General features: G+C 61.9%; 62 protein-coding genes, 1 tRNA gene and 1 pseudogene (1 of these 64 only partly in view). 40 read left to right on the top strand and 24 right to left on the bottom strand.

Annotated elements, in window-relative coordinates:
* Nucleotides 1-3 precede the first annotated feature (3 nt).
* Both ACFPWW_RS28055 and ldtR read left to right on the top strand, forming a co-directional pair.
* Nucleotides 4-441, top strand: a complete 438-nt coding sequence (locus ACFPWW_RS28055; protein WP_112566039.1) for a DUF6163 family protein — start codon at nt 4-6, stop codon at nt 439-441.
* Nucleotides 442-570: 129 nt separating this feature from the next.
* A complete protein-coding gene (gene ldtR, locus ACFPWW_RS28050; protein WP_112566042.1) occupies nt 571-1,083 on the top strand; it encodes a transcriptional regulator LdtR in 513 nt (170 codons plus the stop codon).
* A 303-nt stretch (nt 1,084-1,386) separates the two neighbouring features.
* On the opposite strand, the gene ACFPWW_RS28045 is transcribed toward ldtR, so the two are convergent.
* Entirely contained in the window at nt 1,387-1,533 is a 147-nt protein-coding gene (locus ACFPWW_RS28045; protein ID WP_162757992.1) for a hypothetical protein, read from the bottom strand.
* 757 nt (nt 1,534-2,290) lie between these two features.
* Here ACFPWW_RS28045 and ACFPWW_RS28040 point away from each other — a divergent pair.
* The 5 genes from ACFPWW_RS28040 (at nt 2,291) to ACFPWW_RS28020 (ending at nt 7,491) form a co-directional block, all read left to right on the top strand.
* Nucleotides 2,291-3,592: a L,D-transpeptidase family protein gene (locus ACFPWW_RS28040; protein ID WP_112702909.1), complete on the top strand. Its 1,302-nt coding sequence runs from the start codon at nt 2,291-2,293 to the stop codon at nt 3,590-3,592.
* A gap of 181 nt (nt 3,593-3,773) precedes the next feature.
* On the top strand, nt 3,774-5,072 hold the full coding sequence (gene glyA / locus ACFPWW_RS28035) for a serine hydroxymethyltransferase (protein WP_112566060.1): 1,299 nt from the start codon (nt 3,774-3,776) through the stop codon (nt 5,070-5,072).
* Between the two features lie 9 nt (nt 5,073-5,081).
* A complete protein-coding gene (nrdR, locus tag ACFPWW_RS28030) occupies nt 5,082-5,558 on the top strand; it encodes a transcriptional regulator NrdR (protein ID WP_112566063.1) in 477 nt (158 codons plus the stop codon).
* A 2-nt stretch (nt 5,559-5,560) separates the two neighbouring features.
* Complete coding sequence (ribD, locus tag ACFPWW_RS28025) at nt 5,561-6,874, top strand: bifunctional diaminohydroxyphosphoribosylaminopyrimidine deaminase/5-amino-6-(5-phosphoribosylamino)uracil reductase RibD (RefSeq protein WP_377314437.1); 1,314 nt, start codon at nt 5,561-5,563, stop codon at nt 6,872-6,874.
* A complete protein-coding gene (locus tag ACFPWW_RS28020; RefSeq protein WP_112566068.1) occupies nt 6,874-7,491 on the top strand; it encodes a riboflavin synthase in 618 nt (205 codons plus the stop codon). The genes ribD and ACFPWW_RS28020 overlap by 1 nt, the downstream gene beginning before the upstream one ends.
* Before the next feature lie 13 nt (nt 7,492-7,504).
* Here the strand turns inward: ACFPWW_RS28020 and ACFPWW_RS28015 are convergent, their stop codons facing one another.
* The 3 genes from ACFPWW_RS28015 to ACFPWW_RS28005 all read right to left on the bottom strand — a co-directional run bounded on the left by ACFPWW_RS28015 (nt 7,505) and on the right by ACFPWW_RS28005 (nt 9,028).
* A complete protein-coding gene (locus ACFPWW_RS28015) occupies nt 7,505-8,020 on the bottom strand; it encodes a GNAT family N-acetyltransferase (RefSeq protein ID WP_112566071.1) in 516 nt (171 codons plus the stop codon).
* 33 nt (nt 8,021-8,053) lie between these two features.
* Nucleotides 8,054-8,548: a cupin domain-containing protein gene (locus ACFPWW_RS28010; protein WP_377314435.1), complete on the bottom strand. Its 495-nt coding sequence runs from the start codon at nt 8,546-8,548 to the stop codon at nt 8,054-8,056.
* Between the two features lie 123 nt (nt 8,549-8,671).
* Nucleotides 8,672-9,028, bottom strand: a complete 357-nt coding sequence (locus ACFPWW_RS28005; RefSeq protein ID WP_112566077.1) for a hypothetical protein — start codon at nt 9,026-9,028, stop codon at nt 8,672-8,674.
* 343 nt (nt 9,029-9,371) lie between these two features.
* Between ACFPWW_RS28005 and ACFPWW_RS28000 the strand changes: the two genes are divergently transcribed.
* From ACFPWW_RS28000 to ACFPWW_RS27990, 3 genes are all read left to right on the top strand, one after another.
* Nucleotides 9,372-9,827 carry a 6,7-dimethyl-8-ribityllumazine synthase gene (locus ACFPWW_RS28000; RefSeq protein ID WP_377314432.1) on the top strand — a complete coding sequence of 152 codons (456 nt, stop codon included), beginning with the start codon at nt 9,372-9,374 and terminating at the stop codon, nt 9,825-9,827.
* A 3-nt stretch (nt 9,828-9,830) separates the two neighbouring features.
* Nucleotides 9,831-10,313 carry a transcription antitermination factor NusB gene (gene nusB, locus ACFPWW_RS27995; protein WP_112566083.1) on the top strand — a complete coding sequence of 161 codons (483 nt, stop codon included), beginning with the start codon at nt 9,831-9,833 and terminating at the stop codon, nt 10,311-10,313.
* Between the two features lie 195 nt (nt 10,314-10,508).
* Complete coding sequence (locus ACFPWW_RS27990; RefSeq protein ID WP_112702913.1) at nt 10,509-12,647, top strand: sodium-translocating pyrophosphatase; 2,139 nt, start codon at nt 10,509-10,511, stop codon at nt 12,645-12,647.
* A gap of 72 nt (nt 12,648-12,719) precedes the next feature.
* On the opposite strand, the gene ACFPWW_RS27985 is transcribed toward ACFPWW_RS27990, so the two are convergent.
* A complete protein-coding gene (locus ACFPWW_RS27985) occupies nt 12,720-13,253 on the bottom strand; it encodes an outer membrane protein assembly factor BamE (protein WP_377314429.1) in 534 nt (177 codons plus the stop codon).
* A 188-nt stretch (nt 13,254-13,441) separates the two neighbouring features.
* Between ACFPWW_RS27985 and ACFPWW_RS27980 the strand changes: the two are divergent.
* From ACFPWW_RS27980 to ACFPWW_RS27955, 6 genes and pseudogenes are all read left to right on the top strand, one after another.
* Nucleotides 13,442-14,033 (top strand): annotated as a pseudogene (locus tag ACFPWW_RS27980) (ubiquinol-cytochrome C chaperone family protein).
* A gap of 11 nt (nt 14,034-14,044) precedes the next feature.
* A complete protein-coding gene (locus ACFPWW_RS27975; RefSeq protein WP_112566095.1) occupies nt 14,045-14,599 on the top strand; it encodes a YceD family protein in 555 nt (184 codons plus the stop codon).
* 104 nt (nt 14,600-14,703) lie between these two features.
* On the top strand, nt 14,704-15,750 hold the full coding sequence (plsX, locus tag ACFPWW_RS27970; RefSeq protein WP_112566098.1) for a phosphate acyltransferase PlsX: 1,047 nt from the start codon (nt 14,704-14,706) through the stop codon (nt 15,748-15,750).
* Nucleotides 15,751-15,769: 19 nt separating this feature from the next.
* Nucleotides 15,770-16,741: a beta-ketoacyl-ACP synthase III gene (locus tag ACFPWW_RS27965; RefSeq protein WP_112702914.1), complete on the top strand. Its 972-nt coding sequence runs from the start codon at nt 15,770-15,772 to the stop codon at nt 16,739-16,741.
* Between the two features lie 106 nt (nt 16,742-16,847).
* Entirely contained in the window at nt 16,848-17,186 is a 339-nt protein-coding gene (locus tag ACFPWW_RS27960) for an integration host factor subunit alpha (RefSeq protein WP_112566104.1), read from the top strand.
* Nucleotides 17,187-17,329: 143 nt separating this feature from the next.
* Nucleotides 17,330-17,872, top strand: a complete 543-nt coding sequence (locus ACFPWW_RS27955) for a MerR family transcriptional regulator (protein WP_112566107.1) — start codon at nt 17,330-17,332, stop codon at nt 17,870-17,872.
* Between the two features lie 67 nt (nt 17,873-17,939).
* Here ACFPWW_RS27955 and ACFPWW_RS27950 read toward each other — a convergent pair whose 3' ends face one another.
* The gene (locus tag ACFPWW_RS27950; protein ID WP_112566423.1) at nt 17,940-18,281 is read right to left on the bottom strand and encodes a response regulator; all 342 of its coding nucleotides are present in this window, start codon (nt 18,279-18,281) and stop codon (nt 17,940-17,942) included.
* Between the two features lie 190 nt (nt 18,282-18,471).
* Between ACFPWW_RS27950 and ACFPWW_RS27945 the strand changes: the two genes are divergently transcribed.
* The 7 genes from ACFPWW_RS27945 to ACFPWW_RS27915 all read left to right on the top strand — a co-directional run bounded on the left by ACFPWW_RS27945 (nt 18,472) and on the right by ACFPWW_RS27915 (nt 30,067).
* Nucleotides 18,472-20,106 carry a response regulator gene (locus ACFPWW_RS27945; protein WP_377314426.1) on the top strand — a complete coding sequence of 545 codons (1,635 nt, stop codon included), beginning with the start codon at nt 18,472-18,474 and terminating at the stop codon, nt 20,104-20,106.
* 180 nt (nt 20,107-20,286) lie between these two features.
* Nucleotides 20,287-21,270, top strand: coding sequence for a cellulose biosynthesis protein BcsN (gene bcsN, locus ACFPWW_RS27940; protein ID WP_377314424.1), 984 nt, complete (start codon nt 20,287-20,289; stop codon nt 21,268-21,270).
* A 55-nt stretch (nt 21,271-21,325) separates the two neighbouring features.
* On the top strand, nt 21,326-23,524 hold the full coding sequence (gene bcsA / locus ACFPWW_RS27935) for a UDP-forming cellulose synthase catalytic subunit (RefSeq protein ID WP_377314422.1): 2,199 nt from the start codon (nt 21,326-21,328) through the stop codon (nt 23,522-23,524).
* Complete coding sequence (locus ACFPWW_RS27930) at nt 23,521-25,938, top strand: cellulose biosynthesis cyclic di-GMP-binding regulatory protein BcsB (protein ID WP_377314420.1); 2,418 nt, start codon at nt 23,521-23,523, stop codon at nt 25,936-25,938. The genes bcsA and ACFPWW_RS27930 overlap by 4 nt, the downstream gene beginning before the upstream one ends.
* Nucleotides 25,935-26,981, top strand: coding sequence for a glycosyl hydrolase family 8 (locus tag ACFPWW_RS27925; protein WP_377314418.1), 1,047 nt, complete (start codon nt 25,935-25,937; stop codon nt 26,979-26,981). Before ACFPWW_RS27930 ends, ACFPWW_RS27925 begins: the two co-directional genes overlap by 4 nt.
* Nucleotides 26,978-29,287 carry a cellulose synthase gene (locus ACFPWW_RS27920; RefSeq protein WP_377314416.1) on the top strand — a complete coding sequence of 770 codons (2,310 nt, stop codon included), beginning with the start codon at nt 26,978-26,980 and terminating at the stop codon, nt 29,285-29,287. The genes ACFPWW_RS27925 and ACFPWW_RS27920 overlap by 4 nt, the downstream gene beginning before the upstream one ends.
* Before the next feature lie 165 nt (nt 29,288-29,452).
* Nucleotides 29,453-30,067 carry an HAD-IA family hydrolase gene (locus ACFPWW_RS27915; RefSeq protein ID WP_377314632.1) on the top strand — a complete coding sequence of 205 codons (615 nt, stop codon included), beginning with the start codon at nt 29,453-29,455 and terminating at the stop codon, nt 30,065-30,067.
* Nucleotides 30,068-30,232: 165 nt separating this feature from the next.
* Here the strand turns inward: ACFPWW_RS27915 and ACFPWW_RS27910 are convergent, their stop codons facing one another.
* On the bottom strand, nt 30,233-30,544 hold the full coding sequence (locus ACFPWW_RS27910; protein ID WP_112702922.1) for a hypothetical protein: 312 nt from the start codon (nt 30,542-30,544) through the stop codon (nt 30,233-30,235).
* 96 nt (nt 30,545-30,640) lie between these two features.
* Between ACFPWW_RS27910 and ACFPWW_RS27905 the strand changes: the two genes are divergently transcribed.
* On the top strand, nt 30,641-30,832 hold the full coding sequence (locus ACFPWW_RS27905; protein WP_162702882.1) for a hypothetical protein: 192 nt from the start codon (nt 30,641-30,643) through the stop codon (nt 30,830-30,832).
* Nucleotides 30,833-30,979: 147 nt separating this feature from the next.
* On the opposite strand, the gene ACFPWW_RS27900 is transcribed toward ACFPWW_RS27905, so the two are convergent.
* The 13 genes from ACFPWW_RS27900 to ACFPWW_RS27840 all read right to left on the bottom strand — a co-directional run bounded on the left by ACFPWW_RS27900 (nt 30,980) and on the right by ACFPWW_RS27840 (nt 39,659).
* On the bottom strand, nt 30,980-32,104 hold the full coding sequence (locus ACFPWW_RS27900) for a tyrosine-type recombinase/integrase (protein ID WP_377314414.1): 1,125 nt from the start codon (nt 32,102-32,104) through the stop codon (nt 30,980-30,982).
* Nucleotides 31,996-32,298: a helix-turn-helix domain-containing protein gene (locus tag ACFPWW_RS27895; RefSeq protein ID WP_377314412.1), complete on the bottom strand. Its 303-nt coding sequence runs from the start codon at nt 32,296-32,298 to the stop codon at nt 31,996-31,998. The genes ACFPWW_RS27900 and ACFPWW_RS27895 overlap by 109 nt, the downstream gene beginning before the upstream one ends.
* A gap of 238 nt (nt 32,299-32,536) precedes the next feature.
* Entirely contained in the window at nt 32,537-33,553 is a 1,017-nt protein-coding gene (locus tag ACFPWW_RS27890; RefSeq protein ID WP_377314410.1) for a phage Gp37/Gp68 family protein, read from the bottom strand.
* A 275-nt stretch (nt 33,554-33,828) separates the two neighbouring features.
* Nucleotides 33,829-34,080 carry a hypothetical protein gene (locus ACFPWW_RS27885; RefSeq protein ID WP_377314408.1) on the bottom strand — a complete coding sequence of 84 codons (252 nt, stop codon included), beginning with the start codon at nt 34,078-34,080 and terminating at the stop codon, nt 33,829-33,831.
* On the bottom strand, nt 34,067-35,185 hold the full coding sequence (locus ACFPWW_RS27880) for a hypothetical protein (protein ID WP_377314406.1): 1,119 nt from the start codon (nt 35,183-35,185) through the stop codon (nt 34,067-34,069). Before ACFPWW_RS27880 ends, ACFPWW_RS27885 begins: the two co-directional genes overlap by 14 nt.
* Nucleotides 35,186-35,187: 2 nt before the next feature.
* Entirely contained in the window at nt 35,188-36,105 is a 918-nt protein-coding gene (locus ACFPWW_RS27875; protein ID WP_377314404.1) for a DUF2303 family protein, read from the bottom strand.
* A 24-nt stretch (nt 36,106-36,129) separates the two neighbouring features.
* On the bottom strand, nt 36,130-36,477 hold the full coding sequence (locus ACFPWW_RS27870; protein WP_377314402.1) for a hypothetical protein: 348 nt from the start codon (nt 36,475-36,477) through the stop codon (nt 36,130-36,132).
* A 27-nt stretch (nt 36,478-36,504) separates the two neighbouring features.
* Nucleotides 36,505-37,017 carry a single-stranded DNA-binding protein gene (locus tag ACFPWW_RS27865; RefSeq protein ID WP_377314400.1) on the bottom strand — a complete coding sequence of 171 codons (513 nt, stop codon included), beginning with the start codon at nt 37,015-37,017 and terminating at the stop codon, nt 36,505-36,507.
* Nucleotides 37,018-37,025: 8 nt separating this feature from the next.
* Complete coding sequence (locus tag ACFPWW_RS27860) at nt 37,026-37,646, bottom strand: hypothetical protein (RefSeq protein WP_377314398.1); 621 nt, start codon at nt 37,644-37,646, stop codon at nt 37,026-37,028.
* Entirely contained in the window at nt 37,643-37,957 is a 315-nt protein-coding gene (locus ACFPWW_RS27855; protein ID WP_377314396.1) for a hypothetical protein, read from the bottom strand. The genes ACFPWW_RS27860 and ACFPWW_RS27855 overlap by 4 nt, the downstream gene beginning before the upstream one ends.
* Nucleotides 37,954-38,163: a hypothetical protein gene (locus tag ACFPWW_RS27850; RefSeq protein WP_377314394.1), complete on the bottom strand. Its 210-nt coding sequence runs from the start codon at nt 38,161-38,163 to the stop codon at nt 37,954-37,956. The genes ACFPWW_RS27855 and ACFPWW_RS27850 overlap by 4 nt, the downstream gene beginning before the upstream one ends.
* Nucleotides 38,164-38,251: 88 nt before the next feature.
* Complete coding sequence (locus tag ACFPWW_RS27845; RefSeq protein ID WP_377314392.1) at nt 38,252-38,464, bottom strand: hypothetical protein; 213 nt, start codon at nt 38,462-38,464, stop codon at nt 38,252-38,254.
* Between the two features lie 469 nt (nt 38,465-38,933).
* Entirely contained in the window at nt 38,934-39,659 is a 726-nt protein-coding gene (locus ACFPWW_RS27840) for a S24 family peptidase (RefSeq protein WP_377314390.1), read from the bottom strand.
* Between the two features lie 86 nt (nt 39,660-39,745).
* Between ACFPWW_RS27840 and ACFPWW_RS27835 the strand changes: the two genes are divergently transcribed.
* From ACFPWW_RS27835 to ACFPWW_RS27815, 5 genes are all read left to right on the top strand, one after another.
* On the top strand, nt 39,746-40,003 hold the full coding sequence (locus ACFPWW_RS27835) for a hypothetical protein (protein ID WP_377314388.1): 258 nt from the start codon (nt 39,746-39,748) through the stop codon (nt 40,001-40,003).
* Nucleotides 40,004-40,098: 95 nt separating this feature from the next.
* Nucleotides 40,099-40,174 (top strand) — tRNA-Met (locus tag ACFPWW_RS27830).
* A gap of 223 nt (nt 40,175-40,397) precedes the next feature.
* Nucleotides 40,398-40,904: a hypothetical protein gene (locus ACFPWW_RS27825; RefSeq protein WP_377314386.1), complete on the top strand. Its 507-nt coding sequence runs from the start codon at nt 40,398-40,400 to the stop codon at nt 40,902-40,904.
* A gap of 5 nt (nt 40,905-40,909) precedes the next feature.
* Complete coding sequence (locus ACFPWW_RS27820; RefSeq protein WP_377314384.1) at nt 40,910-41,119, top strand: hypothetical protein; 210 nt, start codon at nt 40,910-40,912, stop codon at nt 41,117-41,119.
* Nucleotides 41,119-41,301, top strand: a complete 183-nt coding sequence (locus tag ACFPWW_RS27815; protein ID WP_377314382.1) for a hypothetical protein — start codon at nt 41,119-41,121, stop codon at nt 41,299-41,301. The genes ACFPWW_RS27820 and ACFPWW_RS27815 overlap by 1 nt, the downstream gene beginning before the upstream one ends.
* 2 nt (nt 41,302-41,303) lie before the next feature.
* Here ACFPWW_RS27815 and ACFPWW_RS27810 read toward each other — a convergent pair whose 3' ends face one another.
* A complete protein-coding gene (locus tag ACFPWW_RS27810) occupies nt 41,304-42,353 on the bottom strand; it encodes a hypothetical protein (protein ID WP_377314380.1) in 1,050 nt (349 codons plus the stop codon).
* 164 nt (nt 42,354-42,517) lie between these two features.
* Here ACFPWW_RS27810 and ACFPWW_RS27805 point away from each other — a divergent pair, with 164 nt between their 5' ends.
* From ACFPWW_RS27805 to ACFPWW_RS27785, 5 genes are read left to right on the top strand one after another with little or no spacing between them, the layout of a single operon-like run.
* Complete coding sequence (locus tag ACFPWW_RS27805; RefSeq protein ID WP_377314378.1) at nt 42,518-42,964, top strand: hypothetical protein; 447 nt, start codon at nt 42,518-42,520, stop codon at nt 42,962-42,964.
* Nucleotides 42,964-43,488 carry a hypothetical protein gene (locus ACFPWW_RS27800; protein ID WP_377314376.1) on the top strand — a complete coding sequence of 175 codons (525 nt, stop codon included), beginning with the start codon at nt 42,964-42,966 and terminating at the stop codon, nt 43,486-43,488. The genes ACFPWW_RS27805 and ACFPWW_RS27800 overlap by 1 nt, the downstream gene beginning before the upstream one ends.
* Nucleotides 43,489-43,689, top strand: coding sequence for a hypothetical protein (locus ACFPWW_RS27795; RefSeq protein WP_377314374.1), 201 nt, complete (start codon nt 43,489-43,491; stop codon nt 43,687-43,689).
* Nucleotides 43,686-43,988 (top strand): hypothetical protein, encoded by a 303-nt coding sequence (locus tag ACFPWW_RS27790; protein WP_377314372.1) that lies wholly within the window; start codon nt 43,686-43,688, stop codon nt 43,986-43,988. Before ACFPWW_RS27795 ends, ACFPWW_RS27790 begins: the two co-directional genes overlap by 4 nt.
* The gene (locus ACFPWW_RS27785) at nt 43,978-44,187 is read left to right on the top strand and encodes a hypothetical protein (protein WP_377314370.1); all 210 of its coding nucleotides are present in this window, start codon (nt 43,978-43,980) and stop codon (nt 44,185-44,187) included. The genes ACFPWW_RS27790 and ACFPWW_RS27785 overlap by 11 nt, the downstream gene beginning before the upstream one ends.
* On the opposite strand, the gene ACFPWW_RS27780 is transcribed toward ACFPWW_RS27785, so the two are convergent.
* The 3 genes from ACFPWW_RS27780 to ACFPWW_RS27770 form a co-directional block, all read right to left on the bottom strand.
* Nucleotides 44,180-44,866 carry a hypothetical protein gene (locus tag ACFPWW_RS27780; RefSeq protein ID WP_377314368.1) on the bottom strand — a complete coding sequence of 229 codons (687 nt, stop codon included), beginning with the start codon at nt 44,864-44,866 and terminating at the stop codon, nt 44,180-44,182. The two genes, ACFPWW_RS27785 and ACFPWW_RS27780, sit on opposite strands and share 8 nt — an antisense overlap.
* Nucleotides 44,867-44,890: 24 nt before the next feature.
* Nucleotides 44,891-45,316 carry a type II toxin-antitoxin system HicB family antitoxin gene (locus ACFPWW_RS27775; protein WP_377314366.1) on the bottom strand — a complete coding sequence of 142 codons (426 nt, stop codon included), beginning with the start codon at nt 45,314-45,316 and terminating at the stop codon, nt 44,891-44,893.
* 74 nt (nt 45,317-45,390) lie between these two features.
* Nucleotides 45,391-45,588: a hypothetical protein gene (locus ACFPWW_RS27770; RefSeq protein WP_113509158.1), complete on the bottom strand. Its 198-nt coding sequence runs from the start codon at nt 45,586-45,588 to the stop codon at nt 45,391-45,393.
* A 173-nt stretch (nt 45,589-45,761) separates the two neighbouring features.
* On the opposite strand from ACFPWW_RS27770, the gene ACFPWW_RS27765 reads away from it, so the two are divergent.
* From ACFPWW_RS27765 to ACFPWW_RS27740, 6 genes are all read left to right on the top strand, one after another.
* Nucleotides 45,762-46,898, top strand: a complete 1,137-nt coding sequence (locus ACFPWW_RS27765; RefSeq protein WP_377314630.1) for a DUF7146 domain-containing protein — start codon at nt 45,762-45,764, stop codon at nt 46,896-46,898.
* Nucleotides 46,899-46,902: 4 nt separating this feature from the next.
* Entirely contained in the window at nt 46,903-48,732 is a 1,830-nt protein-coding gene (locus ACFPWW_RS27760; RefSeq protein ID WP_377314363.1) for a DNA primase family protein, read from the top strand.
* Between the two features lie 309 nt (nt 48,733-49,041).
* Entirely contained in the window at nt 49,042-49,836 is a 795-nt protein-coding gene (locus ACFPWW_RS27755; protein ID WP_377314361.1) for a hypothetical protein, read from the top strand.
* Nucleotides 49,837-49,979: 143 nt separating this feature from the next.
* The gene (locus ACFPWW_RS27750) at nt 49,980-50,549 is read left to right on the top strand and encodes a hypothetical protein (protein WP_377314359.1); all 570 of its coding nucleotides are present in this window, start codon (nt 49,980-49,982) and stop codon (nt 50,547-50,549) included.
* A 180-nt stretch (nt 50,550-50,729) separates the two neighbouring features.
* Entirely contained in the window at nt 50,730-51,344 is a 615-nt protein-coding gene (locus ACFPWW_RS27745; protein ID WP_377314357.1) for a hypothetical protein, read from the top strand.
* Nucleotides 51,341-52,701, top strand: the 5' portion of a protein-coding gene (locus ACFPWW_RS27740) for a terminase gpA endonuclease subunit (protein WP_377314355.1). The gene runs 760 nt beyond the window's last position; only the first 1,361 of its 2,121 coding nucleotides appear in the window; its start codon is at nt 51,341-51,343; its stop codon lies beyond the right edge, outside the window. The genes ACFPWW_RS27745 and ACFPWW_RS27740 overlap by 4 nt, the downstream gene beginning before the upstream one ends.

The raw sequence follows: 52,701 nt of genomic DNA, 5'->3' as shown, positions 1-52,701 counted from the left end.
GCCATGGAAACCGATTCTCCGACGATACCGAAACGGACGCTGACGGATATCCTCTTCATCTTCTTCCTGCGGCTGGTTGCCGTCTCCTGCTTCTGGTTCGGCCTGCAATACTGGGCGATGCTGGTGGGCTACTCGCTGGTCGGCGCCGGCCGGTTCGATCTGCTCAGCCTGCCGTGGAAGGTGGCAAGCACCTGCCTTGCCGTTCTCTTCCCGGTCGCCTCGCTCGGCCTCTGGCTCACCGTTTCATGGGGGCCGGTCATCTGGGTGCTGGCCGCCGGCGGCCAGATCCTCATGTACGGCCTGCTTCCGCAGATCTTCGGCGCCAACCGGCTGATCATCCTGCTGCATGTGATCGTCGCCGTAATCTACTGGATTTTCAGGCTTTCCCTGTGGCTGGAGCGGCGCCGGCAGCGACGCCAGGTAAGCGTTGATTTACCCTGATACACCAATGGGTTTCCGGTAAGCCTCTGTTAAGCCTGCGGTTTAAGTCGAATTTTATATGTATTCGATAGGGTCTCACTCAAGGCGGGAAGAAAACGACACCGCCAAACAAAACAGTGAGGCAGTCAAATGAACACGAAACTCAAGCCGCAGGCGGCATCGACTTTCCATGCACAGGATCAGGGCATCCGTGATCTTTACATGGAATCCCTTCATCTTGTTGAACGTCTTCATCGCCGTCTTCTCGACGTCATCAAGGACGAGTTCGACCGCCAGGGCCGCAGCGACGTCAACGCCATCCAGGCGCTCCTGCTTTTCAACATCGGCAATTCCGAACTGACCGCCGGCGAGCTGCGCTCCCGCGGCTACTATCTCGGCTCGAACGTTTCCTACAACGTCAAGAAGCTGGTCGACCTCGGCTTCATCAACCACCAGCGCTCGCGCATCGACCGCCGCTCGGTCCGCATCAGCCTGACCGAAACCGGCCAGGACATCGCCGAAACCGTCGGCAAGCTCTACGAACGCCACATCGCCTCGATCGACAAGGTCGGCGGCATCGGCACCGACGAGTTTACCCAGATGAACAAGCTGCTTCAGCGTCTGGATCGTTTCTGGAACGATCAGATCCTGTATCGCCTGTAAGGCATTAGAGGATTGTTCCCGCTTCTATATTAGAATGCTCCAGCTGACGCGCGGATGCGTAAAAGGGCACAAGATGGCACTAGGTGGCGCTCGTTTGCGCGCCACTTGCGCGCCAGTAAATTCCGACCTCCAATCGGCACCTAGAGCGCAAAGCGGCTTTCCCTCCGCGATGCGCTTTTCTGCGTCGATTGGGATGGATGGCAATGCCGTGCTTAAGGCCACGTTGAAGTGTCCGAACATGGAACAGATCGGCCCGAGCTGGTGAAGCCGCCGGAAGGCATCCGGAGCGCTAGCGCCATACGGCTACAGCTCATGAGATTCGGTCGTAGTAGTGTTAGTCGACATCAGGTAGTGGGTGCCGTAGCGCCAAAGATCACGGCCAGCTTCATCGGACATCGCAACGAGAAAAGTCGTCAGAATCAGTGCAAGCAGTGCTATGAGTTTTTTCATGACATACTCCATGTTTTACATGATCAGTATGCACATGACCGGTTTAGCCAGAGTTAACCCGTTAACCGAATTATTCTGTCGTTTAATAGAAAATTATGATTTGAAGCTTGGATTTCGTCGTTTCTAATTAGAATTTATAGCGTTATGGCGCAGAAAACGCAAAGCGAAATCGACCTCCGTTAACTTCTTCACACAGTGGCAAGTGCGAACGGAAGATTGTGAACTGAAACCATTGTCACAGGGGTTCGAAATCTACTATCAGTTCGGCGAGTTGATTTTGTCTCGCGCATATGGTGCGTTCAGCTTATGGATGAAACCTCGAAGGCCTGAAGTTGAGTCTGCTGGCCTTCAGCGTGCCCAGGCGCTTCAATAACGCTCCAAGGCGCCTCTGCGTGGCATCTTTGCAACGCACGCCCACCAACCGCAAAGCCCGGTATTCAAGCCGTTTTTTAGTCGTTATTAACCCTCACGGTTTACCCGTCATATGGTTCGTTGCAGGCGGTTTCCGGCAACCGGCAGTCTGTCGTCCGGCCCGGCAACACGAATTGGCCATATTGATGTGACAGCGGAATATTCGATAGCCGGCGTCCTCGAAGGACCATTGGCATCATCCGGATCGCCCCTCGCGATTCTGTGATGGGACTGGCGGAATTTCCTGCTGCGCCGGAAGAACGAACGGATAGGGATCTGCGTTAAGGCGCAGGATATCGCAAAGGGCCGTGGCCTCCTCCACCGCGGCATTGAGTGGTTGGGACGAATGTCTAAGAAGAACGGAATTGAAGCTCTCTCTCGCCGCGCCTTTCTGGCCTCGGCGGCAACGGTTGGTGCCGGCGCGCTTGCCGCGCCCGCATTCGCGCAATCGGCGCTCGACGGGCTGCTGAACGCCCCGAGGCGCGGCAACTGGGACGACCAGTTCGACGCAAAGGCCGCCTCGCGCACGGCCACCGCCGTTCTTTCCAATACCCCGATCCTCAGCCCGCAATCGATACCGAGCACGCAGCAGGCGATCATGCAGTATCAGCAGATCGTCTCCATGGGCGGCTGGCCGCAGGTCAATCCGGGCGACGTTCGCCTGCAGCTCGGCGTCACCGATCCCTCGGTCCAGGCCCTTCGCCAGCGCCTGGCGATCAGCGGCGACCTGCCGCGCGAAGCCGGCCTTTCGAGCGCCTTCGATTCCTATGTCGACGGTGCCGTCAAGCGCTTCCAGGCCCGTCACGGCCTGCCGGCCGATGGCGTGATCGGCGAATTCACGCTGAAGGCGATGAACATCCCGGCCGATGTCCGCCTGCAGCAGCTGAATACCAACCTCATCCGCATCCAGACCTTCCCGGAAGACATGGGCCGCCGCCATGTGATGGTCAACATTCCGGCAGCCTACGTGGAAGCGGTCGAAGACGGCAGCGTCGCGACGCGCCACACGGCCGTCGTCGGCCGCCTGAGCCGCCCGACGCATATCGTCAATTCCAAGATCTACGAGGTCATCCTCAATCCGTACTGGACGGCGCCGCGCTCGATCGTCGAAAAGGACATCATGCCGCTGATGCGCAAGGATCCGACCTATCTCGAAAAGAACGCGATCCGCCTCATCGACGGCAAGGGCAACGAAGTCGCCCCGGAAACGGTCGATTGGAACGGCGAGGCGCCGAACCTGATGTTCCGCCAGGATCCCGGCAAGATCAACGCCATGGCCTCCACGAAGATCAATTTCTACAACAAGAACGGCGAGTATATGCACGACACGCCGCAGCAGGGCCTGTTCAACAAGCTCATGCGTTTCGAATCCTCGGGCTGCGTGCGCGTCCAGAACGTCCGCGACCTCACGACCTGGCTGCTGCGCGAAACGCCCGGCTGGAGCCGCCAGCAGATGGAGCAGGTGATCGCCAGCGGCATCAATACGCCGATCAAGCTCGCGACCGAAGTTCCCGTCTATTTCGTCTATATCTCGGCCTGGGGCATGCCCGACGGCGTCGTCCAGTTCCGCGACGACATCTACCAGATGGACGGCAATGCGGAACTCGCGCTCGACACCACCTCGGGCATCGAGCAGCCGGTCCAGTAATTACGCCTGCATATCCCTGAAAGCCGCGCCCGTTGCGCGGCTTTTTTCGTTCCGGCAAGGCCGCGCGCTGCGCGCAAACCGGTCGCCCGCGCGCTTAGCCCAGCAAATGTCGTTCTTCGTATTGCCCTCGCATCGGCGGAAGGCTAATACCTTGGCCGCATTCCAGTGAAGGAGCCAGCCCATGACCAATGCTTCCACCGAATCCTTCTTCAATCGCTCGCTCGCGGACGTCGATCCGGAAATCTTCGGCGCGATCGGAAAGGAACTCGGTCGTCAACGGCATGAGATCGAACTGATCGCATCCGAGAACATCGTTTCCCGCGCCGTTCTGGAAGCCCAGGGCTCCATCATGACCAACAAATACGCCGAGGGTTATCCGGGCAAGCGCTACTATGGTGGCTGCCAGTTCGTCGATATCGCCGAGGAACTCGCCATCGAACGCGCCAAGAAGCTGTTCGGCGTCAACTTCGCCAACGTCCAGCCGAATTCCGGCTCGCAGATGAACCAGGCCGTCTTCCTGGCGCTGCTGCAGCCGGGCGACACCTTCATGGGCCTCGACCTGAATTCGGGCGGCCACCTGACACACGGTTCGCCGGTCAACATGTCCGGCAAGTGGTTCAACGTCGTCTCCTACGGCGTGCGCGAGGGCGACAACCTGCTCGACATGGACGAAGTCGAGCGCAAGGCCCAGGAACACAAGCCGAAGCTCATCATTGCCGGCGGCACCGCCTATTCCCGTATCTGGGACTGGAAGCGCTTCCGCGAGATCGCCGACTCGGTCGGCGCCTACCTGATGGTCGACATGGCCCACATTGCCGGCCTCGTCGCCGGCGGCGTGCATCCCTCGCCGTTCCCGCATTGCCACGTCGCGACCACCACGACCCACAAGTCTCTGCGCGGCCCGCGCGGCGGCGTCATCCTGACGAATGACGAGGATCTGGCGAAGAAGTTCAACTCGGCCGTCTTCCCCGGTCTCCAGGGTGGCCCGCTGATGCACATCATCGCCGCCAAGGCCGTTGCCTTCGGCGAAGCGCTGCAGCCCTCGTTCAAGGACTATGCCGCCCAGGTCGTCAAGAACGCCAGGGCGCTTGCCGAAACGCTCGTCGCCGGCGGCCTCGATGTCGTCTCCGGCGGTACGGACAACCACCTGATGCTGGTCGACCTGCGCAAGAAGAACGCCACCGGCAAGCGCGCCGAAGCCGCGCTCGGCCGCGCCTACATCACCTGCAACAAGAACGGCATCCCCTTCGATCCCGAAAAGCCCTTCGTCACCTCGGGCGTGCGCCTCGGCGCCCCGGCCGGCACGACGCGCGGCTTCAAGGAGGCCGAATTCCGCGAGATCGGCAATCTCATCGTCGAGGTTCTCGACGGCCTGAAGGTCGCCAATTCCGATGAGGGCAACGCCGCCGTCGAGGCTGCCGTGCGCGGCAAGGTGGTGAACCTGACCGACCGCTTCCCCATGTATGACTACATGGGCTAAGGAGTAGGCATGCGCTGCCCCTATTGCGGTTCGGAAGATACCCAGGTCAAGGATTCCCGCCCGGCGGAGGATAATACCTCCATCCGCCGGCGCCGCATCTGTCCGGATTGCGGCGGCCGCTTCACGACCTTCGAGCGCGTGCAGCTGCGCGAGCTGATGGTCATCAAGAAGACCGGCCGCAGGGTTCCCTTCGATCGCGACAAGCTGGTGCGTTCCTTCGACGTGGCGCTGCGCAAGCGCCCCGTCGATCGCGACCGCATCGAGCGTGCCGTCTCCGGCATCGTGCGCCGGCTGGAAAGCTCGGGCGAGACGGAAATCTCCTCCGAGCAGATCGGCCTGCAGGTTCTGGAAGCCATGAAGAGCCTCGATGATGTCGGCTTCGTGCGTTATGCTTCGGTCTACCGCGATTTCTCGCATGCCGAGGATTTCGAAAAACTGATCGCCGAGCTCAACGCCAAGATTGCCCGCGATCCACTGGACGTCTGACCATGGGCGAGAGGATCGCCGAGCATGAGGACGAACGCTTCATGGAAGCCGCGATCCGCCTGTCGCGCTGGCACACCGGCCGGACGTCCACCAATCCTTCCGTCGGCTGCGTCGTCGTCCGTGACGGCGTCATCGTCGGCCGCGCGGTAACGGCACTCGGCGGTCGCCCGCATGCCGAGCCGCAGGCGCTCGCCGAAGCGGGCGAACTCGCCCGCGGCGCGACCGCCTATGTCACGCTCGAACCCTGCTCGCATCACGGCAAGACGCCGCCCTGCGCCGACGCCCTGATCGCCTCCGGCGTCGGCCGCGTCGTCATCAGCGTCACCGATCCCGATGTCAGGGTCTCCGGCCGCGGCATCGCCATGCTGCAGGAGGCCGGCATCGAGGTGACGACGGGCGTGCTGGAGGAGGAGGGCCGGCAATCGCTGTCAGGCTACCTCACCCGCCAGACGAAGAACCGCCCCTATGTGACTCTCAAACTTGCGGTTTCCGCCGATGGCATGATCGGCCGCGAGGGAGTAGGGCAGGTGGCGATCACCGGCCCGGAGGCGCGCGCCCAGGTGCAGGCGCTGCGCGCCGAAACCGATGCCATCCTCGTCGGCATCGGCACGGCGATTGCCGACGATCCGCTGCTGACGGTGCGGACACCGGGGCTTGAGGCGCAATCGCCCGTTCGCATCGTGCTCGATCCTGCTCTGGCATTGCCGTTGACGAGCAAGCTTGTCGAGACGGCGAAGGACGTGCCGGTGATTGTGGTGGCGAGTGAAGAGGTTTCACCGCTGGGATCGGAGGAAGGATTACCCCCCTCCGCCCTGCCGGCCATCTCCCCCAGAAGGGGGGAGATCGGCAAGGAGCCTGCTCCCAGTTCCTCTGACAGCAATGTTCCTGCCTCGGCGAATTTAGGGCAGGGAGCTATCCCCCAGCCAATCTCCCCCCTTGTGGGGGAGATGTCCGGCAGGACAGAGGGGGGTAACACACCCGCCGACCCCACCGAGATGGCCTCCCGCCGCACCGCGCTTGAAGCCGCCGGCGTCGAAATCCTCTACTGCAATCCCTATCACCCCGAAGTCCTGCTGCCGGCGCTTGCCACCCGCGGCATTTCCTCGCTTCTCGTCGAAGGCGGCGCAAAGACCGCGAAGCTTTTCCTCGAAGCCGGTCTCGTCGATCACGTCCAGCTCTACCAGGCGCCCGTCGTCATCGGCGAGGGCGGTATTGAATCGCCGCTGCAGGCAACCGACATACCATCCGGCTTCGCCCACAGGGGCACTTACATATTCGGCGCGGATCGCCTGGACGAATACGAAAGAGAGACTTGATGTTCACCGGAATTGTCACTGATATCGGCACGATCGAATCCGTTTCGGCCCTCAAGGAGGGCATCAAGCTTCGTGTTGCCACGAACTACGACCCGGCGACCATCGATATGGGCGCCTCGATCTCCCATTCCGGCATCTGCCTCACCGTCACCGGCCTGCCGCAGGAAGGCAGCAACGGCCGCTGGTTCGAGGTGGAGGCATGGGAAGAGGCGCTGCGGCTGACCACGATTTCCACCTGGCAGGCGGGCAGCCATATCAATCTCGAGCGGTCGCTGAAGATCGGCGACGAACTCGGCGGCCATATCGTCTCCGGCCATGTCGACGGCAAGGCCGAAATCCTGTCGGTCACGCAAGAGGGGGACGCCACCCGTTTTCGCCTGCGCGCGCCCGCCCATCTGGCGAAATTCGTCGCGCCCAAGGGCTCGATCGCGCTTGACGGCACGTCGCTGACGGTCAACGCCGTCGATGGCACGGATTTCGACGTTCTCCTGATCCGCCATACGCTCGAGGTCACGACCTGGGGCGAACGCAAGGCCGGCGACTTCGTCAATTTCGAAGTCGACACGATGGCGCGTTATGCCGCCCGCCTCGCCGAATTCCCGACAGCATCGGCCTGAAAATCGCAGCGCTCTAACGCGAAAACTGGATGATCGGGCCGTTATAGTCCGTGCGCGCCGTTTCCCTGAAGCCGAGCTTTTCGGCGACCCTCAGTGAGGGCGTATTGTCCGGGCTGATGATGCAGGTCATCGGCCGCCCCGGAAATGCCGTCTCACCCCAGCCGATGATCGCCTTCAGCGCCTCGGTGGCATAGCCTTTCCCGTGGGCCGACGGCATCAGCGCCCAGCCCACCTCCATCGTGCCTTCGATCGAGGGCTGCATGTCGCGCCTGGCTTCCAGGAAACCCGCTTCGCCGATGAAGCGGCCGCTTTCCTTTTCCTCGATCGCGAAGAAGCCGAATCCCATGTGATGCCACATGCCGGCCAGGCGCAGCAGGCGCGACCAGCTCTGTTCGCGGCTGGAGGGCACGCCGCCGATGAAGCGTACCACGTCCTCGTCGCGCCAGAGTTCGAAATGCGCGTCGAAGTCTTCAAGCCGGTGTGCCCGCAGAATGAGCCGTCCGGTTTCCAGTCGCGGAATATCGATCATGAAAATATCACTCTGAATGGATTGCTGATGATGTCAGAAGCCCGGCTCGCCGTCCCAATAGTCGAGCGCGTTTTCGCCGCGGCCGATATGGTCGAAGGAGCTGCCGTCGCGGTTGGTCCTGGCGAGAAACTTGCCGGAATCGGGATATTCGCAGATTTCGGTCTTCGCCTTGGTCGACAGCCCGAGATAGATCAGCGGCGTCGATCCGGTATTGATGATCTGATGCGCCGTTTCCGGGCCGCCCGCCGGCGCGCCCAGCACGTCGCCCTTCCTGATCGCATGGCGCCGCTCGCCGAAACGATATTCGCCGGTTCCCTCGATAATGTAGAAGAGCTCGTCTTCGACGTGGTGATTGTGGAAAGGGCAGGCGGATTTGCCGGGCGGCACTTCGTTGTAGCTGATGCCGAGATTGGTAAGCCCGAGCTGTTTTCCGAAAGACGTGTCGCGGCTTTCGAAGAGCCTTCCCCTCGTCCAGTGTTCGAGGGAGAGATCGGCCGTGTTGATGACCGGTTTTGCGTTCGTCGCCATGGGCTTGTCCTCCGCTTCGGCGAGAAGACAATCCTGTGGCGGAAAATGCAACAGCGATCTGGGGAAAAGCGGTACGGGCGGTGAGGAGATCAGCCGCCCATACGCGCCCTTCTGTTGGCGGCCTCAGCGAACGTAGAACGTGATGCTGCCATCGGCCGCCTGTTCGGCGTTCACGACATTGCGGATGTTGACGCCGTCATTGTTGAGCTTGTGCGCCAGCGACTTGTTGGCGTCGATCGAGGCCTGGATGGCGTGGACAGCGCTTTGCGGGCGCTGCAGCACGGAACGCGGGCCGGTGTCCTCGTCATCGAGATTGTGCCAGTTGTAGACCGGCTGTACGTCGAAATTGCCCTGGAAGGTGCGAAGCGTCTGCTCGATGCCTTCTGCGCTATTCATGCCGAGGCTTTCAGCCCGGCTGACGCCGGCAAATGCAAGGGAGGTGAAAGCGGCGGCGATGGTGATTTTGGCAACGCGGTTCATGAGAGTGTCCTTTCGTCTGCTGCGACGGTCGGCTGTCAACAGGGATCGTCTGCGTTACGACTGGGATCTGGCGCTGCAGCATGGGCCTTTCAATGGCGTAAGACACTGAAAATCAATTAAAAATTGTTCATGAATTCTGCCTTGGATTTGCCGTTTTTCCGTCACCCGGCTAAGCATGTTTTCTGCGTCGCCGCGCCAGGGACTGCCGCGTCCGGCTATCCCATTGCAGATATTTTGACTTTCGCCCCGGAGCGCTGCCCGAATTTGCTTGCCATTCGCTCGAAGGCATGTTTTGACCGCGGCCTGCCCGAGTGGAAAACGCCCCTCCAACCGAAGGTGTACCATGCCGAAAGAGACCGCTCCCCATATTTTGATCGTCGAAGCTCGCTTCTATGACGACATGGCCGATGCTCTTCTGGAAGGCGCGACCTTCGCGCTCGAAGAGGCGGGGGCCACCTATGACGTCATCACCGTGCCCGGCGCGCTGGAAATTCCGGCGGCGATTGCCATGGCGCTCGATGGCGCGGATAATGACGGCACGCAGTATGACGGTTTCGTCGCACTCGGCATGGTCATCCGCGGCGAGACCTATCATTTCGATATCGTGTCGAACGAGTCTTCGCGCGCGCTTATGGATCTCGCCGTCAGCGAGTCCCTTGCCATCGGCAACGGCATCCTGACGGTCGAGAACGATGAACAGGCCTGGGCGCGTGCGCGCCGTTCGGACAAGGACAAGGGCGGTTTCGCCGCCCGCGCAGCTCTCACCATGATCGAGCTGAAGAAGAAGCTGGGTGCATAAAGAATGACTGACGAAAATACCGAACGACCGGTCAAGGCAGCCAACCAGCGGGGCGCAGCACGCCTCGCGGCTGTGCAGGCGCTCTATCAGATGGATATCGGCGGCACCGGCGTTCTGGAAATCGTGGCGGAATACGAGGCGCATCGTCTCGGCCAGGAGATCGACGGCGAAACCTACCTGAAGGCCGATGCCGGCTGGTTCCGTTCGATTGTCTCGGGCGTCGTGCGCGACCAGCTCCGTCTCGATCCGCTGATCGCCTCTGCCCTGCAGGACGACTGGGCGCTGTCGCGTCTCGACAGCACCGTCCGCGCCATCCTGCGCGCCGGCGTTTTCGAGCTCGTCGACCGCAAGGATGTGCCGGTCGCCGTCATCGTCACCGAGTATGTCGAGATCGCCCGCGCCTTCTTCGACGACGACGAACCGAAGCTCGTCAACGCCGTTCTGGACCGCATCGCCAAGCAGGTGCGCGGCGACCAGAAGAAATAGGCACTTAGCCGCCAAACGATCCCTCCCGTTCTTTCTGCGGAACTGCAAGGCTTTTGAGGTTTTGCAGGCTTGACGCGACGTTATCGACCACGCAATCTCCGCTCGCCGGCTGGGCGTTTCTGTGGAGAGGAGTCGAACCAGCGGCATTCGTCGCCGGAGAAGGAGTGAGCTCCGGCTTATGGGAGGAAAGAGCGAATGACCATTCTTTTATTGGTAATCGCGTGCGGCCTGCTCTCGGTGGTCTATGCCATCTGGGCAACCCGGTCGGTGCTTGCCGCCGATCAGGGCAACAGCCGCATGCAGGAGATCGCGGGTTATATCCGCGAGGGCGCCCAGGCCTATCTGACGCGCCAGTATAGAACCATTGCCATCGTAGGCATTGTTGTTTTCATTGCGGCATGGGTGCTCCTTTCCGCCACGGCCGCGATCGGGTTCCTGATCGGCGCCGTTCTTTCGGGTGCTGCCGGTTTCATCGGCATGCATGTCTCCGTCCGCGCCAATGTGCGCACCGCCCAGGCGGCTTCCGCCAGCCTCAAGGCCGGTCTGGACATCGCCTTCAAGTCGGGCGCGATCACCGGCCTGCTGGTTGCCGGCCTCGCACTGCTTGGCGTCTCCATCTATTATTATGTCCTGACGATCGTGCTCGGCCACGAAGCCGGCTCGCGTGAGGTCATCGACGCGCTTGTGGCGCTCGGCTTCGGCGCATCGCTGATCTCGATCTTCGCCCGTCTCGGCGGCGGCATCTTCACCAAGGGCGCGGATGTCGGCGGCGATCTCGTGGGCAAGGTCGAGGCCGGCATTCCGGAAGACGATCCGCGCAATCCGGCCACCATTGCCGATAACGTCGGCGACAATGTCGGCGATTGCGCCGGTATGGCGGCCGACCTTTTCGAAACCTATGCGGTCTCGGTCGTCGCGACCATGGTCCTGGCGGCAATCTTCTTTGCCGGCGCACCCATCCTGCAGTCGGCGATGATCTATCCACTGGCGATCTGCGGCGCCTGCATCATCACCTCGATCATCGGCACCTTCTTCGTCAAGCTCGGCCCGAACGGCTCGATCATGGGCGCCCTCTACAAGGGCCTCATCGTCACCGGCCTTCTGTCGATCGTCGGTCTCGGTGCCGCGACCTCGCTCACCGTCGGCTGGGGTTCGCTCGGCCAGGTGGCCGGTTTCGACGTGACCGGCACGAACCTCTTCGCCTGCGGCCTCGTCGGCCTGCTGGTCACGGCACTGATCGTCGTCATCACCGAATATTATACCGGCACCGGCAAGCGCCCGGTCGTCTCGATCGCCCAGGCGTCGGTTACGGGCCATGGCACCAACGTCATCCAGGGCCTTGCAGTATCGCTGGAATCGACGGCGCTGCCGGCCATCGTCATCGTCGGCGGCATTCTTGCCACCTACCAGCTCGGCGGCCTGTTCGGCACCGGCATCGCCGTCACCGCCATGCTCGGCCTTGCCGGCATGATCGTGGCGCTCGACGCCTTCGGCCCGGTTACGGACAATGCCGGCGGCATCGCCGAAATGTCCCACCTGCCGCCGGAAGTGCGCAAATCGACGGACGCGCTCGATGCCGTCGGCAATACGACGAAGGCCGTCACCAAGGGCTACGCGATCGGCTCGGCCGGTCTCGGCGCGCTGGTGCTCTTCGCCGCCTATGCGAACGACCTGCAATATTTCGCCGCGCATCCGGATCAGTATCCGTATTTCCAGAATATCGGCACGATCTCCTTCGATCTGTCGAACCCCTATGTCGTCGCCGGCCTGCTCTTCGGCGGCCTCATTCCCTACCTGTTCGGCGGCATCGCCATGACGGCCGTCGGTCGTGCCGCCGGCGCGATCGTCGAGGAAGTGCGCAAGCAGTTTCGCGAAAAGCCCGGCATCATGGAAGGCCGTGAAAAGCCCGACTACGGCAAGGCCGTCGACCTTCTGACCAAGGCTGCGATCCGCGAGATGGTCATTCCCTCGCTGCTGCCGGTGCTGGCGCCCGTCGTCGTCTATTTCGGCGTGCTCGTCATCTCCGGCTCCAAGGCGTCGGCCTTTGCCGCCCTTGGCGCATCGCTGCTCGGCGTCATCATCAACGGCCTCTTCGTCGCCGTCTCGATGACTTCGGGCGGCGGCGCATGGGACAATGCCAAGAAGAGCTTCGAAGACGGCTTCGTCGACAAGGACGGCGTTCGCCACATGAAGGGCTCGGATGCGCACAAGGCATCGGTGACGGGCGATACGGTCGGCGACCCCTACAAGGATACGGCCGGTCCCGCCGTCAACCCGGCGATCAAGATCACCAATATCGTGGCTCTGCTGCTTCTGGCGATTCTCGCCCACTGAAATAGCAAATCAGCGAAATAAAAGACCCGCCGGATCGCTCCGGCGGGTTTTGGGTATCGGAAACAGGCTGCTTTAGCGCAGGCTGGACGGGTTCTGCGGCGTGCCGCCGGCACCGCCGCCGAACAGGCTGCGGGCCGCATTCGCCGCGCTGCCGCCGGACAGCATCTGCTGCAGGAAGGTGAGCTCGCGCCCGCCGGTCGGCGTCACGCGCGAAATCGTATCGAACACCTTGCCGTCCTGCAGGGTGTAGTTGGCACGGCGGGTAACCACACCGTCCTTGTCGAAATAGATGGCGAGAATGCTCTGGTCGACGACGCGCAGCTTCTGGAAGGCCACCGAGCGCTGGCGGCGCTGCGAGATGTAATAGAAGACTTCGCCGTCGAAGGTTGCCGTCGTGGAAGGGGTGCCGAGCGACAGCAGCACCTGCTCGCGGCTGGAACCTTCGGGCACGAGCGCCAGCGACTGCTGGTCGACAATATAGCCGCCGTTCAAGACGGTGCTCGTCTGGCAGCCTGAAAGGGCGGTGGTGGAGGCGATTATGATGGCAATGGCGGCATTACTGAAGAATTTCATGTCTGACTTGAAATACCGTTTCTTCAACGACATCTACTCCCTTGAGTATCGATAGCAGCCATTCCGGGCACTGCGTGCTTCCTCCTGCAAAACCATTGTGGCCATTCCGGGGTCGAATTCTCCCGATCCGCCTCGTTGTGCACCGGAGCGCACCTGTCCCGAAACCGGCCACGAACAGCATTGCAATTCGCGCCTGCTTCGGTAAACCAGCTTTCGAAATCATGCAACAAGGCCCGGCCCCGCTCGGCGTCAAGAATGAGGCATTTCCGGAAAAAACAAATGATCTTCGGGCTCTTCGCAAAGAGAAACAGCAACCAGGCTATCGTGGACCGGCAATATGCCGCGCTGACGGCCGCCGCACGCATGCCGGAGCTCTACGAGCGCCTGAACGTCCCCGATACCGTCATGGGTCATTTCGAGATGCTGTCGATCGCCATGATCCTGTTCTTCCGCCGCACCCGCGCCTCCGGGACGAGCGGCCAGGAAATCGCCCAGGAAATCGTCGATGCCTTCTTCCAGGATATCGACTATTCGATCCGCGAACTCGGCATCGGCGACAACAGCGTGCCGAAGCGCATGAAGAAGCTCGCGGGCATGTTCTACGGCCGGCTGGAGGCCTATTCGAAGGCGATGGACGCAGGTGACGCGGCCGCTCTTTCCGTGGCCCTCCAGCGCAATATCTATCCCGAAGCCGCCGAGCCCGCCGACATGAGCGGGCTGGCGCACTGGATGATGGCGGCGGAAGCCCATCTGTCGGCCATCCCCGAAGAGGCGATCGCCACCGGTTCGGCGACGATTCCCGCGGTCGCCTGAGGAGCAGAATCATGAAGAAAGATCCGAGCGCGGTTCCCTTTTCCTATCCGGTCAAGGTCGGCCACATCTCCGCCAATCCCGTCGAAGTGCGCGTGAGCGCCGACAAGGACGAGCTGAAGGCGCTGGCCGAAAGCTGGAACGTCGTGTCGGTGGACAGCCTCCACGCCGACCTGCAGATCAACAGGTGGAAGCGTGACGGCATCCGCGTCAAGGGCCGGGTGCAGGCGAGAATCGTCCAGGCCTGCGTCGTGACGCTTGAGCCGGTCGAATCCGATATCGACGAGACCTTCGAGCAGATCTTCGTGCCTGAAAATTCCAAGCTCGCCCGCCATCCCGCCAACGATGCCGGCGAAATGGTGCTGGATCCCGATGGCCCCGACCTGCCGGAAACCTTTACCGGCGATACGATCGATGCCGGCGAGATCGTCGCGGAATTCGCAGCGCTTGCCATCGATCCCTATCCGCGCAAGGAAGGTGCCGAGTTCGAGGGCCATATCGAAGACACGGGCGAGAATGACCGCAAGCCCTCCGCATTCGCCGCGCTCAAGGACTGGAAAAAGGACTGAAGCCTCCCCGGCATTTGACACAATTCAGTTGTAAGCGACGCCAAAACCGGTATTTTGGCCGAAATTTCGCCCCCCCTCAGGCGAAAAAAAAGGATCAGGGACGCGTGATCAAAATATCTCTCGACCTCATGGGTGGCGACTTTGGTCCCCAGGTTGTCATCCCCGGCGCAGCCAAGGCGTTGGACAGGCATCCGGATATTTCCTTCGTCTTCTACGGTATCAAGGAACAGTGCGAGCCGGTTCTGGCAAAGTTTCCCAAGGTCAGGGAACGGTCTGTCTTTCATGATTGCGAACTCGCCGTCAGCATGGAAGAGAAGCCGAGCCAGGCGCTTCGCCGCGGACGTTACATCTCCACCATGTGGCGCACGATCGAGGCGGTGAAGTCGGGGGAGGCCGATGTCGCCGTTTCCGCCGGCAATACAGGCGCACTCATGGCCATGGCCAAATTCTGTCTGCGCACGATGGCCAATATCGAACGCCCGGCGATTGCCGCCATCTGGCCGACGATGAAGGGCGAAAGCATCGTGCTCGATGTCGGCGCCACGATCGGCGCCGATTCGCAGCAATTGATGGATTTCGCCTTGATGGGCGGCGCCATGGCGCGCGCGCTGTTCGAGCTCGAGCGTCCGACCGTCGGCCTGCTGAATGTCGGCGTCGAGGAAATCAAGGGCCAGGAAGAGGTCAAGGAGGCCGGTCGCCTGCTGCGCGAGGCCAACCTCGATTCGCTCGAATATTACGGCTTCGTCGAGGGCGACGATCTCGGCAAGGGCACGGTCGATGTGGTGGTGACGGAAGGCTTTTCCGGCAATATCGCCCTGAAGGCCGCCGAAGGCACTGCCCGGCAGATCGGCGCCTACCTGCGTGCCGCCATGTCGCGCACGCTGCTTGCCCGTATCGGCTATCTCTTTGCCAAGAGCGCCTTCGACATGCTGCGCGAGAAGCTCGATCCGAGCAAGGTCAATGGCGGCGTGTTCCTCGGCCTCAACGGCATCGTCATCAAGAGCCATGGCGGGGCGAATGCGGAAGGCATCGCCGCGGCCATCGAAGTGGGTTATGACATGGCCAAGAATGGCCTGACCCAGAAAATAGAAAACGATCTCAAGAAATATCATGCCAAGCGGCTGCCCCCGATGGGGCCGGAAGCCGCGTGAGCGACGGGGTTCAAGCAATATGATCCGATCAGTGGTTCGTGGTTTCGGGGCAGCACTGCCGAAACGCGTGATGACCAATCGCGAAATGGAAGGCATCGTCGATACGTCGGACGAGTGGATCGTCCAGCGTACCGGTATCCGCCAGCGCTACATTGCCGGCGACGACGAGACGACCTCGTCCCTCGGCGAGGCGGCGGCTCGCGCGGCGCTCGCCAATGGCGGCCTGACGCCCGACGATATCGATCTCATCATCTGCGCCACCTCGACGCCCGACAACACCTTCCCGGCGACGTCGGTCAACATCCAGAACCGGCTCGGCATGGCGCACGGCTTCGCCTTCGACGTCCAGGCCGTCTGCACCGGTTTCGTCTATGCGGTGACGACCGCCGATGCCTATATTCGCGGTGGCCTTGCCAGGCGCGTGCTCGTCATCGGCGCCGAGACCTTCTCGCGCATCCTCGACTGGAACGACCGCACCACCTGCGTGCTTTTCGGCGACGGTGCCGGCGCGATCGTGCTCGAAGCAGCCGAAGGCGAGGGGACGACGGCAGACCGCGGCGTGCTGACCGCCCATCTTCGCTCCGATGGCTCGCACAAGGACAAGCTCTATGTCGATGGCGGCCCGTCCTCGACGGGTACGGTCGGCAAGCTGCGCATGGAAGGCCGCGAGGTCTTCAAATATGCCGTGGGCATGATTACCGACGTCATCCAGGCCGCTTTCGATTCGACCGGAACGACCTCCGACGATCTCGACTGGCTGGTTCCCCACCAGGCCAATCGCCGCATCATCGACGGTTCGGCCAAGAAGCTCAACATTGCCCCGGAAAAGGTCGTCATCACCGTCGATCTGCACGGCAATACCTCGGCTGCCTCCATTCCGCTCGCTCTGGCGACGGCCGCCGGCGACGGACGCATCAAGAAGGGCGACCTCGTGATGCTGGAGGCCATGGGCGGCGGCTTCACCTGGGGTGCGGTTCTGCTGCGCTGGTAGGCGCAAATCCTGAAAAACTGGCGGCGAACAAGAGCTTGACCGTGAGGCACAAGACAAATAATCTTTGTCCACTTTCACAAAATATTTTCTATTGGGCGGGGAAACCATGACCGGAAAGACAGTGACGCGAGCAGACCTGGCGGAATCCGTTTTTCGGAAGGTCGGTCTCTCCCGGACGGAATCTGCTGAGCTGGTCGAAACGGTCATCGACGAAATCTGCAACGCCATCGTGCGCGGCGAAACCGTCAAGCTTTCCTCCTTTGCGACCTTCCAGGTGCGCGACAAGAACGAGCGCATCGGCCGCAATCCGAAGACCGGCGAGGAAGTTCCGATTTCGCCCCGCCGTGTCATGACCTTCAAGGCCTCGAATGTGCTGAAGACGCGCATTCTCAAGTCCCATATTGCCCGCAAGGGCAAGACCAAGCCGCAAAACCCGGCAGCCTGACGGTCTTTTCCCGCTGAACGAAAAGTTTTGCCGCACAGCGCTTCGGCTGTGCGCAACGCCAAGACGTGACTTGAATTCGCGGCTCCAAACCGTTGAAATATGATGAGTCGCCGTTTGGATGATCCGCGAGGTCGCGTAGCAGTATGACGTTGGACAAGAGCCCGGATGCCTTTCGCACCATCAGCGAAGTTGCTGATGACCTTGACCTGCCGCAGCACGTGCTGCGCTTCTGGGAAACGCGTTTTCCGCAGATAAAGCCGATGAAGCGCGGCGGCGGCCGGCGCTACTACCGGCCGGAGGATGTCGATCTTCTGAAAGGCATCCGCCATCTGCTTTACGATCACGGCTATACGATCAAGGGTGTGCAGAAGCTCCTGAAGACCAACGGCAACAAGTTTGTCGTCGCGGTCGGGCACGGCGATCTTGCAAGCGTCGAGGCGCTCTCGGCCAGCGTCAGCGATACCGTCGCCGGCGAACCGCGCGTCGCCATGGCGGAAGAGGATCAGATCGTCGGCCGCGCCAAGCCGCCGATCACCCGCCGCTTCTTCAATTTCGTCAGCGGCGAGGACGACCAGCCGGAAATCTCGGTCGGCAAATCGAGTGTCGGCAAGGAGGACCGTGCGCTGCTCCAGGAAGCGCTCTACGATCTACTGGAATGCAAGCGACTGCTCGATCAGGTGCGATAGACCCTAAACCATTGTTTTCTCCGCAATTCCGGACGCAAAACCGGTTCCCGTTTTTGCCGGAACTGCTCTACGCCTGCATGCCCTTCAGTGCCTTTTCGAGATCGGAGAGCTGAAACGGTTTTCTGAGAATGGGCTGGTTCGAACTACTGCCCTCGGGCGCGCTGCCGTATCCGGTGGCAAAGACATAGGGCTTGCCGAGCGCCTCGAGCAGTTTCGCGACCGGCAGCGAGCTTTTTCCCGCCAGTGACACGTCGAGGATCGCCGCATCGAATTCCTTGTTACGGGCCACGTCGAGCGCCTGTTCCAGATCGGGAACGCTGGCGCTGACGCGGTAGCCGAGATCTTCGAGCATCTCCTCGAGCAGCATGGCGATCAGCGCATCGTCTTCGACGATGAATATGTCTTTCATGGCCTCGTCCACCCTTTACCCTCGCGCCGGCCCTTGCCTGGCCCGGTGCCGGATATCACGGCTTATCTGTCCCGAGCCACCTGCTCGTCAAGGCTGGGGCGCCGTCTTGTGCGAGGTGGCATATTGCCGGGCCGGATTCGATATGCAAAAGCTGGAGGGCCGCTTTCGTAACGGAAGGGAAGGCTGGGAAATGGATCTGTTGAGCGCCACGGACTGGCTGCGACACCGGCCGGGTTTGACCTATCCGCTCGCGCTCGCCGTCGTCGCCTTCACCTTCCTGCTGCGCGTTGCCGCCGGCGACTATCTCTCCGGCTTTCCCTTTCTGAGCTTCCTGCCCGCCGTGCTGGTCGCAAGCTTCATCGGCGGTGCCGGGCCGGGTGCCGTCGCCGCCCTTCTGTCGGGTTTCGTCGTCCAGCAATTCTTCGTCGAGCCGCGCAATGCCTTCTGGCCCGCCACGTTCGGCCAATGGATCGGCCTGTCGATCTTCATCGTCAACGCCTTCATCATCGTCGGGCTGATGCAGGCGGTCATCGTCTCGCACGGCCGGCAGGTGCGGCTGCGTGGAGAACTCAACGATTTCAACGGGAAGCTGGAAGACACGGTTGCCCAGCGCACCGGCGAACTCAAGCGCGAGATGGCCGAACACGCAAGCGCCCAGGCGCAGGTGCGCCAGTTGCAGAAGATGGAAACCATCGGCCAGCTGACGGGCGGCGTCGCGCATGATTTCAACAACATGCTGGCGATCATCATCGGCAGCCTCGACCTTGCCCAGCGGCGGCTGAACGGCAAGGAAGACCCGCGCCTGCTCAATTCGATCCAGAGCGCCAGGGACGGCGCGCAGCGGGCGGCGGTGCTGACGGCGCGGCTGCTCGCCTTTTCGCGCCAGCAGCCGCTGGCGCCCGAAATCGTCGATGCGAACAAGCTCGTCGGCGGCATGTCGGAGATGCTGCGCCGGACGCTCGGCGAACAGATCAGCATCGAAGTGGTTCTGGCCGGTGGCCTCTGGCCGACCTTTGCCGATCTCAGCCAGCTTGAAAACGCCATTCTCAATCTCTCGGTCAACGCCCGTGACGCCATGCCCGATGGCGGCCACCTGACCATCGAGACGGCCAATACCGAACTGGACGATCGCTACGCGCGCCTGCACCAGGATGTGGAGGCCGGCCAATATGTGATGGTCAGCATCACCGATACCGGCATCGGCATGTCCCCCGAGGTTCTCGAACGCGCCTTCGATCCGTTCTACACGACGAAGGGATCCGGCAAGGGCACGGGCCTCGGCCTCAGCCAGGTCTATGGTTACGTCAAGCAGAGCAGGGGACACATCAAGATCTATTCCGAGATCGACCGCGGCACCACGGTGAAGATCTATCTGCCGCGCCATGTCGGCTCGGGCGTGGCGCGTCCGGCGCCCTCGACGAAGCCGATCCCGCAGGGGAGTGTCGAGGATACGATCCTCGTCGTGGAGGACGACCGGAACGTGCGGGAAATGACCGCCGAAAGCCTGCGCGAACTCGGCTACAGCGTGCTGCAGGCGGCAGACGGCCCCGAGGCGCTGAACCTGCTGGAGAACGAGCGCGTCGATCTCATCTTCACCGATATCGTGATGCCGCAGATGAACGGCCGCCAGCTTGCCGATGCCGTCACGGAGAAGTGGCCGGACATCCGGATACTGTACACGACCGGCTATGCCCGCAACGCCATCGTCCACAACGGTGTGCTGGACCACGGCGTCTCGCTGCTTGCCAAGCCCTTCAGCCTGGAACAGCTCGCCCACAAGGTCCGCGAAGCCTTGAACGGCAAGCCTCCTGCCGAGCAGGCGTGAGGCCCGGCAAGGGCCTGATCGCCGCCCCGGCCTGCGCTGGCCGCGGCCGGGATATTGACCATTTGTTAACCATAAGCATCGTTTATTCCTAATGAACGACATAAGGATTGTTGATTCGGAAATTCGCCGCGCTTTGTCCCCGCAGACAGAGATTAAAAATAAGATAGCAACGGCCAGGACATGCATTTTCCGAAGACGATATCGGTGGTGGCCGTTGCGGCCATGATGGCCGGCTGCACGTCGACAGGCGCAGTGCGTCAGCCCGCAGGGCCGGAGACGGTAGAGCCGGAAAAGGCGCTTGTCCTGCCGCCGCCCGGTGGCCCGTCGATCGTCAGCGTCGTCGAACGAAAGCGTGGAAACGGCGTGGAGCAGACGATCTCGCTCTTCACGTCCTCATCCGTTCCGGGCCAGAATTTCCTGAAAGTTCAGTTCCTTGGCGCGTCCGGCGCCAATCCCGGCGCCGGCAGCGCCTCTTTCCGGATGATCCGCGAAGGCGATATTGCCCGCGAGGCGGCGCGCTCGGTTCCCGGCGTTGCGATGGCGACTTCGGCCACCTTCCTGCAGAACAGCTACGGTCCCTTCGGTTATGCCTCCGGCCGCAGCCGCGCCGGCGATACCTGCATCTATGCCTGGCAGCAGATCCGCTCCAGCCGGTCGGCGCAGACCCAGGCGCGCAACTTCGGCATGATCCAGATCCGCCTGCGCCTTTGCGATGCCCGCGCCAGCGAGCGCCAGCTTCTCGGCATCGTCTACGGCTACACCGTCACCGGCACGTTCGACGGCGATATCTGGAACCCCTATGGCGCGCCGCCGCCCGCCAATCCAGCGCTCGGCCAGACCGGCGCGCCGATCTATCCGGACGAAGGCGGTTATCGCCCGAACGCCATGTCGATCGGCTACGAGCCTGCCCCGGCCGCGCTCCGCCAGCCGCAGGCCGTGACCGTGCGCCGCGCGCAGCCGCAGCCGGCGCCTGCCCCACCGGTCCTGCCGTCGCCGGTCGGCCCTCGCGTGCCGCTGCCGAACGACGACCTGCAGACGAATGCGATTGAGCCGCCGGCGGAAGTGCCCGCGCCGGTTCCACAGACAGCGAGGCCGATCGGCGTAACCGTGCCTTCGCCCGATTGCATAGGCAATGCGGCCATGACGGCCGCCTGCCGGAAATAGCAAACCTGCCCGGCGCGCCGATGCGTTACGGGCGAGCCATTTCGAAGGAATGTCCATGCGTAAGGCTGGCAGTATTGTCATATGGGCCGTGGTGTCGCTTTGTGTGATCGCCCTCGTCACGCTGCCCGTCAATCTGCAGACGCAGCTCATAGCCAGCTTCACCGTGGTTACGGTCATGGCGCTCATCAAGGTGCTGAAGGGCGAGGGCACATGGCGCCTGGTCGCGCTCGCCTTCGGTACGTCCATCGTGCTGCGCTACGTCTACTGGCGCACGACCAATACGCTGCCGCCGGTCAACCAGCTGGAAAACTTCATTCCCGGCCTGCTGCTCTATCTCGCGGAAATGTACAGCGTCATGATGCTGGCGCTGTCGCTCTTCATTGTCGCCACACCGCTGCCGCCGCGCCCCTCACGGGCCGGCAGGCTCGAGCGCTTTCCCCATGTCGATGTCTTCGTGCCGTCCTACAACGAAGATGCCGGCCTGCTTGCCAATACGCTCGCCGCCGCCAAGGCGATGGATTATCCGGCCGACAAGCTGCATGTCTGGCTGCTGGACGATGGCGGCACGTTGCAGAAGCGCAATTCCGGCAAGCTGATCGAAGCGCAGGCGGCTGCGGCCCGCCACGCCGAACTCAGGCAGCTCTGCATCGATCTCGACGTCAATTACCTGACGCGCGACCGCAACGAACATGCCAAGGCCGGCAACCTCAACAACGGCATGCAGCATTCAAGCGGCGAGCTGATTGCCGTTTTCGACGCCGATCACGCGCCGGCACGCGATTTCCTGCTGGAGACGGTCGGCTATTTCGACGACGATCCGAAGCTTTTCCTCGTCCAGACGCCGCATTTCTTCATCAATCCGGACCCGCTGGAGCGCAACCTGCGCACCTTCGAAAAGATGCCGAGCGAGAACGAAATGTTCTACGGCATCATCCAGCGCGGCCTCGACAAGTGGAACGCCGCCTTTTTCTGCGGCTCGGCAGCCGTCCTGAGCCGCCGCGCGCTGCAATCGGCCAACGGCTTCAGTGGCATAAGCATCACCGAGGATTGCGAGACCGCGCTTGCCCTGCACGGCGCCGGCTGGAACAGCATCTATCTCGACAAGCCGCTGATTGCCGGCCTGCAGCCGGCGACTTTCGCAAGCTTCATCGGCCAGCGCAGCCGCTGGGCGCAGGGCATGATGCAGATCCTGCGTTTCCGTTTTCCGCTGCTCAAGCGCGGCCTCTCCCTGCCGCAGCGCTTCTGCTACATGTCCTCGTCGCTGTTCTGGCTGTTCCCGTTCCCGCGCACGATCTTCCTTTTCGCGCCGCTCTTCTATCTCTTCTTCGATCTGGAAATCTTCACGGCATCGGGCGGCGAGTTCCTGGCCTATACGCTCGCCTACATGATCGTGAACCTGATGATGCAGAACTACCTCTACGGGTCGTTCCGCTGGCCGTGGATTTCCGAACTCTACGAATATGTGCAGACGGTGCATCTGCTGCCGGCCGTCGTTTCGGTCATGCTCAATCCGAAGAAGCCGACCTTCAAGGTCACCGCTAAGGACGAATCCATCGCCATCAGCCGCCTGTCGGAAATCAGCAGGCCGTTCTTCGTCATTTTTGCCGTGCAGATCATCGCCGTCGCGATCACCGTCTACAAGATCTATGCCGAACCCTACAAGGCGGATGTCACCCTTGTCGTCGGCGCCTGGAACATCATCAACCTCATCCTTGCCGGCTGCGCGCTCGGCGTGGTTTCGGAGCGCGGGGAGCGGGCGTCTTCCCGCCGTGTGCGCGTCAACCGCCGCTGCGAATTCAGCGTCGGCGACCAGTGGTACACGGCCTCCATCGAGGATGTCTCCGTTCACGGCGCGCGGCTGCACGTCTTCAGCAAACATTTCGATGCGGTGCAGGTCGGCGCGCTCGGCGACATCCGGTTCCGCCCCTATAGCGGCGCCGATCTCGAAACCCTGCCGCTCATCGTCCGCAATATTGAACCGCTCGGCGATATCATAAATGTCGGCTGCCAGTATCAGCCGAAGAGCGCGCTGGATCACCGCCTGATTGCCGACCTGATCTTTGCCAATTCCGATCAGTGGACGCAGTTCCAGGCCTCGCGCCGCCGCAATCCCGGCCTGATCCGGGGCACCATCTGGTTCCTCGGCCTGTCCTTCTACCAGACGAGCCGCGGCCTGGTCTATTTCTTCCGCAGCATGCGGCCGGAGCGGGAGGAACATCGCCAGCAGCAGGCGGCAAAGGTGAACGCCGGATGAAAAAGCTCTTCGCCGCGTCGCTCCTTCTGGCCTGCACATCGGTCCTCGCCTATGCGCAGGTCAGCCCTTTCGATATGTCCGGCGAGCGCCCGGCCGGCGCGCCGCCGGTCAAGCCGCGCCTGACGCTGCCTGCCCAGCCCGAACCGCCCCCCGTTCCCGTCGTGCCGCAGACGGCCGCCCCGCCGCCGGCGCCGCCTCCCGCACCGGCGCAGACGCCAGCCGCTCCGCCGCCTGTCGTCCGCTCTGTCGCCCCCGCTCCGCAGGCCGGTGACGTCAGGCGCTTCGTCGTGCCGTTCTCCGAACTCGGCCTCACGGGCGAATATGACCGCAGGTCATGGTCGGTCTATCTGACGACGGAACAGGCGGCGGCCAAGGCGCGGTTCACGTTCACCTATCAGAACGCCGTGGTCGTCGCTCCCGAGGCGTCGCAACTGACGGTGTTCATCAACAATCGCGCCATCGGCGAGCAGCAGATCGGTTCGCCCGACAGCCCCTCGGCGGTCAGTTTCGACGTTCCTCCGGGCCTGCTGCAGCCCGGCGCCAACCTCATCACCTTCGAAGCCAGCCAGCGCCACCGCACGGATTGCAGCATCGACTCCACCTATGAGCTCTGGTCGAACATCGATCCGGCCGGCACCTATCTGAGTTTTGCCGGCGGCGATGCCGGCCGGCTTTCCGGCACGGATGCGATCCGCGCCGTCGGCGTCGATGGTTCGGGCAAGACGGAATTCGAGCTTGTCGTGCCGGCAATGGAACAACCCGGCACCACCAGGCCGCTGCTCCGCCTGGCACAGGGCCTGTCGCTCCTCAGCGGCATGCCGAACCAGGTTTTTGCCTTCAGCACCGACACGCTGCCATCAGGCGGCCCCGGCAGGATGACGGTGCTCGTCGGTACGGCGGCCGAGCTGCGGCCGATTTTCCCCGGTCTTCCCCAAGGGGCAGAAAGTGCCCCGCTCGCGGCCTTCGTCACCGACCCGCGCAGCGGTTCGCCCGTCCTGCTGATCAGCGGTCCATCCTGGCCGGCGGTTTCGGCAGCGATCGATACCATCGTTTCTCCGACCGACCGTGCCCCCGAAATACGCCGCGACGTGCTGACCACGCAGCGCTGGTCGGCGCCCGACGCGCCGCTTCTTTTTGCCGATACGCGCATTGCGCTTTCGCAGCTCGGCATACGCACCGTCGATTTCTCCGGTCGCCGCTTCCGCACCGGCTTCAATATCGCGGTACCAGCCGATTTTTATGCCAATGCCTATGGCGAGGCGCAGATCCTGCTCGATGCCGCCTATTCCAGCAAGGTGCTTCCCGGCAGCCATATCGATGTCTATGTGAACGGCAATATCGCCTCCACCGTGCCGATCGCCACGACCAGCGGCGGCATTTTCCGCCAGTTGCCGATCCGCGTGACCATGCGGCATTTCAAGCCCGGCCTGAATTCGATCGCCATCGAGGCCGTGCTGACGACGCAGGAGGATGCGGCCTGCGCTCCAGGCGCGACGGCGTCGCAGACGCCGCGTTTTGCGCTTTTCGACACGTCCGAATTTCACATGCCGGATTTCGCCCGCGTCGGCCAGCGCCCGAACCTTGCGGCCATGGCCGGAACCGCCTATCCCTATGGCCGCAATCCCGAGCCGACGCCGCTCTTCGTGGATCGCACCGATGCCGACACGCTTTCGGCCGCCGCGACCCTGCTTGGACAGCTCGCCATCATGGCCGGCCACCCGATCGCCATCGAAACCGTCGCCTCGCCGGGCGTGATCGGGGACCGCAGCGCCATTTTCATCGGCTCGATTTCGCAGATGCCCGCAACCGCGCTCGCCCAGGTCAATGTCGCAACGGCAAGCCAGGCGTCCTGGCGGCCGGCGAGCGAGCCGCAGCCGACGGAGATCGATAATCGACAGGCGCTGGAGGAATGGCGCTCGCGCATCGCGGGCGGCGCGCTGCAGGGCCGCATAGCGGCGTTCCGCGAATGGCTGCGCCGCAACTTCGACATTACCGGCAGCTCGCTGCAGTTCATCCCGAATGCCGAACAGGTATTCACGCCGTCGAATGCGGCGACACTGATGATCGCTCAGGGCAAGAGCCCGGATGGCGGCGGCGCCTGGACCGTCGTGACGTCCCCCTCGGCCAAGGACCTGCGCGAGGGGCTGAATGCGCTGACCGCCCAGATGAACTGGCCGCAGATATCGGGCCATATCACGACCTATTCCAGCCGCACCGGCAAGATCGAAAGCGTGCCGGTCACGCGCTTCGATTTCGTGCCCACCGCGGGCCTGTCGATCGCCAACTATCGCCTGATCGCGGCCAACTGGCTGTCGACCAATATTCTTTCCTATTCCTTCCTCCTGGTCGTGCTGTCGCTGCTGATCGGCCTCGTCACATCCAGAATGCTTTCAAGGCTCGGCAGGTCGAAATGAAAGGCTGGATCGCAACATTGCTGGCGGGCACGGCGATGCTGGCGCTTGCCGGCCATCCGGCACCCGCCCAGCAGCCGCGTATCAGCGGCGAGGCATGGGCGGCCTACAAGGCGAAGTTCCTCGATCCGGGCGGGCGCATCGTCGATAACGGCAACGGCAATATCAGCCACAGCGAAGGCCAGGGCTATGGCCTGCTGCTCGCCTATCTGGCCGGCGATGCCGCCGGTTTCGAGCAGATCTGGTATTTCACGAAAACCGAACTGCTGCTGCGCGATGACGGCCTTGCCGTCTGGAAATGGGACCCGTCCGCCAACCCGCATGTGACCGACACCAACAATGCGTCTGATGGTGACATATTGATTGCCTATGCGCTGGCACTGGCGGGCTCTGCCTGGAACCGTAGCGACTATATCACCGCAGCCACGCGCATGGCGCAATCGACGCTTGAGGAAAGCGTGGTCGATTTTACCGGCCGCACCCTGCTGTTGCCCGGCGCAAAAGGTTTCTCCGCCGCCGACCGCGACGATGGCCCCGTCGTCAACCCGTCCTATTGGGTCTACGAAGCGCTGCCCGTCATGGCCGCGCTCGCCCCTTCCGATCGCTGGCGGAAACTCGCCGACGACGGCCTTGCGCTGCTCAAGGCCATGCAGTTCGGCCCGCGCAAGCTGCCCGCCGAATGGGTAAGTCTGAAGCGCCAGCCGCGGCCGGCCGAAGGGTTCGAGGCCGTGTTCGGCTACAATGCGATCCGCATCCCGCTCTATCTGGTGCGGGGCGGCGTGACCGACGCGCCGCTGCTGACGCGCCTCAAGGAGGGCATGAGCGTGGCCGGCATGACCGCCACGATCGACCTGAATACCGGACAGCCGAAGACGGAGCTTTCCGACCCCGGTTATGAAATTGTTAACCACGTTGTGGCCTGTGTATTGGACGGAACTAAAATTCCTGCCGAAGCGCTGCAATTTGCGCCTGCCTATTATTACCCATCAACGCTTCAGCTTCTGGGGCTGGCCTATGTCGGGGAGAAGCATCCGGAGTGTCTGTGAAATCTTCTCTTGTGGCGGTTACGGCAGCAGTCCTGGTGGCGACGCTCATCGCCGGGCTGAAGGACCGTGAAGCGCTGCAGGAGCGCTTCGGCTTCGCCGGCAAGCCCCCCGAACTGATGATGATGGGCCGGATCAAGGGACCGGACGCGGCCTCCGGTCCGCCGGTCGACGTGCAGGCCGTGGCGGAACGGATCGAGGCCGCCACACAGGGCAGTTCCGCCGATCAGGGGCAGGGTCCCGCACAGACGTTTCTCGCCCAGACAGGTCAGGCCGGGCAGCCCGCCCCGGTTCCGGCCGTCCCGCCGGCCACGGCGCCCGCCGCCCCGGCCGGTCCGCCGCCAGCAGGCGAGCCCCCGGCCATCGACGAAAGCGCGCTTCGTTATTTCGCAAGCCGCGGCGATACGGTTCGCCTGCAGGCGGAAATCTCCCGCCTTCAGGCGCTCTATCCGAACTGGGTGCCGCCGGCCGATCCGCTCGCCATTCCGCAGAACGGCGACCGGCAGCTCGAAAACATGTGGCGCCTTTATTCGGAGGGCCGTTACGCCGAGCTGCGCAAGGCGATCGCCGACCGTCAGACCGGCGAGAGCGGCTGGCAACCGCCGGCCGACCTGCTCGACCGCCTCGACGTCGCCGAATCCCGTATACGGCTGATCAATGCCTCCGATCTCAAGCAATATGCGACGGTCATCGATATTGCGGCCGCAACGCCGAGCCTGCTGACCTGCGCGGAGGTCGATGTGCTCTGGCGCGTTGCCGAAGCCTTCGTGGAGACGAACCGGCAGCAGCGCGGCCAGGATGCCTATACCTATATCCTGAAGAACTGTACCGAGCCGGCCGAACGTGTGGCGACGATCCAGAAGGCCGCCGCGCTTCTGCCCTACGGCCCGATGCAGGCGCTGCTTTCGCTCGAAAGACCGGCCGACGCCAACGGTATGCGCGAGTTCGACAGTTTGCGCGACGATCTTGCCCGCCGCTTTGTTGCCGATGGCAACGACGATGCCCAGCTGGAGGTCGCTCCCGACTATGTTTCTCGCGTCGAGACGCTTGCCGAAGAAAAGGGCCAGCCCTCCGATGCTCTGCTGCTCGGCTGGTATCAGCTTCGCCGCAACAATGCGGCGGATGCCGAAAAATGGTTCCGCATAGCTCACGACAGGCAGGATTCCGCCGTGGCTTCACAGGGCCTGGCGCTGGCGCTGATTGCCCGAAAGTCGCCGCAGGAAGCCGAGGACGTCATGTACAGATGGCGCAACGATTCCAAGGATGCGACCGCCACCTATCTTGCCGCGACTGCCAACCTGATGGCCCTGCAGCCGCCGGCCGATCTCGGCGAGGACGTGCTCGGCCGCATCGCCGCAACGGTCATCGAGCAGAAATACGTGCCGACAGCCCAGCAGTTCGGCTGGTATGCCCGCTCCCTGAACCAGTTCCAGACGGCCGCCCGCTGGTTCGAGACGGGACTGCGCTGGAAACCGGATGACGAACCCTCGGCCTATGGCCTTGCCGTCACCCGCCAGCAGCTGAACGACCGTGCCGGGGTTGCCGAGATCCAGCGTCTCTGGGCCGGCCGCTCGGCCCGCATTGCCGCGCTGAGCGAGACCGCGGCCGCCGCTCGCGCCGGCGCGCCATTGCCGGCTCCGGGCTCCGCGGCCGCGCCGTCCGAGGAAGTCCAATCCCGGACGCAGCAGCTGCAGCCGCGTCCTCTCGCGCCGCCGCAGCCTGTCGTGCGGGCAAGACCGGTAGAGGCCATGCAGACCGTTGCGGTCGGGCGCGGTCCGCGCCAGTTTCGCGGCTGCACCACGACAACGGATTCCGCTCGCCTGCGGCCCGGCGAGGCGCTGGCGCGCGGCTGGTGCCTGATGGACATCAACCGGCCGATGGAAGCGGTTGCGGCTTTCGAGGCCGCGCTTGCAAGTCCCGTGCGTCGGGAACGCGAGGACGCCGCCTACGGCCAGAGCCTTGCCTATCTGCGCGCCGGCCTTTCCAACAGCGCTGCGGTCGCCGCCACCAAGGCGCCGCAGAACCGCGACCGCGCCTCCGAACTGCAGGTGGCAATCCTTGCCGATCGTGCGCTTGCCGCTTTCGAGGGCCGCCGTTACCGCGAGACGCTCATCTATCTCGACCAGCGCGCCCAGTTGCAGCAGGAGCGCGTCGACCTCATGGTGCTGCGCGGCTACAGCTACATGAACCTGAAAATGTATGGCGACGCCACGCGCGTTTTCGAGGCTGCGGCCGCCACCGGCAATCGCGACGCCACGCGCGGCCTGGCGGACGTGAGGAGCATCACCCATCCCGAGGTCAACGACTGACGCCTGCCGCGATCGTTGAGGTCCGTCCGCCATGCTCCAGGTTGACGCCGCTCGCGGGCTCGGTTAGTCGCGAAGGGCCTGACGGCTTTCCGCTTCGCAAGGAACCTTCCTTTGTCCGCTTCCCATCGCGTTCTCGACAAGACCTACGATGCCTTCCTCTTCGATATGGACGGCACGGTGCTGAACTCCATCGCCGTTGTCGAGCGCGTCTGGAGCGAGTGGGCGCTTCGCCACGGTTTCGAACCCGACGTCCTGCTCAAGACCATCCACGGCGTTCGCGCCTCCGACGCCATCCGCCAGCTCGGTCTTCCCGGTGTCGATCCGGTCGCCGAGGCCAAGCTTCTCCTGAAGGAGGAGATGGAGGATTTCGACGGCATCGTCGAGATACCGGGCTCCGTCCGTTTCCTGAATGCGCTCCCGGCCGACCGCTGGGGCATCGTCACCTCCGCGCCGATCGAACTCGCCCGCCGCCGCATGGCGGCCGCCGGCATTCCCATGCCCAGGATGATCGTCAGCGGCGAGGAAGTGTCGGCAGGCAAGCCGAGCCCGGAATGTTACCTGCTCGGCGCGCGCCGCCTCGGCGTCGATCCCGCCCGCTGCCTGGTCTTCGAGGATGCGGTTGCCGGCATTCTCGCCGGTGAGGCGGCCGGTGCCGACGTGACCGTCATCACGCAAACCCACGCGACGCCCTTCGCGACGCCGCATTTTTCGATTTCCAACTATGCCGCCTGGGGGCCGCGTGTGACGCCGGACGGCAAGCTGTTTCTGTCCGCCATGTGATTGCCGGCAGATCGGCCTCGGAACGTGTAACCCATGCCGATCATGACGACATGCTGGTCGAAGTCGCCGTCGAACTTGAGCAGGTCGGCGCTGACGTCGTCGTTACGGCGATATTCCAGCCGGCCGAAGATGTTGTTGGCAAGGTATAGCTGATGCCGGCAAGGCTCAGAGCCTGGTGCGGTTGCCCTTGTTGTCGATCATCTGCAGCACCTTGCCATCCGTCTTGATCGAGATGCAGTCGGTCTGCTTGTTGGGGAAGAGAACGCAGATCTGGCCGTCCGAAATCTTGTAGCCGTTCTTGTTGCCCGGCCGGTATTCATAACCGTTCGAGGCCTTCCGCAGGTCGCGGGCGCCCTTCAGAAGCTGCCGGATTTCGTTTTCCCTGGCATTCCGGAACTGGACGTTTTCTGCCAATGCGATATGCGAGGAGGCCAGCGTCACGATCACGCCGATGAGAAGTGAGCGGCTTGGCAGCATGTGATAAACTCCGGCAATAGTCCGCGTGAAATTGATGAGAGTGAAATGATCAGGGTCGTTCTTGCCTTAGCTTTAGCAATGCTTGCCGGTAATGCAATGGCTGTCGATCCGACAAATCCGCGCGTCGACCGGCAGAACTACCAGGATTGCCGCCGCTTTCCCGAGCGCTGCGCCGGCGACGACCGCAACCGCAGCCGCCGCGACTATTACCGCGACAACACCCGCCAGGGCTCCGGCCAGTACATCTACCGCGGCCAGCGCCGCATATGGACGGATGAATCGCGCTGAGGACGCACCGCGCCCCCACTCTCGCGAGATGCGGAAAGACTGAGATTTCAAGGGATTAAATGGTCGGGGCGACTGGACTTGAACCAGCGACCCCTTGACCCCCAGGCATGTGGTCGTTTTTCATGAAAACGCCTGGATTGCAAGGGATCAGGCGCGCTTCGATTTCTCATTCCGGGGATTTTTCCGGGACCGCGCGACTTTTTCCAGACCGGCCGCTACTTCGTCATCGAGGACGTGGGCATACTTCGTCGTGGTCTTGATGTCGGCGTGATTGAGCGCGCGCTGGACGAGCTTCAGGTTTCCGGTTTCTCTGAGCAGCTTCGTGGCGACGTCGTGCCGGATATCGTGAAAACGGAAGTCTACTACCTTCGCCCGTGCTTTCATCCTGCGCCATTGCGTCTTCGCGCCTTCAGGAGTGATGGGGTAGCGCTTGCCGATCTTCTGGCCCTTGCGAGGGTGCAGGCAGAGGTAGGTGAACACGAAGACTGGATGATGCCCTTCGCACTGCTTCAGAATTGCCGCGATCTCCGGTGTGATCGGCGTGGAGATCAGCGCGCCGCCTTTGCCGATCGTCGTGATCCGCTTCGCGAAAATGTTGACATCGCTCCATTTGATCAGCGTCTCGTTGCGCCGGCGTCCGCTGAGGCGTGCGAATTCGAACCATGGTGCATAGTCGCTCCGGACTGCGTCATCGAGCGCAGCGCCTTCGGCCTCGTCGAGCTCGCGCACGCGTTCCTTCGATTCCTTCAGCATATGGTCGCGCCAGTTCGGCTCATTCGGAAACTGATAGCGCCAAGTCCGCTTGGCGCGGGTGAACAGCGCTTTAAGAAGAACGATCACCGATCGGTTCACGGTTGCGGCCGAGATCTTCGGAAGGGGATTTCCATCCTTGTCTTCGGCCCGGCCGTGCGGATATTGAGAGCGGCGCCAGGCGATGATCCTGGCGAGCTCCGCATCGTCGATAGCGTCGAGCCGGGTGTCCTTTCCGAAGAAAGAGACGATGCGATTGAGATCGGTGAATGTGGTGTCAGCGTTGGCATGATGCTCGCCGACTTCGGTAAAGTAGCGACCGGCCGCGATGTCGAGCGTCAGTGGCCCATGCCCGAGCGCCTTCTCGGCTTCGATATCCTTCTTTGCCTGGTTGCGCGCCCGGTCTTCGAAGACTACGGCTTCTTTTTTGTTACGGGTCTTCGTAGAGCCGAAAAAGCGACGACCGTCGACGATGAAGTCGAACTGGTAGAACGGACTTTTGGCGTTTTTATAGACGGACATTGGCGCGTCCTGCGTCGGTTGATGAATTCCTGAATGTCCGTCGGATCAAAGGCCATCTTCGGCCGCTTGGTCCCGGTGCCCTTCGAGATGAAGGCAATATCACCTGCTTTCACGTGGGCACGCAAGACTTTGACCGAGATGGTCAGCATGTCTGCCGCCTGTTTGGAGGTAAGAAGGCCGTTGATCTCTGTCATCGTATTCTCCCCTCGACCTCGATGCACATCAGCCTTGCCGCCAGAAGAGAGCCAGATCGGCAGGGAGCGGAGGAGATGATGGTGCGGCTGTCAGCCCAGAAACGCGCGCCACAGACGAACCTTACGTCAGCGATCGGGTAGGGCGCGTCGTCGGGTGCCGACAATGACATGGCGAGTTCGTTTCCGCAGACGGGGCAGCGATTTAGGGACGTGATCTTGCTGATGAAGGTCGTTCTGGTCAAAGAGCGAGCGCCGCCTGTCGCAATGAAGCGCGGTTGTCGTTGTCCGCGGGAAATTCGAGATGCTGGCGGCCGTCGAGCTCGTTGCCGGCGAGATGCTTGTTCATCCGGCGCATGACGTGGAAGCGTTCGCCATGGAAGCCGCGGCCGCCAGCGAGATTGATCCAGCGGTGCCTATCGGCGTCGGCGAATTTTCTGCTGTAATCTACACGCCAGTCCGGATCATCGTTGTCGCGATCGATGACAGGCTTCCATTGACCCCACTGCTTGAACAGGAAGGGGACGGCCGTGGCGGCGCACTGGTCACGAAGCGCGCGCACCCAGTCCGGATGCATTGGCCGGGCGTTCCAGCCGCTCTCCCCGCCCGCAATGGCCCACTCCAGGCGGCGGATCGTTTCGAGGCCGGGACCGAAGTGGCCGCGCTGCAGGATGCCGGCGCCGACATCAAGCGGGTTGCGCGACAACGCCCAGCGGACATCGATCAGGCCGAGCATTGGCTCGAAGGAACCAAAGGTGTAGACCGGCTGTAGGCGGGCCGCTGCGATCAGCAGATGCGGGAGATTGATGTCGGCGCGGCGTTGGTCTTCCATCGTGGTGCCGAGCGCCACATTCGCCGGCAGGCCGCCTGCCTCTTCACATAGCTTGATGATGTTTTGCGGGCGCTTGGTCAGCAAAAGCCATTCGAGATCGGGCGTGGCGCGGATGAGGTCGAACAGGTCCTTGCGCCATGACGGGTCAACCTGGTTGTCGAAGACGTCGGCCAGCGAGGCGCAGAAGACGCGGCGACGGCGGCCGTGCTGCGCGAAAAACTCGTCAGCTTGGCGCTGCCATTTCAGGGGCTCGCGCCAGTTGGCGTCAGTCGTGCGCCGGCGCGGGTGATTGCCCCATTTGACCATGCCGGAACGCTTCGCCCAATCCTCGGCGTAGCAGTTGTCGCAAGCCGGGCTGATCTTAGTGCAGCCGGTCCATGGATTGAACGTGCTGTCGCTCCATTCGATCGCTGTTGTCTCAGCCATCGCTACCCTCCATCCCCTGTGAGGGCGGTGCTGGGTGGCAGCTGCACGGCGCGTCGGGGCTGTAACCCGGCGTCGAGCAGGCATCGCACTGGTAGGGCAACTCGGCTTTGTAGGGAGGAAGCTCAATCTCCGGGCACGGCTCGTCATGATACTCGGCCCATTCGCGCCGCTTCCGTGACCGTTCTTCTTCGATCTCAGAGCAATCGGGGCAGAAATCGAAACCAAGTTCCCAATGGTCGAAGCCAACGCCATCGCCGCAATATTTGCATTTGCCACTAGCCATTGACGCCGTCCCCCGTTGCAGCGGTATCGGTATCGAGACATGAACCTCTGATCGCCTCGCGCTTGGCCTCTGCCATCGAGTTGACGCCCTCGGGAGAGTAACCATCGTATAGGTGGCCGCCGTCTTTCCAGCGGACGCGGATGTAGAATTTGTGCTCGGGATAGTCGTTGTCGCGCTCGATCTCGATGGTCGCGCCCTTGTGGGTGCCACGGAAATAGCCGCGCGATTTCTCAAGAATTCGCATCGGTCGAGCCCTCCGAGGTTGCGGCAAGGGCGGCGCGGAGCTTCTGCTCGATGAAGTCGTAGTCTTCGCGGTGCGCAGCTGGATGGCTCGAAAACTCGAAGGTATAGCCGCGAATGCCATCGACGATTTCAACGGCAAGCTTGCGGTAGTCCGGAACGTATTTGTTGACCACCTCAAGAGATGAGGATAGCGCTTTGATGGTCTCTTCGGCGTCATCAAGAGCGGCGCCTGCAACATCATCGATACCGGTGGCAACGATGGTCGATAGGTTGTCACGCTCCTCCGTAAGGTCGGCAATGCGCTGCTTGAGGCGAGTGATTTCGTCTGACACCGTGGCGCCGACTTCCGGAATTGCAGCCAGCGGCAGCATTGCGAAGTAGGTTTCCTTGTATGCATCCCAGCACTCGGACGGGGCGATGTCTACCTCGCGACTATAGTCCACCTCAAGCTCTTCACGATCCTCGAAGCCAGGGTCTCTGGCGAACAGCCAGCCCTCTCGGAAGCCATCCCTGAACGCGCCTCCGAAGGCGTCATTGGCAGGATCATACGCTGCATTGTGATCCGATACGGTAGCAAAGCTCCCCGTCACATGTTCGGCGGGTGCGGGCTGGGCGGCTTTTAGTGCGGTGTGCAGCCACCGGGCTTGCGGGAAGCGCCGATCCATCTCCTGCCAGTTCTCTTCATGTGTGCGAGATCCTGACCAGGCATGCTGCCAAAGGGTGTCAAGCAGGGCGCTGGCGGCACGGCGAATATCGTCATCGGCTCCAACCATTTGTGGAAGGGGCGATGGGGTGGCGGCAAACAACGGCGTCTTCGTTGGCCACGATTCAGCCTGTTCCTGGTCCATCGTGATATAGTCGCAGCCGAGCTTGTCTCGCATCATCCATGCAACCGGTTCTTTTGGAAGGGGCGATGGAGTGTCGAGCGGCATCAACATTTCGCCGGTGCGATTATGCTCGATGGCCTGGTCCTCGCCAAACAGGCGCCAATCCGGCCAGACTCGGCCTTCATTCTTCGTCTGCTTTGCCACGATAAGATCGATAATCTCTTCGGGCTGCCTGCCGTCGCGAAGTGCGCCGTCAAAGGGGCGAACCGGCTTGGTCATGATCAGCCCTGCATTTCCGGGGCGCCCTGGAACGTGGGCAGGCTCGTGTCGGAGCCGGCGCGTTCCATGTCGCGGATGACCTGCTCGGTGACATAGATGTCCGGCCGGTAGAGCTGGCAGATCCAGAAGAGCTTGCCCGCGGACTGGCGGTACCGGAGGCGGACCGGGATGCGGGCCGGCTCGCCGCGGAAGAAGGGCGGGATCGACAGGATGAACATGCCGGGAACGTCGAGCTTGTTGCCGTTGGCGTCCTTGTGCTCTTCCTCGAAATTGATCTGCGCCGCGCCGGACTGGAGGTTGACGACGTTCTTCACCTTCGTTTCGGAGAAGACCTGCAGGCCGCGCGAGAGCGATACGAGCTCGTTCGGGAAGGCGACGCGGAAGGAGAACTTGTGGCGCCAGTCTTCCTCTTCCATGGTATCTGGCGCGGCGAGATCGGCAATGTGATCCTCGATGAATTCCGCGAACTCGACCTGCGGCAAGGCCTCGCCATTGATCCCCATCCAGGCATTCCAGCTATCGGACAGCGGAAACTCGTAATGGACGCGGTGCTTGCCGTTATCGGCCGGGCCGCCGTTCTGCTTGTCATGATAGTCGATCACCGCCGTCAGCGACGGCTTCTTCCAGTCGGTGTCGGCGAAGATGACGGAGTGCTCGGTCTTGTGGCGGTTGACCAGGTCGACGAGGCTTTCCAGCGTCAGGACCCTAGCCGTGCCGGCCTTGCGGACGGGCTTCAGCCGCCATTCGTCAATAATCGGCTTGAGGCTGGTAGCCTTGCCTGACTTCGGATCGACAAGCAGCGGCACGTCCGCGGGAAGTCCGGGCACATCGGTCGGAGTATCAATTACCTTGATGTCGACCATGCCCTGATCTGCGAGCGCGGCGATGGCGTGGACGGCGGTTTCGGATAGCTGATCCATTTTGCTTTCATCTGGTTGAAGGGATTACTGCTGCTGCGACCGGTCGATCACACGAGGACCGGGAAACATGTCGTGCTGCTGGGGATGCTCGGTCGACAGCTTGCCGCCCTCGATCGCCCAGTAGATGCTGGTCTTGCGTGGGATCTTCGGCAGCTTCGGCGGCGGGATATCGGCCGTGACCTCGATGACGCCGTTCTTGATCACGAAATTGAGGACGAGGGAGAGTGAGCCCTTGAAGGTAGCCTTCGGCTGCTCGTTGGAATGATCGAGGAGCTTTTCGACGACAAGCTCCAGCTTCTCCGTCATCTCCTGATTGAGTTCGCCTCGTTCGAGCATGCCGACGAGGGCCTGCGCATCGCGTATTGTCTGCATGGTTTGCCCTTTCAAAGAAAACCGGTGTCAGCGCCATTCCGGCGCGAAGGGGATGTCGTCATCGAGATCGCGGGAGAAGGAGCCGGCCGGTGCGCCGCCGCTGCCAGATCCGCGCGAGCTGGCGCCCGCGGCACGATCGCCGTCGAGGCCGTAATCATCAGGCTCGCCACCGGGGCGATAGCCGCTGCCATTGCTGCTCAGCATCTGGATCGTGCTGTTGAAACCCTGCAGGACGATCTCGGTCGTGTAGCGGTCGTTGCCGCTCTGGTCCTGCCACTTGCGGGTCTGGATCTGGCCTTCGACGTAGAGCTTGGCGCCCTTCTTGACGTATTGCTCGACGACCTTGCAGAGACCTTCGTTGAAGACGACGATCGTGTGCCACTCCGTCTTTTCCCGGCGCTCGCCGCTGTTGCGGTCCCGCCAGCTTTCGGATGTCGCAAGGCGGAGCGTGGCGATCGGCCTTCCGTCCTGCGTGCGGCGGATCTCCGGATCGGCGCCGACATTGCCGATGAGCGTGGCCTTGTTGACTGAACCTGCCATGTCTTGCCTCAGATGCTGCGCCCGGTGGCGCGCTGAAAGAATTCGACGAAGGCAAGCTCGGCCTTGGCGGCCGGCCACGGGTGCAGGGCGCCCGTCGTCTTCGGTGTGGTGGCTTTTGGGAAGTCGGCCTCGGCCTGCCTGCCGAAGAGCGTAATCGCCTCGGCGCGCGTCATGCGCACGTCCATCAGGTCGAGCGCTTCGCGCGTCGCCCTGGTCCAGCAGTCTGGCGTCTGCATGCCGGCGGCCTCGTAGATCGCCAGGTCCCATGCCTGCTTGATGTTGCGGACGATCTCGTCGAGGTTGGTGCCCGACTTTGCCTTGAGAAGGTCCTCGGCCGGACGGCTGCGCCCGCCGATGAAGAGCTGATGGCCGTCGCGCAGCAGGAAGAGGCCGGCGAGACGCAGATCTCTGATCTCATTGACGATCGCCTGCGCGCCCTGGACGGCGTGCTGCGCGGCGGAAATGCCGTAGGGGCCATCGTGCCGGCCGTCGAAACGAACCTGCTTGGCGAGTGTAGCCGCCATCAGCCGGAAATCGACCGCGCCGGGATCGATGAGGCCGATATCGATGCGGCGGCCGGGGCCGAGATTGGCGTAGATCGGATCCTTGGTGATGCGAACCGCCATCATGCAGATTTCTCCGGCTGCTGCGGCAGGAGATGCCGGTCGCGGTAGGCGAACCATTCAGGCCACACGGTGCGAAGGCTCGCCATGTCATTGCAGGCCCAAGGCACGAGGAAGCTGTCGACCGCGTTCGCCATGTTGCCGGAATGCGGCAATGCGACATCCTGCAGGAACTCGACAGCGCGGCAGGCTTCATTGCGGGCCTTCGCGACCGCCTCGTCGACCGAATAGGCGCGGGTCCGCTGGCCGAACAGCCAGAGCGTCATGAAGAGACCGGCCAGCGTCCAGCCGGCGATGATGCCCATGGTCACGGTCATACGCGTTCCTCCCATGCGATCTGCTGATCCAGCTCGCCTGTCCGGCGCCAGGTCTGGGAGCCGACGTAGACAAGCAGGAGCATGGCGACCGCCCAGAGGAGCGGGCAGAGGATTTCGGGAACCCAGCGTGGCACGGCCGGGCGGCGCTCGACGATAATGACGGGCGGCGGCTCAACCCGCGCGCCAAAAGGCGTTACGTGATCCATGGCATTGCCCTTTCATCGGTTTGGAAATGGCCGCGTTCGCCCAAAGAGGGGGTGGTGACGAACGGGCCATAACCAAGCCGATCGCGGGTCAGGCGAGACGGCGAACCGAAAGGCGATTTGCGAGGTCGGAGGCCTCGCCCTTGAAGCGCTCGATTTGGCGAGACGAGAAACCCTCAGCGCGGAGATCGTCGAAGGTGCAGCCGGGGTTGGCGCGCATGTAGTCGGCGATTTCCTTGGCAGTATCGCGCGGGATGGCGTTGTGGACGGCGGCGGCGGTCGGGGTGGGGGGTGCAGTGTGCATGGCTCGATCTCCTCTTGGTGGGCTCAGGTATGAGCTGGAGATCGTTATAGTGGGAAGCATCCCACTTAGCAAGTGGAATAGTGGGAAAAGACCCACACTATGGTCCGGGCTGTGGAAATCGCTGTTGTCGGGATGTCGAAAAAACGAATCAAATTCCGCTGGACTCTTGCGGCCGATCCTGTTTCCTATAGCGAGAACGAAAAAAGAACATGGAGAGAAAAATGCAACCGCGTGCGGCAGAACATCCAGATGCACTCCGTCTCGTCATTGAGTTGGAGAGCCTGTATGTCGCTTGCGATGATTGTGGGCATTCCCGCGTATTGAAGCTCTCAAATCTTCGGGCGGCCGCAAGCCTTGGCGTTCACAATTACATGCAGCTGTGCCGAAAGATCCGCTGCAGTGAATGCCCCAAAACTCCGCCATCGGCGCGCAATCTGACACTGCGCCCGAGTTGGTTGGCGGAAGTGCTTCAAACGGTGGCGTGAAAGACGATCTTGTGCACCGAGAATACCTTCTTGGTGTCGAATTCAAGTTCGTTACGCTCCCCTTCGTCGGGGTTGTGCTGCCAAAGTCTCGTCACCTTGTGAGACTGCGATCGGAACTCCTTGATGTAGCTCTCGCGATCGTTCTCTTCGTCTGTAAGGACTTGGACAATCACGTCATCTCCAGCTCGCACAGGTTCGTTCGGATTGATCCAAACCGTTTCGCCAGCCTTAAATCGAGGTTCCATTGACGTGCCGTAGACGCGCACGGCGTATGCCCCCTCAACACCTTCAAGCATTGGCGGAACGAATAGGCGGCCAACTTCCGCGCCGTTAAGTACGAACCGACCGTTTGGGCCGCCTACAGACTGGCCGCGCAACGGAATATAGCCGTCCCGTGGGAAGCTTTGATACTTGGGCGGGAAGCTGGCATTCGTTCGGGTGACCGACAATGCCATCTGATCGTCTCTATCGTCGGCATTTTCTTCCTCGTTTCGCCGCGCGGGAATCGCTTCATTGCGCGCGAGTGCTTCGGCATCCAGATCCAGTGCTTCCGCAAGCATCCAAAGCTTTTCCGCTGTTATCGTGGCCTTTTTGCCTCGCACGATATCCCGAATAAAATCCCGTGGAAGTCCCTTCCTGGTTGCGGCAACGATAGGGCTGAGGTCGAGTTCAGCAAGTCGTTTTACGACGATCTCTTGGAGTGTGCTCATAGTGGGAGAATAGGAAATTTCCCCCTCCTTAAGCTAATGGGATGTTTCCTATTGCAAAGTGGGATGTATCCCACTATAAGGGGGCCATGGAAACGGAATTGGCACGCCATCTTCTGACACTTTGCGATACGTTCGCCAACGCTCGAGAGCTGGGCGAGGCGACAGTCGGTCGGCACTGTGCCGCGGATGGTCGCTTCTTTCCGCGTATTCGTGATGGGAAGACCTTCACCGCCAAGAAGTATGACGAGGTCGTGGCTTGGTTCTGTCTGCACTGGCCCGAAGGGGTTGAATGGCCGGATAAGGTTCCGCGTCCGCCGATCTTCGTCACGGAGGCGGCAGAATGATGCCGTCTCTCGCACCAGTTCTCCCAGCGCGTCCTCACTGCGCGCCACCTCCGGCCGGAGCGTGTTTCTCCAGGCGCTCCGGCCGGTTTTTCTTCTGCAGGATAGGGAAGAGGTCATCCCGCGTGGCTCATAACCACGAGATCGCCGGTTCAAATCCGGCTCCTGCAACCACCATACCCCCGGCGCGGATACCGACAGGCGCGATGGAAAAGACCCGGAGGCTGCAGCGGTATCGCGGCTTTGCGGGCACTCTCTGGATAGTCTGTTCATGCGGTCCCCCGTGATCTGCTGACGGGCTGACAGTCACATTTCGAAACCTTTCCCACCACGGGAAAACGCGCGGGAATTTCCCGGCGCGGGAAAACTTTGCTTTGCGCCAAGAGGGGCGATGACGATGCAGGACACTCTGACCAACGCCTGGTTCCACCGCCTGAAAGCGGCAAACCGCCTGCTGATCAAGAAGAACGGCGGCATCGAAGCCAGCGCCGAAATCACCTCTCTGTCGAAAAGCCAGATCGGTCGCTGCCACAGCGACGGCGATACCGAGCTTCTGCCGCTACCAGCCGTCATGCGCCTCGAAGCCGAGTGCGGGGACTACGCTGTTACTCGCGCCATGGCCGAGGTTCATGGCTGCAAGGTTTCCGATCCCCGCGAGGCCAAGGCGGATGGCACCAGCGTCATGCGCGGCGCCGTCGAGCTTGGCAGCCGGGTCGCGCAGTATCAGCACAATCACGCCATCGCTTCCATGGACTTCATGCTTTCGCGCGCCGAACTGGCTCAGGGCGTCAAGGACCTGCAGCAGATCGTCGATGCTGCCGCTGAGCTGCTGAACGCCTATTCGCATGCCATGGCAAAGGGTGGCGAAGAAGCCCCGGCGCTCCGCCTTGTCGGCCAGGAGTAGGTCCGATGTTTCCTGACATCCAGCCGAAGGCGCTCGACAATCTCGTGGCCGCGATCCGCAAGGTGAAGGGGCGCGGCGTTGCCATGCATCGCCCAACCGTCACCGCCAGCCTGCCAGACTGCCCCAAATGCCGACGCGGTCTGGCGATTGCGGAAGTCATCGAGCGCTTCTGCGTCCGTTGCGGCGACATCACTCTCGATGCGGAGCGGCTTTGATGGAACACGGTGGGCCGAAGAACAAGTCGCAGCAGGATCGCATACGCCAGAAGGTGGGCGCGAAGCGCAAGGAGCAGCTGCAGGAGGTGCGCCGCATTCTGCAGGCGTGGAAGTCCGGCCGGGATGCGACGGCCAGTATGCGGGCCATTGCCGACGTCTTCGAGAAGGGCGGGGTGATTTGATGCTAAAGGAAGTTATCTTCAGCTCGCCGCTTTCGAAGGATGGTATTTCGTGGGCCCTTTTTTGCAGTGAGAACCCCCGTCCAGTCGGCTTCAAATCCACCTGTGATGGGTGGATCGTCGGAATAGAAGTAGTTTCGCTTGAACTGCTCGCCTGCGGCATCAAGGGAGATCAGCAACTCCTCATCGAAGTTTCTAATTTCAGCGCCACTGAAATCACAGTTTGTGAATTCGTGACTGACGAGCTCACTAGCGTCGATACTTCGGATCCGACAGTTCGTGAAGTTGCAGTCAATGTATTGGTCATCTTCGACAACTTGCGAACCGATCACTGTGACCTTAACGAAGCGCGCAGCGTCTTTACGCTCGTTCGCCCTCTTGTGGGCCTCGCCTCTTATTACGCCACCTTCGTAAGTGACGTGCTTGAAGCCGCGAATATTCAGCCAGTTGAGTGTAGCTCCAACTCCGCGCTCAAACGTTGCCGAAACACGAGAGATGATGCCTCTTTCCTCACCATTCGCCAACGCTCTCAAAGCGGCAGAAAGCGGTCGGTCGAGCTTTTCCGATCCGTAGCGTGTCGCGACGTAGTCGGCAAGGAGGTCCATTGCCTCGACACCGTAACGTCTCTCCGGATCAGCGATAACGATATCCAGAGACGCAATGCCGGCCAACAAGCTTGCTTGCCGCTCCTTTTCACCCAGCAGCTTAGCTCCGTCCTGCAGGAGGCGGGCATAATTTGCAGAGTCGTTCGATTCGATTTGCCGGCGAGCGTGCGCCAGTTGCTCGGCTTGGTACTCAAGTTGCCTCGTGTTGAGAACCCCGCGCCATGCGACGGTAAAGAAGGTGACGATTGCAGCGAGTCCGGCACCAAACGGTGTGAATGCTTGAGCAATTTGCACGCGCTCGTTTGGCACGGCAGTTATGACAACAATGCCGAACCCAGCAAAGAGCAGTACGGTAATGATGAAGGCAGCGATCGCCAACGCAAACCACGTTTCCGATTTGACGTTTGGCCCGTCCGATACAGCCCGGCTATCGTCGTTGTTGTTTGCCATCGAACCACCCCCGCTTGCCGAATTGGTAAGAACTACCATTCGCTGATTGCGATCGGGATGGCGTCTGCTTTCCGATCCACAGCTTTCGCAGGCGCTCATGGAGGCGGGAGTGCGCCGGTACGGTTCGATCTGATTTCGGCGGAGAGCGTAGCGGAGGCCGCAGAATGAGCGAGCCCATCCGCCTCTTCATCGTGACCGACGATGCGGCGCAGGCCTGCCTTGCCGTCATGCATTGCCATCTGTCCGATTGCCCGAGCTTCGTGCGGGTGCTGACATCGGCGGCCGATATCCGCGCCGTTCCCGATGGCGCCCGCTGCATCGGCCAGTGGTTCGCCTGGTCGGACCGCAGCCCGACCGATGCCCAGATGGCGTGGGAGTGGCGGCGCGATATCGGTGGTATCGAGGGCGTCAGCCTCGCCTTCTTCGATCGCGTCGACGAGTGGAACGCCAAGCGCCGCGCGGCCGAGGAGAAGATCCTCGCCGAAGCGCTGGGCGAGGCCGCCGACGGACCTGTCATTCCCTATTCCGAATTCGCCAATGCGCAGGCGGCGGCTCGTGCCGTCGAGAGCGAGACGGTCGCGGTTCTTCCCAAACAATCGAGGTGGCATTGATGGAAACGATCCTGTTCGGCTCAACGCCGGTCAACGTGACGCGCGAAGACCTGATGAAGATGCCGCCGCATCAGCGCAGCGAATGCTTCGCGCTGATGAGCGAGCAGGGAAAAAGCGATCTGGCGATCGGCACGATGTTCGGGATCGGCTCGCAGGTTGTGCGCAGGCTGATCGAGGCGAAGCATCATTATGCGATCCCGAAGGCGGCCGAAGAGCGCGTGACGCCGGAGCCCGTGTCTGACGTGGTGGCCGATCGGATCGACATCAGTCGGAATGCCTTGCGGCTGCTGCGCCGGATCGGCCGGGAACGTCAGGGGTGGACCGCCGGCAAGGCGACCATCTCGGCCGAGACCGGCGTCTATGACGGGGCGCTGGAAAAGGCGATGAGCGAAGTGCTGGATCGCGGCCTCGTCGTCAAGCTCGCAAATCAGCTCGGCCGAGGCGGCAGGACGCCTTGTTACTGCGTGACGCCACAGGGTTCGGCACTGCTGGCGCGGGCTGCCAAGATCATGGCGGAGGCATGAATGCTCTCCGATTCGATCCGGGTCATGCGCGAGAGCAAGGAGAAGGAGCCCGGCAAGGTCGGCGAGGCGCTGATGCTGCGCGGCTTCGAGATCGAGGCCCGCAACATGGAAGAGCGCCTGCAGAGCCTGACCGGCAGGCCGCATGTGCCGCTCGACGGCAATCTCGTCAGCCAGCCGGACGCGGAGGCGGGGCAGCCATGAAGCCGGAACGTACCCGCATCCTGCTGATCGTCGGCTCCAATATTGTCGAATGCCACCGCACGGCGCGCGCCTTCGGCCTCGACCTGACGAAGGTCGGATCGATGCGCACCGTCACCCGGCCGTATGCCCTCAGGAGCTGGAGCCGCGGCACGCCCTTCATCGCGCTCAACCGCGATAGCTGGCCGGAAACGCTCGACAGGGCGCTCGATGCGCTGACGCGCACCGGCCAGCTCCGTATCGCCAACGAGAAAGACCTGGAGGATCTGCGGGAAGAGGAAGGGCTTGCCCATGCTGGATAGAGCCGATCCGAGGCGCGCAACCTCATCCGCCATGAGCGGCAGGATGGACGATCGCCAGGCGCTGGCGGCGATCGTGCTCTGGAATTCCGGACATTTCGACACGTTCGACATCGGCAAGCTGCTCGACGTCGGCGAGGACGCGGTCTGCCGCACGTTGCATGCGGCGCGGCACCTCGCGGGGGGCGCGCATGCTAGTTAGACAGGGCGGCAAGTCTGTCGGCGAAGACATGGATACTTACTGGGCTCTCGATGTGGATATCGCGATTTGGTGCATCGAACTGCATGCATTGCACTCCAAGTCGGACGTCGAAAATTGCAAATGGGCCTGCATATCGATCGGGCTCGCGACAAACCTTGAACCTGCTGTAAATGACAACCTTCGAAATCGGGCGATTATCCTCTCTGCCTTGGAGTATGCAGCCAACCACGTAGCCAAGATCGAACAAATCTTGTCCGTCTTCGATCTCTTTTCCGTCAAGCACAACTCTCGTGACGCGCATCATCAAGCTTGGTTGCTCACCGAAGTCAGCCACGCGGTCGATCCTGAGCGGACGTCTATTCCAGTTTTGGATTTCAATCTTAACGAATTGGTCGCCTTCCTCGTCAGATGTCACGACGACAAACATGGACGGTGGGCTTTCGCCGAGTTGATGGTCGATTTGTCTCTGCTGCACTCTGATCTGGTGCAGAAGCACCATCAATGTTGCCAGGGTGACAAGTGCACCCGCCCATCCGCTAGATGCGGAAATCCATTCGCGAAGGCAGTTTTCGTTAGGTTCACAGAGCAAGGACCGCGTCGGGCCGAAGCCAAAGACGACGACAATAAGGACAACAATCATTATCGAGCCAAACAGTGGCGCGATCCATTTTTCAAGCATGTGTGGCCCCTAAGATCGACAGTTCTAGGCTGCTTCCAGACCGATCACCAGACGTTTGCCCATGGCTGCCAGGGCGGCAACCATCAACGGCAGCTTGGTGCTGACGTTCGGGTCCAGCAGCCGGCGCGCTTCCTTCTCGTCCTTGCCGATGCGGCGGGCGAGTTCGCTGCGCGAAATACCGGCCGTCTGGAACGTCTCGATGACGGCGATCTTTGCCGCCACTTCCGGATCGGGCATGATCATCGCACCTTCAGCCGTAGCATCGGGCAGTGGCTTGCCGATCTCCAGATAGGTCAGCAGGGCGACGCCAAGGGCGTCGGCCGCCATCTCCCTGGCTTCCGCCATGTCATCACCCTCGGTGATCGCTTCCGGAACGTCAGGGAAGGTCACGGTAAAGCCGCCCTGCTTCTCGGTCGGCTCGAAGGTCGCCGCGTAAGCATAAGTCTTCATGGTTCAGTCTCCAAAGCGGCCACGATTGGCCTGTTGTGGAATGGACATGCGGTAACAACGCGAAGGTCTGGGGCTCAGGTGAGCCCCAGATGTTTTCGAATTTTTGCCGCCGTCTTCGGGTCTATCTCCCGGCTCGGGAGGGTCGTGAACCGGTCTCCGAAGAACACCGTTGCATGCCCGCCTTTGCCTTTCGATTTGTCGACCCGGAAGGGAAGGCCGCGTTGTTTTGCTTCGTCTCTGAGTTCAGCGATGAAGCGGTCCCGCTTGTCCATTTCCGTCTCCGTTTCAATGAAAACATATTCGGATATTTTTGTCCGAACGTCAAGAGGCTTCGGATGTTTTTGTCCGAATTTTGGTGGCAAAAATGTCTGCCATCATTGAGGAATTCATAGAGCGGGCGAAGGCCGTCAGCGTTTCCGAAGCGGTCGAGAAGCTCGGTTTGGCCGTGGCGCGCGGCGACAAGGGGCAGCCGTGTCCACATTGCGGCGGCAAGGATCGCTTTTCGGTCAATCTGACCAAGCAGGCGTGGAATTGCCGCGGCTGCAATACGGGCGGGCGCACTGGCATCGGCCTCATCGGCTTCGTGTTGGGCCTCGATCTGCATGTTCGGGCGCAGTATTTCGAGGCATGCTCGAAAGCGCTGGATGAGGTTCTGCCTGATGAGGCCGAGCGCGAGACGGCGGACGATCGTGCGGCCCGGCTGCAGAGAATCTCGCAGGCGAGGGCGGAGCGCGCGGCCAAGGAGGCAGCCCAGCAGCAGGCGCAGAACGCTTTCCGGCAAAAGGAGATCGATCGTGCGCGTGGCATCTACCTGAACGCCAAGATCGCACCGAAGCCAGACGATACATTCCTGCGTGCCTACCTTGCCGCCCGCACCGGCTATCTCATGTCCGACCCCGTCTTCGAAAACATCCGGTTCAACCCGAATCTCAGCTACTGGAACGGGGAGGACGAGATGGGCCGGCCGGTTTCGATCTATTCCGGCTACGCGATGATAGCGCCATTCGTCGACCTTTCGGGCAAGGTCATCGGCTGCCACACGACATGGATCGATATGAACAATCGTCCCAAGTGCCGGCCGGATCTCGGGCGGGACAAAAAGGGCGATCCACTGCCGACCAAGAAGATGCGCGGCGTGAAGAGCGGCGGGTTGATCCCTCTTTGCGGTGACATCGACGCAAAGCGCTGGGTGGGCGGCGAGGGGATCGAGAACGGGCTTGCCGTCGCCGGCTACGAGGGCTTCGATCGCGACACCTTCTATTTCGCGGCCGGTGATCTTGGCAACCTTGCTGGCCCGGCCGATCGCGGCAAAGGCCGGAGTGAGAGCTATCCCGGCCCGGATGGCAAGAGGATCCGCGTCTATCCTCATCCGAGGCCAGACCAGGGCGAGACCGACGCATTCCAGGTGCCCGACCATGTGACAGGCCTGGTGCTGCTCGCCGACGGCGACAGCGAATTTTTCTTCACCGCGGCCGCGATGGCGCGTGCGCAAGCCCGCACCGCTCGTCCCGGCCGGTCGGTCAATATCTGGTGGCCTCCGCGCGGCGCGGATTTCGCCAGCCTTTTATGCAAGAGGGTCTAAGGGCGTGCTCGACAATCTATCGACTGAAATGCCGGATGGTCTGAAAGAGATCATCCAGGCTGCCATGGTGCAGCGTGGCGAACTTGACCCCGAAACCCCACCCCTCGCAGATGACCATGCCGAAACTCTCGACGATGGCGCAGCGCCCCCCGATGACGCCGACGCGCTCAAGGAAATCCTCGAATATTGCGCCGGCCTCGACCATTCGGACACTGACAACGGCAAGCGGCTGCTGAAGCACTTCGGCAAGGATCTGCTGGTGGTCAGCCAGGAGAAGGCGAAGGCGGCACTCTATGCCGTCTGGACCGGCACCCATTGGGATATTGCCAATGGTGGGCCGAAATCGCTGGCGATCGTGCAGCAGCTCGGCGACAGGATCATGCTGGAGCGGCATTACATCAAGCCGACGAAGGCAGAGCAGGACGATATCGACGCCGGCAAGGCGGCGGCCGATAAGGAGAAGCGTGGGACGGACCTTGATGTCACCGAACGGAGGCTGCTCGCCAGTCGGGAGAAGGCGCTCGACCTGTTCTCGAAGCGGGTGAAGCGCCGGCTCGATCATGCCGTGTCGTCGAAGAACGTCGCGCGCATGAATGCCGCGCTCGCCTGCGCCGCGCCGCATATCATCCGCTCGCCGGACGACCTTAACGCCGATCGCATGCGCTTTGCCGTGCAGAACGCGACGATCAGCTTCCATTCCCGCATGGAGCGGCGGAAGAACCCGAAATTCGTGAGCCCGACCGAGACGCCCAATGTGCCCGAGACGGTCGACATCTGCATCGAGGCCGACGTGAAGGCGGACAGGGGGCATCGGCGCGAGGATCTCATCACCCATGTCGTGCCGGTCGATTATCAGCCGAAAGCGAAATGCCCTCGCTGGACGAGATTCCTCGAGACCATGCTGCCGGATGCGGATGTCCGTCGGCTCGTGCAGGTGTCCTCAGGCCTCGGCCTGGTCGGTCTGACAGTGCAGAAACTGTTCTTCCACTATGGCGACGGCGCGAACGGCAAATCGGTCTACATGGAAACACTCTGCAGGCTGCTCGGCGAGGTGTCCGTAACCCTGCCGGCGACGAGCCTGATCGGCGAGAGCGGATCGTCCGGTGGTGCATCGCCGGACCTTGCCAGATTGCTCGGCCGCCGGCTGCTGCGCGTCAAGGAGCTGCCCGAGGGCGAGGACCTGAAGGAGAACCTGGTCAAGGAACTGACAGGCGGCGAGACGATTACCGCGCGTGACCTCTTCCAGGGCTATATGGACTTCGACCCGATCTTCGTGGTGCAGATGAGCGGGAACGGCTATCCGCGCATCACCGGTAATGACGACGGGATCTGGAGACGCATGGCGGTCGTACACTGGCCGGTGAAGGTGCCGGAGGCCGAGCGGCGGCCCTTCGACGAGATGATCGCTTATTTCCGTCCGGAATATCCCGGTATCCTGAACTGGCTGATCGAGGGCGTGCGCATCTATCTGCGCGAGGGCCTTGTCATTCCTGATGCGGTCAGGGCCGCGACGCAGGACTATCGCGACGACATGGACCGCACGTCTGCTTTCGTGGCGCGTTGCGTGGTCAAGGAAGAGGACGCGCCGCCTCTGCAGGCGAAGTTCCTCTACAGCGCCTATTGCCGATTTACGGAGGACGAGGGCGGCAAGCCCATGAACGTGACGGCCTTCGGGCGGGCGATGGCAAAGAAGTTCAAGAAGGATACGACGCAACGCCTGCATTACTACCTTGGCATCCGTCTGCGCGATGTCCCCGAGCCGCATGGCCACGACGCGCCAGAGCCGCCGCCCGGCCGCTTTGACGATGATGCTCCGCTTCCAGAGGTCTTTTGATGTTCCCCGAAACCCCACCCGGCATTTCCCCGCCGTCTGAACTGCCGCGCGCTGCGATAGTTGCGATAGTTTCAGCGGCAGTTTTGCGACAGTTGGCGAGGGGGAAGGGGGAGCAAAATCAAAGACTTGCGATAGTTGCGATAGTTTTGGCGCGCATACGCGTAATGTTTTGGGTGGGGTGTGGGGTGAAGAGAATTCTTCCACGTTAATGCGGGAAAACTATCGCAACTATCGAACCTATTGAAATCACTCATAAAAACTATCGCAAAAACTATCGCAGAACTATCGCAAACTATCTCCAAAGGGTTGATGATGAAAAAGGTGACCATTGAACAGCTTCTGTCCTGGGCTTTTACGCAGGAGCTCTGCAAGGTCGGCGCTCCTATGGCAGATGCCGGAGGGCTGGGTTTCAGCCAGGCTTGGAGCATCACCAGCGATATGGCCGTGCTGGGGACGATCATTGACCGCAGTCCGAACATCTACGGCGTCATCCCCGATTTCATTTCGGCGCAGGCCGGTCCTCACCCCGATGCCATCACGGTCGGCAATGCCGTCCGCGCCATGGATGCATTCGATAGCTTCGGCTACAGCGGCGATGGTGTCTGGAACCCTTTCCCCGAATGGAGCGACGAACAAGGTCTGATCGCGGCCGAAGTGGCGCGCGTGGACGAGGAGCTTCTGTTGAAGGGGGAAAGGCTCACCGGCCGGCACATCGTCAACTTGGTCATCAGGCATTCCATTCTCGGTAGCGGCCCGGATTGGACGGCAGACGAGCCGAAGGTGCGGATGGTTATGAAGGCTGGAAAGCCGGCATGGTTTGTCCGCAAGAAGGGCCGGGATGCGTTCAACCGGCCATTCACCTTCGAGACCGATGGCTTCGACAAGCGCAAGCAGCGTCCGGTCAAGGGCGCATACCGGAAATACGAGCTTTCGGCCTCGATCCGTGGCGCGATCATCTCGCGAATGGACTGGCAGCTATGGCAGGATGCACTCCAGCACTTGCATTCCGAGCTTTCCGGCCGGCTTCAGGCCAATGATTTGCAGCCTTTCGCGCCGGATATGCAGCCGTGGGCACGCCTCAAATCTCGTGCGTCTTCCTTTTAAGCCATTGAAAACGGCTGAGAAAATATTCTGATATGCATCTTGCGGTGCGGCAGTAGCTTGACATATCTTGAAGACAGTAAAAAAGGTTAGATAAACCCGCTAGGTGATGGCCCGGCGGGTTTCGCATTTCAGGAGGCTGTGATGTGAAGCTAGTCGTCACTTGGGCTGATGTCCGTGGCTTGCGGCAGTTCGATAAGGGCATTCGTTGGCTGAACGAGAACTTTCCGAAAGTTCTCCCTCGCATCATGAACCAGGTAGGCGATAGGGCGCGCACTCGCGTCGTCCGGGCACTCACGACACAGACGGGCCTCAAGCGCGATGTTATCCGTCGCGCTGTCGAGAACAGCAAGCGAGCCTTCAGCGGTCAGCTTATTTACGATCTCAGGTCTCGAGGTGGCAACGTCCGCCTCAAATACCTAAATCCGAAAGAGACGGAAGCGGGCGTTGTCGCCACGCCGTTCGGAAAGAAGACGCTCTATCCCGGCACTTTCATGCGCGGTGGCGTCTTCCCAAATCGAAAGATGGTGGCACGCTTCGATGGTCATGTCTTCTATCGTCTCAATCGATCGGGCACGCGTATCACCTTCGCACGGTCCGGCGTCTTCATCCCGAAAGAGATGATCATCGGCGCCACCAAGGAAGCGTTTGAGGGCGAGGTGCAGACGACGCTGCCTCAGCGCATCGATCAGGTGCTTCGGAAGCTGCAGGGCTGACCCGACCCGAAGGGCAGGGTCGCCGAGCGGGCGGGGCACCCCCCCCCATTCAGGGACCGTATCAACGATCCGAAAACCGAACGGAAGCGCGCGACTGCGGGTTTTCGCCAGTGTGAAACTTCGAAAGCGGTACACGTGAGGAAGCGTGCACGCACACGTGCAACGCACGGATAATGCACGATGAATGAAGAATGGATGTCGATCACGGAGGCTGCGGCAAAGCTCTCCGCTGCCGGTGATCAGGTCGACCGTTCGACCTTGTCGCGTTATCTGAAGCAACATTCCGAGGCGTTGACGCTGAAGCCAGACGGCAAGTCGAACCTCGTCGACTACATCGCCCTCCTGGCGCACCGGCGCGAGAATGTTCGCATCCGACAGGCTCCGGGTGCAGCATCACCATCGGCGCAGCGTTCGGCGCCCTCGTCGCGGTTCTCCGGTACGCAGTCGGATGGCGTTGCCCGTAAGGCGCAGGCCGATGCCGAGTTGCGCGAGATGGATCTCGCGGAGCGTCGCAAGGAGCTGACGCCCGTTGCGGAAGTCGACCAGGCTGGCCGAGACGCCGTTGCCATGATGATGTCAGCCTTCGAGCGGGCGATCGAGACGGAAGCGGCGTCGCTCTCCCTGAAGTACGGATGGGAGGAGCGCGTAGTGCGTATCGCGCTGAAGGGCTTCGCAAAGGAAGGGCTGAACATCTTCAACCAGAGCGTCCTGAAAAAGCTCGACGCGATGCGCCGGCGCGAAGAGGCTGGCGAAGATCCTCTCGATATCGAAGCTGCCGGGCAGCCGTTGCAGTGACCGTTCACGATATCCGGGAGCGCTTCCCGGAGCTGCCGAACGGAGCGGTCGCGATCTTCTCGGGCATGGCTGCCGCCAGCAGGCCGAGCGAAGATCTGACGATCAGCGAGTTTGCAGATCGGTATCGCAAGGTTTCTGCGGAATCGGGGTCGCCCTGGCCGGGTGATTTCCGAACCGACCGCGTGCCGTATCTGCGGGAGCCACAGGACTGCCTGCATCCGGATCATCCGGCGCGGCGCATCTCCTGCCGCTGGGCCGCGCAGCTCGGCAAGTCGACCGCGATCGAGAACTGGTTTTGCTTCATCGTCGACCAGTCTCCCGGCTCGATGATGATCGTGCTGCCGACGCTTGAAGAGGCGACGAAGTTCAACCGCGTCAAGCTGCACCCGACGATCGAGGCATCGCCGCGTATCCGTCACAAGGTGCTGCCGGTCAGCAGCAGAGACGAACAGGGCAGCACGACCGCTTTCAAGCGATATGCCGGCGGCTTCTGTCAGATCGTCAATGCAGGTTCCTCGAAGGGCCTGCAGATGGTGTCGATCAAGTATCTCGCCATGGACGAGGTCACCGGCTACCCGAAGGACGTCGAAGGACGGGGCAGTCCCCGCGACCAGGCCCGCGCCCGACAGAAGATGTATGGTGACCTTGCCAAGGAATGGCAGGGTTCGACGCCAGGCGTTGCCGGCGAGTGCGTCATCAGCGACGACTTCGAGGCTGGCGACCAGCGATATTTCTACCTGCCATGTCCGCACTGTGACATGTATCAGGGGCTGGCCTTCGACATGATGCGCGGCCCGCCCGAGCACGATGGTCCGGTGCATCTGCGCTGCCTGTCCTGCGACGGCGCGATCCTCGACGGTCACAAGCCGGACATGATGAGCCGCGGGCACTGGATTGCCCGTCGTGTTCACGAGCTCGATCCGGCTGTCCCTCTGGCAATTCCAGCGAGTGAGATCGCCGACTGGATTTGCCCGCCCTGCGAAGGCCGGTGCCGAGAATGGCAGCCGAGCTATCACCTCTGGGCTGCCTATGCGCCCCGTGAGAAGCTTGCCGATATCTGGCAGAGATGGCTGGATGCGCAGGGCGACACTACAAAGATGCGGACTTTCTGCCAGCAGGATCTGGCGGAGCCGTATGACCCCGCAGGCCTGACGGTCGACTGGGAGAAGATCGTCGAGACGGTCAAGGAGCATTCGCTTCCGTCGCGCGTCATTCCTTCTTGGGCCGCTCTTCTCGTGTCGGCGGCCGACGTGCAGGGCTACGGTATTAAGTGGGTCGTTTATGCGATCGGTCCGCGCGATCAGTACCAGCTGATCGACAGAGAAATATTTGCCGGCGCTCCCGACCAGAGCGACGA

The organism is Rhizobium sp. GCM10022189 (genome assembly GCF_042656325.1).
Taxonomy (GTDB): domain Bacteria; phylum Pseudomonadota; class Alphaproteobacteria; order Rhizobiales; family Rhizobiaceae; genus Rhizobium.
Note: the sequence above shows the minus strand (reverse complement) of the source record. Positions and strands in the feature narration are given on the sequence as shown.

Excerpts from the sequence above, each read along its gene's own strand:
- ACFPWW_RS28055 (WP_112566039.1), top strand. The coding sequence starts at position 4 with ATGGAAACCGATTCTCCGACGATACCGAAACGGACGCTGACGGATATC.
- ldtR (WP_112566042.1), top strand. The coding sequence starts at position 571 with ATGAACACGAAACTCAAGCCGCAGGCGGCATCGACTTTCCATGCACAG.
- ACFPWW_RS28045 (WP_162757992.1), bottom strand. The coding sequence starts at position 1,533 with ATGAAAAAACTCATAGCACTGCTTGCACTGATTCTGACGACTTTTCTC.
- ACFPWW_RS28040 (WP_112702909.1), top strand. The coding sequence starts at position 2,291 with ATGTCTAAGAAGAACGGAATTGAAGCTCTCTCTCGCCGCGCCTTTCTG.
- glyA (WP_112566060.1), top strand. The coding sequence starts at position 3,774 with ATGACCAATGCTTCCACCGAATCCTTCTTCAATCGCTCGCTCGCGGAC.
- nrdR (WP_112566063.1), top strand. The coding sequence starts at position 5,082 with ATGCGCTGCCCCTATTGCGGTTCGGAAGATACCCAGGTCAAGGATTCC.
- ribD (WP_377314437.1), top strand. The coding sequence starts at position 5,561 with ATGGGCGAGAGGATCGCCGAGCATGAGGACGAACGCTTCATGGAAGCC.
- ACFPWW_RS28020 (WP_112566068.1), top strand. The coding sequence starts at position 6,874 with ATGTTCACCGGAATTGTCACTGATATCGGCACGATCGAATCCGTTTCG.
- ACFPWW_RS28015 (WP_112566071.1), bottom strand. The coding sequence starts at position 8,020 with ATGATCGATATTCCGCGACTGGAAACCGGACGGCTCATTCTGCGGGCA.
- ACFPWW_RS28010 (WP_377314435.1), bottom strand. The coding sequence starts at position 8,548 with ATGGCGACGAACGCAAAACCGGTCATCAACACGGCCGATCTCTCCCTC.
- ACFPWW_RS28005 (WP_112566077.1), bottom strand. The coding sequence starts at position 9,028 with ATGAACCGCGTTGCCAAAATCACCATCGCCGCCGCTTTCACCTCCCTT.
- ACFPWW_RS28000 (WP_377314432.1), top strand. The coding sequence starts at position 9,372 with ATGCCGAAAGAGACCGCTCCCCATATTTTGATCGTCGAAGCTCGCTTC.
- nusB (WP_112566083.1), top strand. The coding sequence starts at position 9,831 with ATGACTGACGAAAATACCGAACGACCGGTCAAGGCAGCCAACCAGCGG.
- ACFPWW_RS27990 (WP_112702913.1), top strand. The coding sequence starts at position 10,509 with ATGACCATTCTTTTATTGGTAATCGCGTGCGGCCTGCTCTCGGTGGTC.
- ACFPWW_RS27985 (WP_377314429.1), bottom strand. The coding sequence starts at position 13,253 with ATGTCGTTGAAGAAACGGTATTTCAAGTCAGACATGAAATTCTTCAGT.
- ACFPWW_RS27975 (WP_112566095.1), top strand. The coding sequence starts at position 14,045 with ATGAAGAAAGATCCGAGCGCGGTTCCCTTTTCCTATCCGGTCAAGGTC.
- ACFPWW_RS27965 (WP_112702914.1), top strand. The coding sequence starts at position 15,770 with ATGATCCGATCAGTGGTTCGTGGTTTCGGGGCAGCACTGCCGAAACGC.
- ACFPWW_RS27960 (WP_112566104.1), top strand. The coding sequence starts at position 16,848 with ATGACCGGAAAGACAGTGACGCGAGCAGACCTGGCGGAATCCGTTTTT.
- ACFPWW_RS27955 (WP_112566107.1), top strand. The coding sequence starts at position 17,330 with ATGACGTTGGACAAGAGCCCGGATGCCTTTCGCACCATCAGCGAAGTT.
- ACFPWW_RS27950 (WP_112566423.1), bottom strand. The coding sequence starts at position 18,281 with ATGAAAGACATATTCATCGTCGAAGACGATGCGCTGATCGCCATGCTG.
- ACFPWW_RS27945 (WP_377314426.1), top strand. The coding sequence starts at position 18,472 with ATGGATCTGTTGAGCGCCACGGACTGGCTGCGACACCGGCCGGGTTTG.
- bcsN (WP_377314424.1), top strand. The coding sequence starts at position 20,287 with ATGCATTTTCCGAAGACGATATCGGTGGTGGCCGTTGCGGCCATGATG.
- bcsA (WP_377314422.1), top strand. The coding sequence starts at position 21,326 with ATGCGTAAGGCTGGCAGTATTGTCATATGGGCCGTGGTGTCGCTTTGT.
- ACFPWW_RS27930 (WP_377314420.1), top strand. The coding sequence starts at position 23,521 with ATGAAAAAGCTCTTCGCCGCGTCGCTCCTTCTGGCCTGCACATCGGTC.
- ACFPWW_RS27925 (WP_377314418.1), top strand. The coding sequence starts at position 25,935 with ATGAAAGGCTGGATCGCAACATTGCTGGCGGGCACGGCGATGCTGGCG.
- ACFPWW_RS27915 (WP_377314632.1), top strand. The coding sequence starts at position 29,453 with ATGGACGGCACGGTGCTGAACTCCATCGCCGTTGTCGAGCGCGTCTGG.
- ACFPWW_RS27910 (WP_112702922.1), bottom strand. The coding sequence starts at position 30,544 with ATGCTGCCAAGCCGCTCACTTCTCATCGGCGTGATCGTGACGCTGGCC.
- ACFPWW_RS27905 (WP_162702882.1), top strand. The coding sequence starts at position 30,641 with ATGGCTGTCGATCCGACAAATCCGCGCGTCGACCGGCAGAACTACCAG.
- ACFPWW_RS27900 (WP_377314414.1), bottom strand. The coding sequence starts at position 32,104 with ATGTCCGTCTATAAAAACGCCAAAAGTCCGTTCTACCAGTTCGACTTC.
- ACFPWW_RS27895 (WP_377314412.1), bottom strand. The coding sequence starts at position 32,298 with ATGACAGAGATCAACGGCCTTCTTACCTCCAAACAGGCGGCAGACATG.
- ACFPWW_RS27890 (WP_377314410.1), bottom strand. The coding sequence starts at position 33,553 with ATGGCTGAGACAACAGCGATCGAATGGAGCGACAGCACGTTCAATCCA.
- ACFPWW_RS27885 (WP_377314408.1), bottom strand. The coding sequence starts at position 34,080 with ATGCGAATTCTTGAGAAATCGCGCGGCTATTTCCGTGGCACCCACAAG.
- ACFPWW_RS27880 (WP_377314406.1), bottom strand. The coding sequence starts at position 35,185 with ATGACCAAGCCGGTTCGCCCCTTTGACGGCGCACTTCGCGACGGCAGG.
- ACFPWW_RS27875 (WP_377314404.1), bottom strand. The coding sequence starts at position 36,105 with ATGGATCAGCTATCCGAAACCGCCGTCCACGCCATCGCCGCGCTCGCA.
- ACFPWW_RS27870 (WP_377314402.1), bottom strand. The coding sequence starts at position 36,477 with ATGCAGACAATACGCGATGCGCAGGCCCTCGTCGGCATGCTCGAACGA.
- ACFPWW_RS27865 (WP_377314400.1), bottom strand. The coding sequence starts at position 37,017 with ATGGCAGGTTCAGTCAACAAGGCCACGCTCATCGGCAATGTCGGCGCC.
- ACFPWW_RS27860 (WP_377314398.1), bottom strand. The coding sequence starts at position 37,646 with ATGATGGCGGTTCGCATCACCAAGGATCCGATCTACGCCAATCTCGGC.
- ACFPWW_RS27855 (WP_377314396.1), bottom strand. The coding sequence starts at position 37,957 with ATGACCGTGACCATGGGCATCATCGCCGGCTGGACGCTGGCCGGTCTC.
- ACFPWW_RS27850 (WP_377314394.1), bottom strand. The coding sequence starts at position 38,163 with ATGGATCACGTAACGCCTTTTGGCGCGCGGGTTGAGCCGCCGCCCGTC.
- ACFPWW_RS27845 (WP_377314392.1), bottom strand. The coding sequence starts at position 38,464 with ATGCACACTGCACCCCCCACCCCGACCGCCGCCGCCGTCCACAACGCC.
- ACFPWW_RS27840 (WP_377314390.1), bottom strand. The coding sequence starts at position 39,659 with ATGAGCACACTCCAAGAGATCGTCGTAAAACGACTTGCTGAACTCGAC.
- ACFPWW_RS27835 (WP_377314388.1), top strand. The coding sequence starts at position 39,746 with ATGGAAACGGAATTGGCACGCCATCTTCTGACACTTTGCGATACGTTC.
- ACFPWW_RS27825 (WP_377314386.1), top strand. The coding sequence starts at position 40,398 with ATGCAGGACACTCTGACCAACGCCTGGTTCCACCGCCTGAAAGCGGCA.
- ACFPWW_RS27820 (WP_377314384.1), top strand. The coding sequence starts at position 40,910 with ATGTTTCCTGACATCCAGCCGAAGGCGCTCGACAATCTCGTGGCCGCG.
- ACFPWW_RS27815 (WP_377314382.1), top strand. The coding sequence starts at position 41,119 with ATGGAACACGGTGGGCCGAAGAACAAGTCGCAGCAGGATCGCATACGC.
- ACFPWW_RS27810 (WP_377314380.1), bottom strand. The coding sequence starts at position 42,353 with ATGGCAAACAACAACGACGATAGCCGGGCTGTATCGGACGGGCCAAAC.
- ACFPWW_RS27805 (WP_377314378.1), top strand. The coding sequence starts at position 42,518 with ATGAGCGAGCCCATCCGCCTCTTCATCGTGACCGACGATGCGGCGCAG.
- ACFPWW_RS27800 (WP_377314376.1), top strand. The coding sequence starts at position 42,964 with ATGGAAACGATCCTGTTCGGCTCAACGCCGGTCAACGTGACGCGCGAA.
- ACFPWW_RS27795 (WP_377314374.1), top strand. The coding sequence starts at position 43,489 with ATGCTCTCCGATTCGATCCGGGTCATGCGCGAGAGCAAGGAGAAGGAG.
- ACFPWW_RS27790 (WP_377314372.1), top strand. The coding sequence starts at position 43,686 with ATGAAGCCGGAACGTACCCGCATCCTGCTGATCGTCGGCTCCAATATT.
- ACFPWW_RS27785 (WP_377314370.1), top strand. The coding sequence starts at position 43,978 with ATGCTGGATAGAGCCGATCCGAGGCGCGCAACCTCATCCGCCATGAGC.
- ACFPWW_RS27780 (WP_377314368.1), bottom strand. The coding sequence starts at position 44,866 with ATGCTTGAAAAATGGATCGCGCCACTGTTTGGCTCGATAATGATTGTT.
- ACFPWW_RS27775 (WP_377314366.1), bottom strand. The coding sequence starts at position 45,316 with ATGAAGACTTATGCTTACGCGGCGACCTTCGAGCCGACCGAGAAGCAG.
- ACFPWW_RS27770 (WP_113509158.1), bottom strand. The coding sequence starts at position 45,588 with ATGGACAAGCGGGACCGCTTCATCGCTGAACTCAGAGACGAAGCAAAA.
- ACFPWW_RS27755 (WP_377314361.1), top strand. The coding sequence starts at position 49,042 with ATGATGAAAAAGGTGACCATTGAACAGCTTCTGTCCTGGGCTTTTACG.
- ACFPWW_RS27745 (WP_377314357.1), top strand. The coding sequence starts at position 50,730 with ATGAATGAAGAATGGATGTCGATCACGGAGGCTGCGGCAAAGCTCTCC.